The organism is Microvirga aerophila (assembly GCF_003332305.1).
GTDB lineage: Bacteria > Pseudomonadota > Alphaproteobacteria > Rhizobiales > Beijerinckiaceae > Microvirga > Microvirga aerophila.
Window position 1 is genome coordinate 1 of the sequence record NZ_QOIO01000014.1, and the last position, 57550, is coordinate 57550.

The 57550-nt window shown below is 61.1% G+C and carries 50 protein-coding genes; 19 read left to right on the forward strand and 31 right to left on the reverse strand.

What is annotated here, in order from left to right:
• Positions 1–180: 180 nt before the first annotated feature.
• Positions 181–612: a c-type cytochrome gene (locus tag DRB19_RS09550; RefSeq protein ID WP_114185815.1), complete on the reverse strand. Its 432-nt coding sequence runs from the start codon at positions 610–612 to the stop codon at positions 181–183.
• A gap of 209 nt (positions 613–821) precedes the next feature.
• Positions 822–1367, reverse strand: a complete 546-nt coding sequence (locus DRB19_RS09555; protein ID WP_114185816.1) for a PilZ domain-containing protein — start codon at positions 1365–1367, stop codon at positions 822–824.
• Positions 1368–1696: 329 nt separating this feature from the next.
• Between DRB19_RS09555 and rimO the strand changes: the two genes are divergently transcribed.
• A complete protein-coding gene (gene rimO, locus DRB19_RS09560; protein WP_114185817.1) occupies positions 1697–3013 on the forward strand; it encodes a 30S ribosomal protein S12 methylthiotransferase RimO in 1317 nt (438 codons plus the stop codon).
• Positions 3014–3026: 13 nt separating this feature from the next.
• On the opposite strand, the gene pncA is transcribed toward rimO, so the two are convergent.
• The 5 genes from pncA to DRB19_RS09585 form a co-directional block, all read right to left on the reverse strand.
• Complete coding sequence (pncA, locus tag DRB19_RS09565; protein WP_114185818.1) at positions 3027–3677, reverse strand: bifunctional nicotinamidase/pyrazinamidase; 651 nt, start codon at positions 3675–3677, stop codon at positions 3027–3029.
• A gap of 116 nt (positions 3678–3793) precedes the next feature.
• Positions 3794–4870 (reverse strand): BMP family ABC transporter substrate-binding protein, encoded by a 1077-nt coding sequence (locus DRB19_RS09570; protein ID WP_114185819.1) that lies wholly within the window; start codon positions 4868–4870, stop codon positions 3794–3796.
• Positions 4871–4960: 90 nt separating this feature from the next.
• Positions 4961–5878 (reverse strand): ABC transporter permease, encoded by a 918-nt coding sequence (locus tag DRB19_RS09575; RefSeq protein WP_114185820.1) that lies wholly within the window; start codon positions 5876–5878, stop codon positions 4961–4963.
• Positions 5875–6951: an ABC transporter permease gene (locus DRB19_RS09580; protein WP_114185821.1), complete on the reverse strand. Its 1077-nt coding sequence runs from the start codon at positions 6949–6951 to the stop codon at positions 5875–5877. Before DRB19_RS09580 ends, DRB19_RS09575 begins: the two co-directional genes overlap by 4 nt.
• On the reverse strand, positions 6941–8488 hold the full coding sequence (locus DRB19_RS09585; RefSeq protein WP_245439367.1) for an ABC transporter ATP-binding protein: 1548 nt from the start codon (positions 8486–8488) through the stop codon (positions 6941–6943). Before DRB19_RS09585 ends, DRB19_RS09580 begins: the two co-directional genes overlap by 11 nt.
• Positions 8489–8656: 168 nt before the next feature.
• Between DRB19_RS09585 and DRB19_RS09590 the strand changes: the two genes are divergently transcribed.
• Entirely contained in the window at positions 8657–9844 is a 1188-nt protein-coding gene (locus DRB19_RS09590) for a UbiH/UbiF family hydroxylase (protein ID WP_114185823.1), read from the forward strand.
• A gap of 3 nt (positions 9845–9847) precedes the next feature.
• Here the strand turns inward: DRB19_RS09590 and DRB19_RS09595 are convergent, their stop codons facing one another.
• Positions 9848–10816: an AEC family transporter gene (locus DRB19_RS09595; RefSeq protein WP_114185824.1), complete on the reverse strand. Its 969-nt coding sequence runs from the start codon at positions 10814–10816 to the stop codon at positions 9848–9850.
• Positions 10817–11053: 237 nt separating this feature from the next.
• On the opposite strand from DRB19_RS09595, the gene hspQ reads away from it, so the two are divergent.
• Positions 11054–11383 (forward strand): heat shock protein HspQ, encoded by a 330-nt coding sequence (gene hspQ, locus DRB19_RS09600; RefSeq protein ID WP_114185825.1) that lies wholly within the window; start codon positions 11054–11056, stop codon positions 11381–11383.
• Positions 11384–11439: 56 nt separating this feature from the next.
• Here the strand turns inward: hspQ and DRB19_RS09605 are convergent, their stop codons facing one another.
• Positions 11440–12237 (reverse strand): invasion associated locus B family protein, encoded by a 798-nt coding sequence (locus DRB19_RS09605; RefSeq protein WP_114185826.1) that lies wholly within the window; start codon positions 12235–12237, stop codon positions 11440–11442.
• Positions 12238–12454: 217 nt separating this feature from the next.
• Here DRB19_RS09605 and DRB19_RS09610 point away from each other — a divergent pair, with 217 nt between their 5' ends.
• On the forward strand, positions 12455–14266 hold the full coding sequence (locus DRB19_RS09610) for an extracellular solute-binding protein (protein ID WP_114185827.1): 1812 nt from the start codon (positions 12455–12457) through the stop codon (positions 14264–14266).
• A gap of 129 nt (positions 14267–14395) precedes the next feature.
• The gene (locus tag DRB19_RS09615; protein ID WP_114185828.1) at positions 14396–14740 is read left to right on the forward strand and encodes a hypothetical protein; all 345 of its coding nucleotides are present in this window, start codon (positions 14396–14398) and stop codon (positions 14738–14740) included.
• On the opposite strand, the gene DRB19_RS09620 is transcribed toward DRB19_RS09615, so the two are convergent.
• The 3 genes from DRB19_RS09620 to DRB19_RS09630 all read right to left on the reverse strand — a co-directional run bounded on the left by DRB19_RS09620 (position 14723) and on the right by DRB19_RS09630 (position 19529).
• A complete protein-coding gene (locus DRB19_RS09620; protein WP_114185829.1) occupies positions 14723–15619 on the reverse strand; it encodes a serine hydrolase domain-containing protein in 897 nt (298 codons plus the stop codon). The two genes, DRB19_RS09615 and DRB19_RS09620, sit on opposite strands and share 18 nt — an antisense overlap.
• Complete coding sequence (mfd, locus tag DRB19_RS09625) at positions 15619–19152, reverse strand: transcription-repair coupling factor (RefSeq protein WP_174800000.1); 3534 nt, start codon at positions 19150–19152, stop codon at positions 15619–15621. The genes DRB19_RS09620 and mfd overlap by 1 nt, the downstream gene beginning before the upstream one ends.
• Before the next feature lie 80 nt (positions 19153–19232).
• Positions 19233–19529, reverse strand: a complete 297-nt coding sequence (locus DRB19_RS09630; protein WP_114185831.1) for an FAD assembly factor SdhE — start codon at positions 19527–19529, stop codon at positions 19233–19235.
• Between the two features lie 89 nt (positions 19530–19618).
• Between DRB19_RS09630 and recG the strand changes: the two genes are divergently transcribed.
• Complete coding sequence (gene recG / locus DRB19_RS09635; RefSeq protein WP_114185832.1) at positions 19619–21736, forward strand: ATP-dependent DNA helicase RecG; 2118 nt, start codon at positions 19619–19621, stop codon at positions 21734–21736.
• Between the two features lie 6 nt (positions 21737–21742).
• Here recG and glmS read toward each other — a convergent pair whose 3' ends face one another.
• Both glmS and glmU read right to left on the reverse strand, forming a co-directional pair.
• Positions 21743–23569 (reverse strand): glutamine--fructose-6-phosphate transaminase (isomerizing), encoded by a 1827-nt coding sequence (gene glmS / locus DRB19_RS09640; RefSeq protein WP_114185833.1) that lies wholly within the window; start codon positions 23567–23569, stop codon positions 21743–21745.
• A gap of 102 nt (positions 23570–23671) precedes the next feature.
• Positions 23672–25057, reverse strand: a complete 1386-nt coding sequence (glmU, locus tag DRB19_RS09645) for a bifunctional UDP-N-acetylglucosamine diphosphorylase/glucosamine-1-phosphate N-acetyltransferase GlmU (RefSeq protein WP_114185834.1) — start codon at positions 25055–25057, stop codon at positions 23672–23674.
• Between the two features lie 181 nt (positions 25058–25238).
• Here glmU and DRB19_RS09650 point away from each other — a divergent pair, with 181 nt between their 5' ends.
• Positions 25239–26810: an OpgD/OpgG family glucan biosynthesis protein gene (locus DRB19_RS09650; RefSeq protein WP_245439369.1), complete on the forward strand. Its 1572-nt coding sequence runs from the start codon at positions 25239–25241 to the stop codon at positions 26808–26810.
• Positions 26786–28978, forward strand: a complete 2193-nt coding sequence (gene mdoH, locus DRB19_RS09655) for a glucans biosynthesis glucosyltransferase MdoH (protein WP_114185835.1) — start codon at positions 26786–26788, stop codon at positions 28976–28978. Before DRB19_RS09650 ends, mdoH begins: the two co-directional genes overlap by 25 nt.
• Positions 28979–28986: 8 nt before the next feature.
• On the opposite strand, the gene gcvA is transcribed toward mdoH, so the two are convergent.
• The 8 genes from gcvA to DRB19_RS09695 form a co-directional block, all read right to left on the reverse strand.
• Positions 28987–29907 carry a transcriptional regulator GcvA gene (gene gcvA / locus DRB19_RS09660; protein WP_114185836.1) on the reverse strand — a complete coding sequence of 307 codons (921 nt, stop codon included), beginning with the start codon at positions 29905–29907 and terminating at the stop codon, positions 28987–28989.
• A 339-nt stretch (positions 29908–30246) separates the two neighbouring features.
• A complete protein-coding gene (locus DRB19_RS09665) occupies positions 30247–31890 on the reverse strand; it encodes a Na/Pi cotransporter family protein (protein ID WP_114185837.1) in 1644 nt (547 codons plus the stop codon).
• Positions 31891–32082: 192 nt separating this feature from the next.
• Positions 32083–33261 carry an MFS transporter gene (locus DRB19_RS09670; protein WP_114185838.1) on the reverse strand — a complete coding sequence of 393 codons (1179 nt, stop codon included), beginning with the start codon at positions 33259–33261 and terminating at the stop codon, positions 32083–32085.
• 32 nt (positions 33262–33293) lie between these two features.
• Complete coding sequence (locus DRB19_RS09675) at positions 33294–34166, reverse strand: NAD(P)-dependent oxidoreductase (RefSeq protein ID WP_162815635.1); 873 nt, start codon at positions 34164–34166, stop codon at positions 33294–33296.
• A 23-nt stretch (positions 34167–34189) separates the two neighbouring features.
• Positions 34190–35104, reverse strand: a complete 915-nt coding sequence (locus tag DRB19_RS09680; protein ID WP_114185840.1) for an NAD(P)-dependent oxidoreductase — start codon at positions 35102–35104, stop codon at positions 34190–34192.
• A gap of 45 nt (positions 35105–35149) precedes the next feature.
• Positions 35150–36637: a tripartite tricarboxylate transporter permease gene (locus DRB19_RS09685; protein WP_114185841.1), complete on the reverse strand. Its 1488-nt coding sequence runs from the start codon at positions 36635–36637 to the stop codon at positions 35150–35152.
• 11 nt (positions 36638–36648) lie between these two features.
• On the reverse strand, positions 36649–37116 hold the full coding sequence (locus DRB19_RS09690) for a tripartite tricarboxylate transporter TctB family protein (RefSeq protein ID WP_162815636.1): 468 nt from the start codon (positions 37114–37116) through the stop codon (positions 36649–36651).
• Between the two features lie 25 nt (positions 37117–37141).
• Entirely contained in the window at positions 37142–38104 is a 963-nt protein-coding gene (locus DRB19_RS09695) for a Bug family tripartite tricarboxylate transporter substrate binding protein (protein ID WP_162815637.1), read from the reverse strand.
• A 295-nt stretch (positions 38105–38399) separates the two neighbouring features.
• Here DRB19_RS09695 and dctP point away from each other — a divergent pair, with 295 nt between their 5' ends.
• Complete coding sequence (dctP, locus tag DRB19_RS09700; RefSeq protein ID WP_114185844.1) at positions 38400–39326, forward strand: TRAP transporter substrate-binding protein DctP; 927 nt, start codon at positions 38400–38402, stop codon at positions 39324–39326.
• A 3-nt stretch (positions 39327–39329) separates the two neighbouring features.
• On the opposite strand, the gene DRB19_RS09705 is transcribed toward dctP, so the two are convergent.
• Entirely contained in the window at positions 39330–40004 is a 675-nt protein-coding gene (locus DRB19_RS09705) for a FadR/GntR family transcriptional regulator (RefSeq protein ID WP_114185845.1), read from the reverse strand.
• A gap of 193 nt (positions 40005–40197) precedes the next feature.
• Here DRB19_RS09705 and DRB19_RS09710 point away from each other — a divergent pair, with 193 nt between their 5' ends.
• Positions 40198–41154, forward strand: a complete 957-nt coding sequence (locus DRB19_RS09710) for a cyclase family protein (RefSeq protein WP_114185846.1) — start codon at positions 40198–40200, stop codon at positions 41152–41154.
• Between the two features lie 65 nt (positions 41155–41219).
• On the opposite strand, the gene DRB19_RS09715 is transcribed toward DRB19_RS09710, so the two are convergent.
• Positions 41220–41681: a DMT family transporter gene (locus DRB19_RS09715; RefSeq protein ID WP_114185847.1), complete on the reverse strand. Its 462-nt coding sequence runs from the start codon at positions 41679–41681 to the stop codon at positions 41220–41222.
• Positions 41682–41952: 271 nt separating this feature from the next.
• Between DRB19_RS09715 and DRB19_RS09720 the strand changes: the two genes are divergently transcribed.
• From DRB19_RS09720 to DRB19_RS09735, 4 genes are all read left to right on the forward strand, one after another.
• Complete coding sequence (locus DRB19_RS09720; protein ID WP_114185848.1) at positions 41953–42942, forward strand: Gfo/Idh/MocA family protein; 990 nt, start codon at positions 41953–41955, stop codon at positions 42940–42942.
• A 61-nt stretch (positions 42943–43003) separates the two neighbouring features.
• Positions 43004–44227: an FAD binding domain-containing protein gene (locus DRB19_RS09725; protein ID WP_114185849.1), complete on the forward strand. Its 1224-nt coding sequence runs from the start codon at positions 43004–43006 to the stop codon at positions 44225–44227.
• A gap of 126 nt (positions 44228–44353) precedes the next feature.
• Positions 44354–45661, forward strand: coding sequence for a histidinol dehydrogenase (gene hisD, locus DRB19_RS09730; RefSeq protein WP_114185850.1), 1308 nt, complete (start codon positions 44354–44356; stop codon positions 45659–45661).
• Entirely contained in the window at positions 45661–46434 is a 774-nt protein-coding gene (locus DRB19_RS09735; RefSeq protein WP_114185851.1) for an SDR family NAD(P)-dependent oxidoreductase, read from the forward strand. The genes hisD and DRB19_RS09735 overlap by 1 nt, the downstream gene beginning before the upstream one ends.
• Before the next feature lie 22 nt (positions 46435–46456).
• Here the strand turns inward: DRB19_RS09735 and DRB19_RS09740 are convergent, their stop codons facing one another.
• The 7 genes from DRB19_RS09740 to DRB19_RS09770 all read right to left on the reverse strand — a co-directional run bounded on the left by DRB19_RS09740 (position 46457) and on the right by DRB19_RS09770 (position 52382).
• Complete coding sequence (locus tag DRB19_RS09740) at positions 46457–47092, reverse strand: glutathione S-transferase family protein (protein ID WP_114185852.1); 636 nt, start codon at positions 47090–47092, stop codon at positions 46457–46459.
• Positions 47093–47095: 3 nt separating this feature from the next.
• On the reverse strand, positions 47096–47986 hold the full coding sequence (locus tag DRB19_RS09745; RefSeq protein WP_114185853.1) for a polysaccharide deacetylase family protein: 891 nt from the start codon (positions 47984–47986) through the stop codon (positions 47096–47098).
• 55 nt (positions 47987–48041) lie between these two features.
• The gene (locus tag DRB19_RS09750; RefSeq protein ID WP_114185854.1) at positions 48042–48995 is read right to left on the reverse strand and encodes a dihydrodipicolinate synthase family protein; all 954 of its coding nucleotides are present in this window, start codon (positions 48993–48995) and stop codon (positions 48042–48044) included.
• A 47-nt stretch (positions 48996–49042) separates the two neighbouring features.
• Entirely contained in the window at positions 49043–49345 is a 303-nt protein-coding gene (locus DRB19_RS09755) for a DUF1330 domain-containing protein (protein ID WP_114185855.1), read from the reverse strand.
• 10 nt (positions 49346–49355) lie between these two features.
• Complete coding sequence (locus tag DRB19_RS09760; protein ID WP_114185856.1) at positions 49356–50702, reverse strand: TRAP transporter large permease; 1347 nt, start codon at positions 50700–50702, stop codon at positions 49356–49358.
• A gap of 14 nt (positions 50703–50716) precedes the next feature.
• Entirely contained in the window at positions 50717–51190 is a 474-nt protein-coding gene (locus DRB19_RS09765) for a TRAP transporter small permease subunit (protein ID WP_162815638.1), read from the reverse strand.
• A 121-nt stretch (positions 51191–51311) separates the two neighbouring features.
• Positions 51312–52382 (reverse strand): C4-dicarboxylate TRAP transporter substrate-binding protein, encoded by a 1071-nt coding sequence (locus DRB19_RS09770; protein WP_114185858.1) that lies wholly within the window; start codon positions 52380–52382, stop codon positions 51312–51314.
• 568 nt (positions 52383–52950) lie between these two features.
• Between DRB19_RS09770 and DRB19_RS09775 the strand changes: the two genes are divergently transcribed.
• The 5 genes from DRB19_RS09775 (at position 52951) to DRB19_RS09795 (ending at position 57250) form a co-directional block, all read left to right on the forward strand.
• Complete coding sequence (locus DRB19_RS09775) at positions 52951–53619, forward strand: GntR family transcriptional regulator (RefSeq protein ID WP_114185859.1); 669 nt, start codon at positions 52951–52953, stop codon at positions 53617–53619.
• A 17-nt stretch (positions 53620–53636) separates the two neighbouring features.
• A complete protein-coding gene (locus tag DRB19_RS09780) occupies positions 53637–54614 on the forward strand; it encodes a quinone oxidoreductase family protein (protein WP_308494285.1) in 978 nt (325 codons plus the stop codon).
• Positions 54615–54648: 34 nt separating this feature from the next.
• Entirely contained in the window at positions 54649–55071 is a 423-nt protein-coding gene (locus DRB19_RS09785) for a cupin domain-containing protein (protein WP_114185860.1), read from the forward strand.
• Between the two features lie 32 nt (positions 55072–55103).
• Positions 55104–56273 (forward strand): zinc-dependent alcohol dehydrogenase, encoded by a 1170-nt coding sequence (locus tag DRB19_RS09790; RefSeq protein ID WP_114185861.1) that lies wholly within the window; start codon positions 55104–55106, stop codon positions 56271–56273.
• A gap of 86 nt (positions 56274–56359) precedes the next feature.
• Positions 56360–57250 (forward strand): NAD(P)-dependent oxidoreductase, encoded by an 891-nt coding sequence (locus tag DRB19_RS09795; RefSeq protein ID WP_114185862.1) that lies wholly within the window; start codon positions 56360–56362, stop codon positions 57248–57250.
• The last annotated feature ends 300 nt before the right edge of the window (positions 57251–57550 follow it).

Genomic DNA, 57550 nt, shown 5'->3' on the forward strand with positions numbered 1-57550 from the left:
AACTTCAAGTTCGGCACGTACTAAGACGTCTGGCTTGCGCCAGTGCAAAGGCCCGGGGCAACCCGGGCCTTTTTGTTAGGCGGCGACTGCGGTGGCGGCAAAGGCCGGCACCCGTGCGGCAAAATCATCAAGCCATCCCACCAGCCCAGGATAGCTCAAACGCCTGCTCGCGACTAAAAGTCAGCTTTGCTTCTGCCTGAACTTGTTGTGGCACGCGCCGCAATTCTGAAGGATCTTCGGAGCCTCGGCCTTGAAGGTCGCCTCGTCTTTGATCGACGCAAGAGCGGCCTGGACATCACTGTTCATCTTGACCGCAAGCGCATCGAATTCCGCCTTGTTTTCCCACACGGCCGGCAGAGCCGCGGTTTTGCCGGACTTGGAGTTCTCCGGAAAAAGATGCGGCAGCTCCTTGGCGTTTGAGTAGGTACGCAGGGCCCCCTGCACTTTCGCCAAGTCGAATGGCGCCTCGCCACGCAACATGCCGGAGGTTGTTCGGGTCGCTGAACCGAACTGCTTCATCAGGTCCTGCCGTTGCTCGATGACGTTGGCCTGAGCGATGGCGGCGGAAACGCCGAGCGCTAAGATCCCAGCGGCGACAATCGTACGCATCATGAAAGCTTTCTCCTTGGGGTTGATGGCAGGCTTGATGTGCCTGCACCCATGGACGTTCCCCAGAGGAAAAAGTGCCAGATCAGGGGGTAAATGCCTAGCTTGCCTGATGGCTCAAAAGAGGTACCGGCATGCGCCCTGCATGCGGGATATCAGCGTCACATCAAGCTCGCTGCTGAACTCACGTTCGAAAACTTTACAAGCCACGGGACCTAGAAAGCGCTACGACGGGCGGTCCGGCGTCTACGCTCCCAGCCACAGCGCCCTACCTGGACCGACGCCCTCGCGGGCTTCGCATTGACCAGCATCCGCTCTTCCGTCATCGCGGACAGCCCATTTGTCCGCGGCCAATGACCCAGCAGGCGCGGTTCAGGCGGACCCGCAATCATCCTATTCGAGCGGATGAGAACCGGGAACGAGGTGGCGTCGGCGTCAAGAACTGGAGCGGGTTCGGCTTGCACATCGACGACGTCGTCGATCCCGAAGGACACACCGGCGAAGTTTCCTGGGCGCCAGCGAAGCCGGGCTGGATAGACCCGGAGATCATGGGCACAGACGAACAACTCGAATGTTTCCGGCAAAGCCACGTGCCCTCGGATCGCAATCTTCGCGCCTCCGGGCGAGATATCCCTGACCTCGCAATGGATCATGGTATCTGCCCCAATGACGATCTTTGCCTGTTGAAGCACGCGAAGACGGCGCGCCCTGCGCAGGTTCAGTCTTTCGGTGCCAGGAGCCTTGGGTCCAACCGGAGTCATGCGGATACCCGATGAGGTGGGTTAATAGAAGCTTAACTATTAATCACGTGACAATTTATTCCTCAAGCCGGTTCAACCGGCAATCCACTGTGTCGCGACCCTGCAAGCTGGCTTTTTCGAGTTAGTTTGTGATATTGCGCTGCCGACCGGTCGACCGACGCTTGAAGACGGCAGAGCGAACCGCCCAGCTAAGTCGACCAAATTGTTGCAGGATAACGGCCGTTGCGGACCAAGCCCGGATGGGCCCCTCCTCTGCCGTCCGAAGGCCGACGTTGCCCCGGGCGGGGCTTTTCGGCTGTTAGTCAAGTTTTTGAGAATGGATTTTGCGGATGAATGCTCCCGCGCCCAAAGTCTCGTTTGTGTCCCTGGGCTGCCCAAAGGCCCTGGTCGATTCCGAGCGCATCATCACGCAGCTGCGTGCTCAAGGTTATGAGCTGACCAAGAAGCATGACGGGGCCGATGTGGTCATCGTCAACACCTGCGGCTTCGTGGACAGCGCGAAGGCTGAATCGCTCGACGCGATCGGCGAGGCCATGGCCGAAAACGGCAAGGTCATCGTTACCGGCTGCATGGGCGCGGAGCCGGAACAGATTCGAGATCGCTTTCCCAACGTTCTGGCGATCACGGGGCCACAGCAATACGAGACGGTGGTCTCCGCGGTTCACGAGGCTGTCCCACCGGCCCATGATCCCTTCCTCGATCTCGTGCCGCCGCACGGCGTGAAGCTGACGCCGCGGCACTATGCTTACCTCAAGATCTCCGAGGGATGCAGCAACCGCTGCTCGTTCTGCATCATCCCGAAACTCCGCGGCGATCTCGTCAGCCGTCCGGTCGGCGATGTGCTGCGCGAGGCCGAGAAGCTCGCGAAAGCCGGCGTGAAGGAGTTGCTGGTCATTTCCCAAGATACCAGCGCCTACGGCCTCGACGTAAAATACCAGCCCAGCCTTTGGAAAGATCGGGAGGTCCGCACCCGCTTCTTCGATCTCGCCAAGGAACTTGGCGACCTCGGGATGTGGGTCCGCATGCATTATGTCTACCCCTACCCTCACGTGGACGAGGTCATCCCGCTCATGGCCGAGGGCAAGATCCTGCCGTACCTGGACATCCCGTTCCAGCACGCCGCCCCCAGCGTGTTGAAAGCGATGCGTCGCCCAGCGCACCAGGAGAAGACCCTGGATCGGATCCGTAAGTGGCGGGAAATCTGCCCCGACCTGGCGGTCCGTTCGACCTTCATCGTCGGCTTCCCGGGTGAGACCGAGGAGGATGTTAACTTCCTGATGGACTGGCTGAAGGAAGCCAAGCTCGATCGTGTCGGCTGCTTCCGCTACGAGCCCGTGCAGGGCGCGCCTGCCAACGAGGTCGGCAATCCGGTTCCGCCCGAAGCCAAGGACGAGCGTTGGCACCGTTTCATGAAGACGCAACGAGATGTGAGTGTGAAGCTTCTCAAGGCCAAGGTCGGCAAGCGTCTTCCGGTCATCATCGATGAGTCGGGTGCAACGGTCGCCAAGGGCCGCACCAAATATGATGCCCCCGAGATCGACGGTGTCGTCTATGTGGCCTCACGCCGTCCCCTGCGGGCGGGCGATATCGTGAACGTCAAGATCGAGCGTTCCGACGAGTACGATCTGCACGGGGTGGCTGTCTAAGGCCACCCTCACTTCAAATCCCGGCGAGTTGGGGACTGCTGATCCTGGCAACGCCGGCAGCGTTCAGGTCTTGCCGCGCGCGTGCAAGCGATCCGCCGTTGTCGATGGCCCGTGAGGCATCCTCGACCAGGTAGGTTTCGAAACCGGCGGCCTTCGCGTCGATGGCTGTCCAGGCGACGCAGAAATCGAGCGCGAGGCCGGTGCAGAAGACCCGCCTAAATCCCCGCTCGCGCAAATATCCGGCCAGACCCGTCGACGTTTTCCGGTCCGCCCCGACGAAGCCGGAATAGCTGTCGATACCGGGGTTGTAGCCCTTGCGAATGACGAGCTGCGCGTGAGGTATATGGAGGTCGCGCGAAATCTCAGCGCCTTGGGTTCCCTGCACGCAATGGTCCGGCCAAAGGATCTGCGGTCCGTAGTCCAGCTTGGTCTGCTCAAACGGCTTTTTACCGGCGTGGGCCGACGCAAACGACGCGTGGCCGGCCGGGTGCCAGTCCTGTGTCAGCACAACATGGCGAAAGACCCGCGCCAAACGGTTGATGGGTTCGATGACCGCATCACCCTCCGGCACCGCGAGAGCGCCTCCCGGCAGGAAATCGTACTGAACGTCAGTGACGATAAGGATGTCGGTCTCGTCCGGAGTAACGGCAATCGGCTCTGTCATTCACTCAGTCACCCATCATCGATTTGCTGCTCGAATAGCTTCAGGATTTGTGGCTTCAAGACAATAAAAAAGCAGCCGATCACTCGGCTGCCTTCCTGAAACTTCGGACGCACCGCTTATTGCGGCAGCTTGTCGTCGATGCCCTTCACGTAGAAGTTCATACCGAGAACCTGCTCGTCCGAGAGCGCGCCATTGCCCTTGCACTCGACCTGGGAGCCATCCTGCTTCGCGATCGGGCACTTGAACGGGTTGAGCTTGCCGGACTTGATGGCGGCCTCGGTTTCCTCGGCCATCTTCTTCACGTCGTCGGGCATGTTCTTGTAAGGAGACATAACGACCATGCCGGAGTCTATGCCACCCCAGACGTCCTGGGACTTCCAATTGCCATCGAGAACGGCCTTCGTGCGATCGACATAATACTTCGACCAATCGTCGACGATGGCCGTCAGCTGCGCCTTCGGGGCGAAGCGCTCCATGTCGGAGGCCTGGCCGAAGCCGAACTTGCCACGGGCTTCCGCCGCTTGGATTGGAGCCGGGCTGTCCGTGTGTTGGGCGATGATGTCGACGCCTTGGTCGAGGAGAGCCTTGGCGGCGTCCGCTTCCTTGGCCGGGTCGTACCAGGAATTCGCCCAGACTACCTTGATCTTGATGTTCGGGTTCACCGACTGGGCGCCCAGGAAGTAGGAGTTGATGCCGGCCACCACTTCCGGGATCGGGAAGGCGCCCACATAGCCGATGGTGCCGGATTTCGACATCTTGCCGGCGATCTGGCCGATGATGTAGCGGCCCTCGTGGAACTTGGCCGCATAGGTCGAAAGGTTCGGAGCGCGCTTGAAGCCGGTGGCGTGCTCGAACTTGATGTTGGGGTACTTCTTGGCGACCTTGAGGGTCGGCTCCATGAAGCCGAACGAGGTGGTGAAGATCAGGCCATGCCCGGTCCGGGCGAGCTGCTCGATGGCGCGTTCGGAATCGGCCTCCGGCACGCTCTCCACATAGGTGGTCTCGACCTTGTCGCCGAACGCCTTCTCGATGGCCTTGCGGCCCACGTCATGCTGGTAGCTCCAGCCGTGGTCGCCCACCGGGCCCACATAGATAAAGCCAACCTTCAACTTCTGTTGAGCGGCTGCACCGCCAGCCGACAACGCCAGGGCCGCAGCCCCCGCCAAAATGCCGATGAGACTCCGAGAAACCATGTCTGCTCCCTAGGGTTACTTTCCGATCATCCGTTGCAGGTTCCTGCGCTCCTGGCAACGGGGGCTCCGCTCACAATATCACCACTGTGCCTATCGGTCAGGCACGAAAGGCATGCCCAGCGATCCTGGAGCACCGATAGCCCGGCCGCGACGGATCGAAAGAGCCAGCAGAGCGAGGATTGTCGCCAGATAGGGCACCGCTGAAAGAACCTGGGACGGGACCCCGAACTGAGCCGCCTGGGCGTGAAGCTGCAGCACGGTCGCTGCCCCGAAAATGTAGGCTCCGACCAAGGCCCAGCCCGGCCGCCAGGCCGCAAAGACGACCAGTGCCAGCGCGATCCATCCGCGTCCCGCAGTCATGCCCGGCGACCAGAAGCGAGTGTACACAAGGGCCAGATAGGCTCCGGCCAATCCGGAACAGGCTCCCCCGAAGAGAATGGCCAGGAAACGAATGCGCCAGACCGGCAGCCCGAGGCCGTGCGCCGAAGTATGGTTTTCGCCGACGGAGCGAAGCATAAGCCCGGAGCGGGTTCGGGTAAGGTAGAAGGCCACGAGGACCGTGAGGGCGATCGACCCGTAGACGAACAGATCCTGCTCAAAAAACAGGCGACCGATGAGGGGCATGTCGCTCAAGCCGGGAACGTCGACCACCGCGATAGGGTCGCGGCGCGATCCTACGAAGGGCGCTCCGATCAGTCCCGCCAGGCCAAGGCCCAGGATGGTCAGGGCAAGTCCCGATCCCACTTGGTTCGCCGCAAAGCCGAGCACTACAAGAGCGAACAGCGCGGACATGAGCGCTCCGGCCAGGATGCCGGCCGCTACTCCAAGCAACGTGGAATCGAAGGTGACGGCGGCCGCGAAGCTGCAAGCCGCGCCCATGGCCATCATGCCTTCGACGCCAAGGTTCAGGACCCCGGAGCGTTCAGTCACCAATTCGCCCATGGCGGCAATGAGAAGCGGTGTGGATGCCGTGACGATGGTCAGCAGGATGGCTTCGAACGTGGTCACTTGGCCACTCCCCGGCTGATGAGACGAACGCGGTAGCTCACCAACGCATCGGCTGCGAGCACGCAAAGCAGAAGAATGCCCTGGAAGGCCTGGGTGAGGTCGAGAGGCAGTTTCAGCATGATCTGGGCGCTCTCGCCGCCGATGAAGGTCAACGCCACCACCAAAGCGGCCACCAGGATCCCAATGGGATTCAAGCGTCCCAGGAACGCGACGGTGATCGCCGTAAAGCCATAGCCGGGGGAGATTGACGGCTGAAGTTGGCCGATCTGGCCCGAGACTTCAGCAATCCCGGCAAGGCCTGCGAGTCCGCCCGAAATTGCGAAGACGGCAAGCGTCGTGGCCTTCGTGCTGAAGCCCGCGAATCGGGCGGCGCGGGGCGCATCGCCGGTCAGGCGTAGGCGGTAACCAAACAGCGTGCGCCCCAGAACCACGGCGGTGACCAGTACGGCGACAGCGGCGAAAACCGCGCCGTAATGGACGCGGCCTGCTTCCAGGACCGGCGGCAGAGTGGCAGACGGATCGAAGGTCACAGATTGCGGAAAGTTGAAGCCCTTCGGATCGCGCCAAGGCCCGCGGACCAGATAATCGAGCGTCAACTGCGCCACGTAGACCAGCATGAGGCTGGTCAGGATCTCGTTGACGCCGAAGCGGGTTTTCAGGAAGGCAGGAATGAGCCCATAGAGCGCGCCCCCTAAAATCCCAAGGAGCAGCATGACCGGCAATACCCAGAAGCCGGCCTCGGTCCCATGGGTCTTCAACGCAAGCCAACTGCCGAGCACAGCGCCGACCACATACTGGCCTTCTGCCCCGATGTTCCAGAAATTGGCCCGGAAACAATAGGCGAGGCCGATGGCGATCAGCGCGAGCGGCGTGGCCTTCACCAGGAGCTCCTGCAATGCCCAGGGATCGCTCAACGGTTGGCTGACATAGACCTGGAAGGCTGCAACGGGTGAGCGACCCATCAGCCAGATGACGAGACCGGCGATCAGAAAAGCCGTTATGAAGGCCGCGACCGGCGCAAGAGCGCGGACGACCGGCGAGACGCTGGCCCGCGGCGTCAACTCAAAGCGCATGAACCGTCCCTTGAGTTTGTGCAACGCCAAGCATTTCGAGGCCAATCGCTTCCTTGGTCCATTCGTTGATCGGCTTGAGAGAGCTGAGGCGGCCGTGGTGAATGACCGCCATCCGGTCCGCCACTTCGAACAGCTCGTCGAGATCCTGGCTGATGACCACGACGGCGCTTCCCTCGCCCGCAAGATCAACCAGGGCCTGACGGATCAGGCGCGCGGCTCCCGCATCGACGCCCCAGGTCGGCTGATCGACGATGAGGAGCTTCGGCTTGCGGATGATCTCGCGTCCGATCACGAATTTCTGGAGATTGCCGCCGGAAAGCTTGCGGGCCTGCGGGTCGGTCTCCGGGGTGCGGACGTCGAAGGTCTTGACGATCGAGCGGGCGAGGCGCTTTGCAGCGCTCAAAACAATGAATCCGGTCCGGCTGACCTCGGTCGTCGCGTGGGAAATGAGGGTGTTTTCACTCAGGCGATGCGTCGGCGCGGCCGCATGCCCCAGCCGCTCCTCCGGTACGAAAGCCGCGCCGAGCCTGCGGCGATCGTCGACCCCCGCGCTCCCGCACGCCTTGCCTGAAATTATCACCGCTCCTGCCTGATCCGACAGACGTTCACCCGACAGGGCGGCGAACAACTCCGTCTGGCCGTTTCCCGCAACCCCCGCAATGCCGACGATCTCGCCTGCCCGGGCGACGAGATTGATGTCGGCGAGGGCTTGGCCATGGAGGCTGCCGGGCGCCATCGAGAGATGCTCGACCCGCAGCATTTCTCCCTTGGTTCCTTGACGCGCGCTGGTGCGGACCTCACCGACCTCGTTGCCGACCATGAGGGCGGCGATTTCGCGGGCGCTGCTCTCCCGAGGATCGATGGTCGCCACGACCCGGCCGCCTCTCAGGATCGTGGCGTTGCGGCAGAGCCGCCGAACCTCTTCGAGCTTGTGGGAGATATAGAGGATCGAGCAGCCATCCGCCGACAGCTTGTTGAGGGTGATGAACAGGTGCTCGGCCTCCTGCGGCGTCAGGACGGAGGTTGGCTCGTCAAGGATGAGCAGCCTCGGATTCTGGAGGAGGCAGCGAACGATTTCGATGCGCTGCCGCTCCCCAGCCGAAAGAGTCCAGACCGCCCGGTCCGGTTCCAGGGCAAGACCGTAAGCATGACTGATCTCGCCGAGCCTGCTCCTGACGGTTGAAAGGGTCCATTCATCCGAGAGGGCGACGGCGATGTTCTCGGCAACCGTCAGCTCATCGAAGAGGGAGAAGTGCTGGAACACCATGCCGATGCCGAGCGCCCTCGCCTCGACCGGAGACGCGATGGAGACAGGCCGGCCTTCCCACAGGATTTCCCCCGCGGTTGGCTCGATGACTCCATAGAGAATCTTCACCAGGGTCGACTTGCCGGCGCCATTCTCGCCCAGCAGGGCGTGGATCTCGCCGGGCGCGATCGTCAGATCGATGCCGTCATTCGCAAGAAGTTCGCCATAGCGCTTGCTGATCCCTTTCAGCTCGACGAGGGGCGGTCCCGATGATGAAACGTCTGGCTTCACGCACTGCGCTCTGACTAAAAGGGTTGAAAACAGCTCTCGCGACAGAGCCGTGGGTGACAGCCCTTGCGAACGATCATAGGGATGGGCTGCACCGGTCGGCAATGCCGAATGCATCGTTTATTGTGAGTCTGCAACCGCTTCGCAACTTTAAGGCCGCGAGGGAACCCTTTGACCGAAGAGACCTATGACGTTGCAATCGTGGGAGCCGGCGCGGTCGGATTGAGCGCTGCCCTCGCCTTCGCCCGCGACGGGCTCAAGACAGCGCTCGTCGGCAGTCTTGATACGCGCCGGGACGGGCGCACCGTCGCGCTTCTCGACGGCTCGGTTCGGTTTCTGGAGGCGCTCGAGGTCTGGCCGGCAGTGAAGGTGGAAGCCACGCCGTTGGAGACCCTGAGGATCATCGATGACACGGGCAGCCTCTTCCGGCCGCCCCCGGTCGCATTCAGGGCCAGCGAAATCGGTCTCGACGCGTTCGGCTGGAATGTCGAGAATGCCACGTTGGTCGAGAAGCTGGCGCAGGCGGCCGGGGGCCATGACCGTCTGACCGTTCTGTCGGCGCAGGCCGTGGGATTTCAAGCCACCGACAGCGCCGCCGTCTTGCATCTCGAGGGGCAGCCCGACGTGAGGGGCCGTCTTGTCGTGGCGGCGGACGGCCGGAGATCTAAGCTGCGCGAGATCGCCCGCATCGATGCGAAAAACTGGTCCTACCCTCAATCGGCCGTAACGGCGATTCTATCGCACGATCGCGATCACCGGGACGCCTCGACGGAATTTCATACGCGGCACGGCCCTTTCACCCTGGTTCCCCTGCCCGGCCAGCGGTCGAGCCTCGTGTGGGTGACGAGTTCGGAGGACGCGCAGCGCCTCGCCTCCCTCGATGATGCCGCCTTTGCCCTGGCTATCGAGCGGCAGGCGCAGTCTCTCCTTGGCGGCATGCGCATAGAAGGGCCGCGTGGATTGGTGCCCATGACCGGAATGTCTGTCTCTCGCTATTGGTCCTCCCGCCTCGCTCTCGTGGGCGAGGCGGCCCACGTGTTTCCGCCGATCGGGGCTCAAGGCCTCAATCTGGGCTTCCGCGACGTTGCGGCCCTGCGGGATGAGGTCATGGACGCAGACAACGATCCGGGAGCGGATCTTGTCCTGCGCCGGTACCAGGGCGGCCGGGACCTCGACGTTCGCCTGCGGACGGCCGCCGTCGATAGCTTGAACCGGACCCTGCTGACGGGCCTGCTCCCTGCGGATCTTCTGCGGGGGGCCGGGCTGTTGGCCATCAGCAATATCGGGCCGCTGCGCCGGGCGATCATGCGGGAGGGCGTCCTTCCACGCATCGGAGCGCCCCGCCTCATGCAGGGCTAGGTTTCAAGGAAAAAGATCGAACGGCAGAGCGCTGGTTTGAATGAAGTAGAGCAGCGCGGTCAGGGTGAGCATCGACGCCACGGTTCCGATCAAAACGCATGCGGAAGCGCGCTCCACGCCGACATTGTACTGCGTCGAGATGACGAAAATGTTCAACGCTGGCGGCAGGGCGGCCATAACGATCGCCGCATAGGTCCATGTTTCGCCGAAGTCCCCGATAGCCGACAGCAGAACCCAGGCGATCACGGGATGAAGCATCAGCTTGATGATGACGAGAACCGGCACCTCTCTCGGGATCCGAAGGAGCGGTCGCATGGCGACCGTGACGCCGAGGATGAAGAGCGCGCAGGGGGCAGCCGCTCCCGACAGCCATGTGACGATTTGGTTGGGTGCGGATGGCAGTTCGACATGGAGATAGCTCGCCGTTACGGCCAAGGCAGTCGCGATGTTGAACGGGTGCGTGACAACCCGCCAAACAATCTTTCTGATCGTGGCCCCAAGGCTCAGCTTCTCGACGCCGGACACGGACATCAGGAGCGGCACGAGGGAAAATAGAAGAAGCGTATCAAAGACGAAAATCAGGATAACCGGAGGTGTTGCCGCCTCGCCCAAAGCCGCGAGGATCAGTGGAGGCCCCATGTAGCCGACGTTGGAATACGAGCCGGCAACTCCCTGCATGACCGATTGGCCAAGATCCTTAGTGAATTTCCATCCGGCCGTAAGCGAAAGCACGAACGCCGAAAATGTCGCCAAGGTCGTGGCTGTCACGAAGGACCAGTTCGTCAGCTGGTCGAGAGGCTTGTCGGCGATGAGCCGGTAAAACAGGCAAGGCAGCGCCACATAGATGATGAAAAACTGCATCCAGGCGAGGCCTGCTTCCGGCTGCTTCACCACTTTTCCGCAGAAGAAACCAAGTCCAATCAAGCCGAAAAAGGGGGCGAGCAGATTGAAAAGCCCGATCAGTTCGGACATCGCGGGCTCCGGTGGGCGCAAACGTGGAAATTGCTTCTGACAAGGTTCGCTTCGGGCGGCAATCCCATGCTGGGGCAGGCCCGTAGTCCGAAAACGCAACCCTACCCCAACGGCAGGGGTAGTCCGCCTTGTTCAGGGTTCGGAAAGCCTGGAGAGTCTATTCTCTCCTTTGTGACGTCGCCTGGTTTGGACATTCCAGCCTGCATCTCTATATTGCAGATCAAGGAGTTAAGACCAATGAAAGCGAGTTCAGCAAAATTCGCGATCGGCCAAGTGGTGCGGCATCGGCTCTTTGATTTTCGAGGGCTGATTTTCGATGTCGATCCCGAGTTCGACAACACCGAAGAATGGTGGCTTTCGATCCCTGAGGATATCAGGCCTCAAAAGGACCAGCCTTTCTACCATCTCTTCGCCGAAAACGCGGAAACCGAATACATTGCCTATGTTTCCGAGCAAAACCTGCTGCCGGATCATTCCGAAGAACCTCTGCGCAATCCGATGATCGAAGAAATGTTCATCCGGGATCAGAACGGAATTTATCGGGCCCATCCAATTCTCGCCAACTGAGCAAATAAAAACGCCGGGCCAAAGACCCGGCGTTTTTATGTTTTGGAAGACCGGCCTTACGGCTTCGGGGCTGCGGGAGCCGCCGCGCCTGGGGCAGGAGCCGCGCCGCCGCTCTGTCCGAGCTGCTTGCGAAGCTCTTCGCTGCGCTTCTCCAGCTCTTCCTGCAGCTTCTTCTGCTGCTCTTCCAGAACCTTCGGGTCGATCGCCGGGCCGTCGAAAGCCTTGCCGAAACCGGCCGCCGGGACTGCGAAGGTGACTTCGCGGCCAGCCTGATTCTGCACGCTGACGTTCAGGTTGGTGCCCTTCTTGAGAGCGGCGACGAAGTCGTCCTTCACCTGTGCCTCGGCAAAGCAGCCGTTGGGGAAGCAAACCGCATAGCGGCCGGGCGTCGGCTGACCCTGGTCGACCGTGAAGCGGATGCCGGGCTGCAGGAGCAGGCCGAGCGGCATCAGGAAGCGGACGATCTTCTGCGCCTGCTGGCCCTTAACATCATAGAGGGCGACGGCGAGGACCGGCTGGCCCTGGTCCGACACGAAGTCGCGGGTCGTGTAGCAGATTTCGGCGTTCGTGCCTTGGTCCTTGCCACAGACTTTCGTCCATTCTGGCTGAGAAGGCTCGGCCTTGACCTGTACGATCATCGGGCCCGAACCCTGCTGCGGCGCCTGGGCCGGCTGTCCGGGAGCAGGAGCCGCGGGAGCTGCAGGAGCCGCCGGACGCTGGGCCGGAGCGGCGGGACGGGCGGGAGTCTGTGCAGGCGCGGTCTGCGCCAGAACGGGCGCGCTCACGAACAGGGCGATGGCTGTCGCCAGACCGCAGGTTCCCCCCAGGCTCGCGAGGCGGGTCGCGAATGACATGTGTTAGTTCCTCTTCAGTCGAAAGGTCAGTTTTTGAATTGGCCGTTTAGCTCGGCGTGGTTCATACCTTGTAGGCAGTGGTGAATCTTTGCCAATTGAGGCGAAGACGTGACGTTTCGCGCTCCTTTAACCTTTCACGCAGTAGGTTTCCAGTCGCTCAAGCGAAATTTCTTTATGATATTCAGTGCCAAAAGCGCCTGAGAAGGCCAGGAGAGTCATGGGCCCTAAGCTCGCCCGATACGTTCAACTTATTGCTATCGCAGCGGTCGCGGCCCTTTCGTTGCAGTCCCCGGCACGGGCCGAGAGCGCGCGACATGGCATTGCCATGCACGGAGAGCCGGAGCTTGAGCCGGGGTTCGACCACCTGCCTTACGTGAATCCTGAAGCTCCCAAGGGCGGGCGAATCGTTCTGGCGCTCCAGGGGTCGTTCGACAGCCTGAATCCGCTGGTTGTCATCGGGGTCGCGCCGGATGCTGTTCCCCGATATGTCCTCCAGAGCCTGATGATGCGTTCGGCCGACGAGCCGTTCACCGTCTACGGGCTGATCGCCCGCTCCGCTGAAATGCCCGATGACCGGAGTTCCATCACGTTCAACCTCGATCCCCGGGCCCGGTTTTCGGATGGGAAGCCTGTGACGGCGGAGGACGTGCGCTTCACCTTCGAGGTCTTGAGACAGCACGGGAAACCCTTTCACCGGTCGAGCTTCGGGCAGGTGAAGGCTGTCGAGGTATCGGACCCGCACCGTATCCGTTTCGATCTCTCCGGATCCAATGACCGCGAACTGCCGCTGATCATCGCGACGATGCCGATTCTCGCGGCCCACGCGACCAATGCCGACACGTTCGAGCGCACGAGCCTGAAGCCGCCCATCGGCTCGGGTCCCTATGCGATCACGGAAGTCAGGCCTGGAGAACGCATCGTTCTCACCCGCAGGGAGGATTTCTGGGGGAAGGACCTCCCAGTTACCCGCGGCCTCTTCAACTTCGACGAGATTCGTTACGATTTTTACCGCGACGCCAATACCTTATTCGAGGCGTTTAAAGCGGGGCTTTATGATTTCAGGCTGGAGGGCGATCCGGGCCGCTGGGCCACCGGATACGACATTCCGTCTGTGAGGAGCGGCCGCATCATGCGCGAGACCGTACCGATCCGATTGCCGAAGGGCATGAACGGCTTCGTGTTCAACACCCGCCGAACACTCTTCGCGGATGTGCGGGTGCGGGAAGCCCTCGGTTTCATGTTCGACTTCGATTGGGTGAATCGAAACCTCTTCTTCGGTTTGTTGCAACGCTCCGACAGCTATTTCGCAGGCTCTGAACTGTCCTCTGCGGGGCGTCCAGCAAATGATCGGGAGCGGGCTCTCTTGAGTTCCTTCCCGGATGCGGTGCGGAAGGACATTCTTGAGGGCCAATGGTCACCCTCCTCCACCGACGGTTCAGGTCGGGACCGGGAGGTGGCGCGGCACGCCCTTTCCCGCCTTGCCGAGGCAGGCTGGGTGATCGAGAATGACGTCCTGCGCAAACAGGAATCCGGCGAGCCGTTCGCGTTCGAGATGCTGGTTAATTCCCGCCAACAGGAGCGGCTGGCCTTGAACTACTCCCAATCCCTGAAGCGGATTGGAATTCAGGCCCGGGTTCGTCTGGTGGATGATGTGCAATACTGGCGTCGGGCCGCCCAGTTCGACTTCGACATGCTGCAATGGTTCTGGCCCGCCTCCCCATCGCCCGGTAACGAACAGCGGAATCGCTGGGGATCGGTGGCGGCCCAGAGAAGCGGGTCCCTCAACTACTCCGGCGCGGCCTCACCCGCCATTGACCGGATGATTGATGCCCTGCTGGAGGCGAAAAGCCGCGAGGATTTCGTCTCGACGGTTCGCGCCCTCGACCGGGTACTCCTTTCAGGCTTCTACGCAGTTCCTTTATTTTATTTGCCGGATCAATGGCTTGCCTACGCAGGCGGCCTCCAAGGGCCCGCCTCTGCGCCTCTTTTCGGAACGAACGTTGATCTTTGGTGGCGTCAGCGCCCCTGAGGCGAAATTCTGACACAAAGCCAAGCCAATTGTTGAGCTTGTGTTCATCTTGGGGGTGAAACAAAAGCCTCCTACAAGCGTTAGTGTGCACGTCCCAACATACCGTTAAGTTTTTCGCAAGGGTTCGCCATGACAGGTTTCCAGCACGTTCTCGTTGTCGATAACGGTGAGCGCGCGCCCGAGAGTGCTCTTTCGGCTGAACTTGCTGGTATGGGATACGCGAGCGTGACCGCCCCGTTCGAGGCGACGGACGAGGTGCTCGCCTTGATGCCAAATCCTGTCGCAGTCGTGTTGCAACTGCCCCGCCACGCCGATTGGGCCGAGCGCCGGCGCTTCCTTGATCTTGCGAGCCGGCTCAGGAAGTCTCTCTCGCCGGCCAATGTGCCGGTCATCGTCACCGGGGGGCTCAGTGGCGCGGCCACCATGCTGCAGAACGAGCTTGGGGTTCGGCCCGTCTCAGCCCCCGAGTGCTGAAACCCTGCTGCCTGACCGCCGGAAAGCGTTCTCCTCAGTTCTGGACCGATCCTCGTTTGGCGCGAAGAAGGCTACCGTCCTCGGCGGCCTAGCCTTTGGCGCGTGATAAACGGCAATCGTACTTCCGGGGCCGCCGCCCGTATGGCCAAGAACCTCTTCCGCGAAGGAGGTTTCGCCGATCATAAGCCCTAATCCGTAGCCGGGGACAATCCAGGGCCGTTCTGGAACCAGGCCTGGCAAGACGTGAGGGCGTCGCATCTCGGCGAGAAGATCGGGCGGCAGCAAACCGGGCCGCATGAGGTGATCGAGCAGCCTTGCTGCATCCCCCACCGATCCCACCATGGGACCATGGTAGACCCACCCGGGATCGTAGGTCTTCGCCCGGCCCATGACGACCTGATCGAGGTCCGACGGGCTCTCGGCGATTCTGGGACCCATAATTCCCAAAGGAGCGAGGACGAGGCTGCGCAGGGCCGAATCGAGGCTCTCCCCCGTCAGCGTCTCGATCAGCTGCCTGACGAACAGATACCCGAGATTGGAATAATCCCACCCCCCGCCTGCTGTGTAGCGAAGCCGTCCGGCTTCGAGCCGTTGCAGGAGAAAGGGGACGGGCCAAGGCTTTTCGTCCCTTGCGACGGCGTCGTGATAAGCCGCGAACCCGCCATAATTGACCAGCCCGGACCGGTGCTGGAGCAGTTGGCGCAATGTGAAGGGCTGGCGCGGCAAGGGCGCATCCAGCTCGGTCACCTGGTCCTGAACCAGAACCAGTGCCGCTGCCGCCAGCACCGTCTTGGTAAAACTCCACCAGGGGACGAGTTCGCCTGCATCGTGGCTCTCGATCACAACGCTGGATTCGACGACGGCCCAGGCGTCTCCCATCAGGCGGCCTTCTTCTCCGCGATGCGAACGAGATTGCGCAGGATCGTGGTCGAGGTCTTGATCCGCTCGTCGGGCGATTCGACTTCCCGGATGAAGACGATCTTCATGTCGGGCCGCACCTTCGCGAAAGAAGCCTGCTCCGCCACATAAGACACGAGCCCCGTCGGATTGGCGAAGGCATTGTCGCGGAACGATACGATGATGCCCTTGGGTCCGGCGTCCACCTTCTCCACATTGGCACGGCGGCACAGCACCTTGATCGCCATGATCTTGAGGAGCTGGCCGACCTCGGACGGCAGCGGCCCGAACCTGTCGATCATTTCCGCCCCGAAGGCGTCGATCTCGGCGTCGGTCTCCAGGGTCGAGAGGCGTCGATAGAGGCCGAGGCGCAGCTGCAGGTCGGACACGTAGGATTCCGGGATCATCACTGGTGCGCCGACCTGGATGGTGGGCGACCACTGATCCTCCGCCGGCTCCTCGATGCCCGCTTTGAGTTGGGCGACGGCCTCTTCCAGCATCTGCTGATAGAGCTCGTACCCGACCTCCTTGATATGGCCGGACTGCTCCTCGCCCAGAAGGTTGCCCGCGCCGCGGATGTCGAGGTCGTGTGAGGCGAGCTGGAAGCCAGCCCCCAAGGTGTCCAGGGTCTGAAGCACTTTGAGGCGACGCTCGGCCTGCACCGTCAGGGACTTGTTGGCCGGCACGGAGAACAGCGCATAGGCACGTGTTTTCGAGCGCCCGACCCGCCCGCGCAGCTGGTAGAGCTGCGAGAGGCCGAACATATCGGCCCGGTGGACGATCAGGGTGTTGGCGGTGGGGATATCGAGGCCGGACTCCACGATGGTCGTAGACAGAAGAATGTCGTACTTGCCCTCGTAGAACGCCGTCATGACGTCCTCAAGCTGGCCCGCCGCCATCTGTCCGTGGGCGACAGCAACCTTCGCCTCTGGCACTTCCCGGTCGAGGAAGGCTTTGACGTCCGCCAGGTCGTCGAGGCGCGGCACCACGTAGAACGCCTGCCCGCTCCGGTAGCGCTCGCGCAGAAGCGCCTCGCGGATGAGGAGCGGATCGAACGGCGTGATGAACGTTCTGACCGCCAGCCGGTCCACGGGCGGCGTGGTGATCAGGGAAAGCTCGCGCACCCCGGTCAGGGCGAGCTGCAGGGTGCGCGGGATGGGCGTGGCCGAGAGGGTGAGCACATGCACCTCGGCGCGAAGCTCCTTCAGGCGCTCCTTGTGGCTGACGCCGAAATGCTGCTCCTCGTCCACGATGATGAGGCCGAGATCCTTGAAATTGATGGACTTGCCAAGCAGCGCATGGGTTCCCACCACAATATCGACGGACCCGTCGGCCAGGCCCTCCTTGGTCTTCTTCATCTCGGCGGCCGGCACGAAGCGGGACGCCTGGGCGATGTTGAGCGGCAGGCCACGGAAACGGTCGCAGAAGGTCTTGTGGTGCTGGCGGGCGAGCAGCGTGGTCGGTACAACGACCGCTACCTGCTTGCCGTTCATTGCGGACACGAAGGCGGCCCGCAGGGCAACCTCGGTCTTGCCGAAGCCCACGTCCCCGCAAACGAGGCGGTCCATGGGACGGCCCGTCGCGAGATCGTCCAGAACCGCGTCGATGGCGGTCTGCTGGTCTTCGGTCTCGTCATAGGGAAAGCGGGCCGCGAACTCGTCGTAGAGCCCTTCCGGCGGGGTGAGGCGGGGCGCGTCCTTCAGGATTCGGGCCGCCGCGATCTTCATGAGCGCACCCGCCATCTCGCGGATGCGCTGCTTCATGCGGGCCTTGCGGGCCTGCCAGCCGCCTCCGCCCAGCTTGTCGAGCTGAACTTCGCTTTCCTCGGACCCATATCGGGTCAGGAGTTCGATGTTCTCAACCGGCAGGAACAGGCGGTCCCCACCGGCATAGTGAAGCTCCAGGCAATCATGCGGAGCGCCGGCCGCCTCGATGGTCTTGAGGCCTTCGAACCGGCCGATGCCGTGGTCCACGTGCACCACGAGGTCGCCGGGCGTGAGCGCCGCAACCTCAGTCAGGAAGTCCTGCGGCCGCTTCGACTTGCGCTTCTGGCGCACCAGCCGGTCCCCCAGGATGTCCTGCTCGCTGATGACCGCGAGGTCGCCTGTCTCGAAACCGGATTCGAGTGGCCAGATTCCCACGGGAACCTCGTTCCGCGGATAGGCCATAGCGTCGGAAAAGCGGGCAATCGGCTTGGTCTGCCTCAGGTCGTGGTCGTGCAGAACATGGCAGAGACGCTCCCGCGACCCATCCGACCAGGCGCCGAGGACGACGCGGCGGCCGGAGGCCTGGAGGTCACGGATATGACGGATAACCGCCTCGAACACATTGGCGTTCTCGTCGGCCCGCTCGGCGATGAAGTTCCGGCCCTGGCGGACACCACAATCGACGACCGGACGTCCTTCAGATTCCGGGACAGCGAAGGGCGTGAGGCGCGCAAGCGGAAGGGACGCCGCCCGCTCGGCCCATTCCTCCGGCTTGAAATAGAGCGCTTCCGGCGGCAGCGGTCGGTATGGCGCGACGCCTGGCTGGTTCTGCCCAAGGCCTTTGTGCCGGGCGTCGAAATAGTCCTGAACCTGGGAAAGGCGCTCGGCCGCTGCGTCGTCAGCGAGGGAGTCAAAAACAACCGGGATGCCCGGCACATAGTCGAACAGCGTATCGAGATGATCATGGAACAGCGGCAGCCAGTGCTCGAGGCCCGGGTAGCGCCGCCCCTCGCTGATCGCCTCATAGAGCCGGTCGTCGCGCTTCGGCGCACCGAAGGCCGCCACATAGGTCTGGCGGAAGCGCTTGATGCTTTCCGTCGTGAGCTGAACCTCGCTCATGGGCACGAGATCGAGGGAGCGCAGGGTGCCGACGGTGCGCTGGGTTTCCGGATCGAAGGAGCGGATCGACTCAAGAGCGTCGCCGAAGAAATCGAGCCTGACCGGGTTCGGCAGTCCCGCGGGATAGAGGTCGATGATGCCGCCGCGAACCGCGTACTCGCCGGTGTCCCGAACCGTGCCGGTGCGCAGGAAGCCATTGGTCTCAAGCCAGTTGATCAACAACGTGGTGTCGACCACGTTGCCGGGCGCGGCTGAAAACGTCTCGGCTGCGATCTTGGAGCGGGGCGGCACCCTCTGAACGAGGGCGTTCACCGTGGTCGAGAGGATCCTCGGCTTGTCCTCGGAGGTCTTCGATCGGGCAAGCCGCGCCAGGGTCGTCATGCGCTGAGCCGTGATCGCGGCATTGGGCGATACCCGGTCATAGGGCTGACAGTCCCAAGCCGGGAACGGCAGGATCTCGATTTCCGGCGCGATGAACCCGAGGCTGTTGGCGAAGTTCTGTTGCCGCTGCCCGTCCCGGGCCACATGCACCAGGACCGCAGGTCCCTCCACCAGACCCGACAACCCGCGGGCGAGGTCCGCGACCGCGAGCGCGTCGAACCCATCCGGAACGCTGGAAAGCGTCAGGTTCTGGCCCTTCTTGAGAGCATCCAGGGCGCGGTTCAAAGCGGGCTTCAATGCAGATTTCATAACGATTTGTCGGATCAATGGAATGAAACGTCGGCCGCATGGCCCGGTTCGACCGGCACAATACGGAAGTGGCGATCGTGTCAGGTATGGATGGGCGAGGTGTGGGTATGAAACCCCTTCAGGCGCCGGAACAGATCGGTGTCATAATTTTCCGGCGTGGCGATTTCACCCGTAATCCAGCCGAGCAGATCTCGGTCCTGAACCTCGATCAGCCGTTCGAACTCTGTGAGATCTTCCTCCGACAGGTCGCCGATCGCCGCATCCGCGAAGCGGCCCATGATGAGGTCCATCTCGCGCATACCCCTGTGCCAGGCGCGGAAGAGGATCTGGCGTCTGCGGACGTCGAGGCCGGCGCTGGTGCGCGTTGTACCGCTCATGAAGATTCTCCATTTGTTCAGGAATGGCGTCGCCTCAAGGCGGCTTGGCCGCTATATAGCCATCTCAACCTGACTTGCCACCCATCACAATGTCATTGCGCCCTTCCATTCTCGATCCGCTTTTCGCTCCAGCCTCCACCTTGCCCGGGGTCGGACCCAAGATCGCGCCTCTCCTGGACCGCCTCGTCGGCGAGCCGGGGAGGCCAACCCGCGTCATGGACCTCCTGTTCCATCTGCCGAGCGGAGGGATCGCCCGCGAGATAAAAGGCTCCATCGCCGATGCCCCGATCGGCGAGCCGGTCACCCTCTCGGTGACAGTCGCCGCTCACCGCCCCCCGCCTCTCGGCCGACGTGCGCCCTATCGGATTCTCGTCGAGGATGAGACCGGCGACGTCGTGCTGGTGTTCTTCAACGGTCAGAGGGCTCGGCTTGAAAAGCTGCTGCCAGTGGGGGAGCGGCGCTATGTCTCCGGCAAGATCGAGTTGTGGGATACCACCCGCCAGATGGTCCATCCCGACCGGATCCTCGATGACAAGGGAATCGAGAGCCTGCCGGCCGTCGAGGCGGTCTATGGCCTGACGGAAGGGCTCTCGTCCCGGATGGTCGGGCGCTATGTGGGGGCGGCCCTTGAGCGGGTGCCGTCCATGCCGGAATGGCAGGATAGCGCCTGGCTTGATCGGAATGCTCTGCCGCCCTTCGATCAGGCCCTCGCGGCGATCCACAAGCCCGGAAGCGCCTCCCAGCTCTCCGAGGAGGCGCTCGCTAAGTCGCCGGCGAGAAAACGTCTTGCCTATGATGAACTGCTCGCCTCCCAGCTTGCCCTCGCGCTCGTCAGAAGCCGCATGCGCCGCCTGCCTGGCAGAGTGAATGCCGGAGATGGTCATCTTGTCGAGAAGCTGCAGCAGGCCCTGCCCTTCGGGCTGACCGCCTCGCAGACGCAGGCCGTCGAGGACATCCGCCACGATCTCGTGGCTGACAAGAAGATGCTGCGCCTCCTCCAGGGCGACGTGGGATCCGGCAAGACCGTGGTGGGGCTGCTCGCCATGGCGAGCGCCATCGAGGCGGGACGTCAGGCGGCCCTGATGGCCCCCACTGAAATCCTGGCCCGCCAGCACTATGAGCGCATTGCTCCGCTCGCCGAACAGGCGGGCTTGTCCATTTCCCTCCTCACCGGCCGCGACAAGGGATCGGCCCGAAAAGCGGTTTTGGCAGGCCTTGCGGATGGCAGCGTTCACATCGCCGTCGGCACCCACGCCCTGTTCCAAGAGGGCGTCGCATTCCAGGACCTTGGGATCGCCGTCGTCGACGAGCAGCATCGCTTCGGGGTGCACCAGCGCCTTGCCCTCGGGTCGAAGGGTGAAGCAGTGGATATCCTCGTCATGACCGCGACCCCAATTCCCCGCACCCTCGCCCTCACCTATTTCGGCGACATGGACGTGTCGGTTTTGAGCGAGAAACCTGCGGGTCGTAAGCCCATTGCCACGAAGCTGATCTCGATCGAGCGGCTCGACGAAGTGGTCGGAGCCATGGGGCGCGCCATCGCCAACGGCGATCAGGTCTATTGGGTGTGTCCGCTCGTGGGGGAATCCGAGACCATCGACCTTGCCGCCGCCGAGGAGCGCCACGAACAGCTGAAGAGCGTCTTTGGCGGCGTGGTCGGGCTCGTCCACGGCAAGATGGCCGGGCGCGATAAGGACGCCGCCATGGAGCGGTTTTCCCGTGGCGAAACGAAGATCCTCGTATCGACCACCGTCATCGAGGTCGGCGTGGATGTGCCGAACGCCACCATCATGGTGATCGAACATGCGGAGCGGTTCGGCTTGGCCCAGTTGCACCAACTCCGAGGGCGCGTGGGACGCGGCTCGCGCTCGTCCACATGTCTGCTTGTCTTTAAGGGCCCGCTCGGCCAGACCGCCCAGGCGCGGCTGGAGATGATGCGCCAGACCGAAGACGGATTCCGCATTGCCGAGGAAGACCTGCGCCTCCGCGGAGAGGGCGAGGTTCTGGGCACTCGGCAGTCTGGCCTGCCGGGCTTCAAACTCGCCCGCCTGGAAGTGGACGGCGATCTACTGGCCGCAGCACGGGACGACGCGCGCCTGATCGTGGACCGAGACCCGGACCTCACAAGCGAGCGCGGCGAGGCGCTTCGCGTGCTGCTCTACATGTTCGAACGCGACTCCGCGATCCGGCTGCTTCGGGCAGGTTAACGCCCGTCACTCCACGGTGACGGACTTCGCCAAGTTGCGGGGCTGGTCCACGTCTTTGCCCATGAAAACGGCGGTGTGGTAGGCGAGGAGCTGGATCGGGATCGAATGGACGATGGGCGCGACGATGGGATGCGCCGCTGGCATAACGATGGTCGCCATCGTGTCGAGACCGGTGTCCAGAGCCCCCTTCTCGTCCGTGATGAGAATGATCCGCCCGCCTCGCGCTGCTACTTCCTGCATGTTCGAGACGGTCTTCTCGAAAACCGCGTCATGGGGCGCGATGACGATGACCGGCATGGTCTCGTCGATGAGGGCGATGGGTCCGTGCTTCAGCTCGCCGGCCGCGTAGCCCTCCGCGTGGATATAGGAGATTTCCTTGAGCTTCAGCGCCCCTTCTAGGGCCAGCGGATAGGAGGTTCCGCGGCCGAGATAGAGCACGTCCTTCGCTTTTGAGAGCTCACGAGCGAGCACCTCGATCTGGTGTTCGCGCTTGATGGCTTCGCTCATCAGACCCGGTACGCCGATCAGCGCATCCACCAACTCCTTCTCGTCCTCGGCGCTCAACGTGCCACGGGCCCTGCCCGCCGCAATGGCGAGGGACAGCAGGACGGCAAGCTGGCACGTGAACGCTTTCGTGGAAGCCACACCAACTTCGACCCCCGCAAGGGTCGACGCCACAACGGCGCTCTCACGGGCCATGGTAGAAGTCGGCACGTTCACCACCGAGACGGTGTGCTGCTGCTCGGACGTGGCATAGCGCAGAGAGGCCAGCGTGTCGGCGGTCTCGCCGGACTGCGACACGAACAGCGCAAGGCTTCCCGGCTCAAGGGGCGCTTCCCGGTAACGGAATTCGGACGCGACATCGATCTCGACCGGGATTCGCGCAAGACGTTCGAACCAGTATTTCGAAATAAGCCCTGCCAGATATGCCGTTCCGCAAGCGGAGATCGACAGGCGTTTAAGATCCTTGAAATCGAACGGCAGGTCGAATGGGAGCGCGACCCGGCCGGCGCTGAAATCCACGTAATGCGCCAGGGTGCGGCCGACAACCTCGGGCTGCTCGTGGATTTCCTTGGCCATGAAGTGGCGGTGGTTGCCCTTGTCCGCCATGAACGACCCCGTGACGATCTTGTGGCGGGGCCGCCGCACGCTTTGCCCAGACTCGTCGCGGATATCCACGCCGGTGCGGTGCAGGATCGCCCAGTCGCCGTCCTCCAGATAGGTGATGTCATCCGTAAAGGGCGCGAGAGCGAGAGCATCTGATCCGAGATACATCTCGCCATCGCCGAACCCGAGGGCCAACGGAGCCCCATGGCGCGCGCCGATCAGCAGGTCGTCCTCACCCGAGAACAGGAACCCGAGAGCGAACGCGCCGCGCAGGCGCGGCAAGGTGACCGCAATCGCCTCGATGGGCGGACGGCCCTGCCGCATCTCGTAGGTGACGAGCTGGGCGACCACCTCTGTGTCGGTTTCGGTTTCGAACTTGATGCCCTTGGCCTCGAGGCCGGTCTTCAGTTCACGGAAGTTCTCGATGATGCCGTTATGGACGACCGCGAGCTTTTCGGTCGCATGCGGATGGGCGTTGGTTTCATTGGGTTTGCCGTGGGTGGCCCAGCGGGTGTGTCCGATACCGATTGCGCCCGACAAAGGAGCCTGCGACAGCTTTGTCTCAAGGTTGCGAAGCTTGCCCTCCGCCCGGCGGCGGTCGAGATGGCCGTTTTCCAGCGTTGCGACCCCAGCGGAATCGTACCCTCGGTATTCAAGCCGCCGGAGGGCCTCGACGATTTGCGGAGCGACCGATGTCTTGCCAATGATTCCAACGATTCCGCACATGTGCGAGACGCCCCAATCCTTCAAAAACTGCTAAGTTTCAGCCCTGCTACAGATGCGGCAAGGACTTCTCAAATCAAGTTGCGTGACCGAATGTGACAGCAGTCACACCTTCTTGGCCGATTGGTGTTTGGCCGCCTTGGCCTTGTCCCGGAACTCGGTGGCCCAGTCCTCCTTGATGACCTGGCGACCGCGTCCGAGGCTCAGCGCGTTGTCGGGCACATTTTCGGTGATGACCGATCCCGATCCCACGAAAGCGCCCTTTCCGATGGTGATAGGCGCCACCAGGGACGAGTTGGATCCCACAAAGGCGCCGTCTTGGATCTCGGTGCGATATTTACCGAAGCCGTCATAATTGCACGTGATCGTACCGGCGCCGATATTGGCGTCGGCGCCCACGCTCGCGTCGCCGAGGTAGGTCAAGTGGCTTACCTTCGCGCCCGCCCCGAGTTCGGTGTTCTTGATCTCGACGAAGTTGCCAACCTTGGCCCTCGGACCGATCGACGCTCCCGGCCTCAGGCGCGCATAGGGGCCGATGCCGGCTCCGGACGCCACGTGGGTGCCCTCCAGATGACTGAAACTATGGATGATCACCCCGTCTTCGATCGTGACGCCGGGTCCGAAGACCACGTGCGGCTCCACCACCACATCCCGTCCCAACTGGGTGTCGTGGCTTAGGAAGACCGTTTCGGGCGCAACCAGGGTCACGCCCGACACCATGGCCTCCTGCCGCAGGCGCTCCTGGATCATACGCTCGGCCGCCGCGAGCTGGGCCCGATCATTGATGCCGTGCACCTCCTCCTCGGACGCAATCACCACGGCGGAGCGATGCCCGAGGCGGCGGGCAATGCTGACTGCGTCGGTAAGATAGTATTCTTTCTGAGCATTCTTAGTTTCGAGCTGGTCCAGGATGTCCAGCGCGACGTCGCCTCTGAGCGCCATCAGGCCGCCGTTGCAGAGGGTGATCCTGCGCTCCTCCTCACTGGCGTCCTTGTGCTCCCGGATATCGAGGAGTTCGTCGCCTAACATGATGAAACGCCCATAGCCGGTCGGGTCCCGCGCCTCGAACCCAAGGCCCACCACGGCGGCTCCCTTTGCTAAAGGCTCGCGCAGCCGTGCGAGGGTCTCGGCGGTGACGAGCGGGGTATCGGCATAGACCACGATCACGTCGTCGGGTCGTCGCTCCAGGGCTTCCCGCGCGCTCAAGACCGCGTGGCCCGTTCCCAGCCGCTCCCGCTGGACGAAGATGTGCGCGCTCGGAACAATATTGCGCGCCTCTCGTGCAACGTCGTCCCGATCGGGCCCGACCACAACGGATACCTCGGCGGCGCCGACCTTTGTCACGGCGGCCATGACATGGCCGAGCACCGACCGGCCGGCAATCTCATGCAGGACCTTGGGCCTGTTCGATTTCATCCGCGTTCCTTCCCCGGCGGCTAGAACGACGGCGAGGCAGCTACGGGTAGGGGCCTTCATGGGAGACGAGGTCATACCATTTCATTCCAATGGAAATTTGCAGAGCAGCTAACCCAGAGTGGTTATTTCAGCAATCGTTCATCGGCAAAGAGGCAGATTGCGCCACCATATCATTTACTTCACGCTCACGATTGCCGATATGTATAGGGCGTCCCGTTTCCTGGCTCACTAGCCTCGTTCAGACAAGAGTATCACCGTGCCGGCTTCGTTGTGGGCGTCATCCCCGTCTCATCCCCGCCGGCGCGATATGCTGGCCTATATCGGCGTATCCGTCGCTGGCCTCGCATACGCGCCAGAACTTCGAGCTCAAACTCCCCAGGCCCAGATCTATACAAGGTTGGGCGACAACCAGCGCTTCGACCCATCCATCGTGGCTGCCCTTGCGCGCCAACTCGCCAGCAAGCCCTTCGTGCAGCCGCAGAACAACCTGCCGGACTTCTTTTCGAATCTGACCTACGAGCAATATGTTGCGATCAAGTCGCGCCAAGCCCCCATTTGGGGTTCCGAAGGGCGTGGGATCGCCTTTGAGCCGCTTCACCGCGGCTTCGTGTTCACGAACGCCGTGGATCTCTATGTGGTCGAGGACGGGGGGGTGCGCCGGGTCGGGTATGAATCCGCCAGCTTCGATTATGGCCGCCCGAATCTTCCCAACGACATCGGCGATATCGGGTTTTCCGGATTCAGGCTTATATCGACCTCCGGCAACGGAAAACCGTTCGACTTCGCCATCGTTCAGGGAGCGACCTTTTTTCGCGCTATCGCGAGAGGGCAGAACTACGGCGCCATCGCCCGGGCCCTTACGCTGAAGCCGGCAGATCCGAAGGGAGAGGAATTCCCGATCTTCCGAGCGTTCTGGCTCGAGCGTCCCGCCGTCGGCAGCAACAGCATTACGGTGCATGGGGTGATCGATTCGGAATCGACCGCCGGCGCCGTGCGAATGACCTTCCGCCCCGGCGATATGACCATCGTCGACGTGGAAACGACTCTGTTTCCTCGCGTGAACCTGGAACATGTGGGATTGGGCGGCATCGGCTCGACCTATTTCTATGGCGCTAATGATCGCCGTGACGCGGATGACATCCGCTCGGCAGTCTATGAATCCTCGGGTCTTCAGATGCTGAACGGCCAAGGGGAATGGCTCTGGCGCCCCCTCCACAACCCTGAGACCCTTCAGATCTCCGCCTTCGTGGACGCGTCGCCCCGCGGCTTCGGATTGCTTCAGCGGGAGCGCACCTACGAGACCTTTCAGGACGACGACCAGCGATTCGAGCGCCGTCCCAGCCTTTGGAATGAGCCTCTCGGCGATTGGGGGCAGGGAAGCGTCCAGTTGCTGGAGATCCCGACCGATGCGGAGATCAACGACAACATCCTGACGTATTGGCGGCCTAAGGCGCCCATGACCGCCGGATCGGAGGTCGCCTTCGCGTACCGGCAATACTGGTGCTGGTCTCCGCCCGAGCGCCCTCCCCTGGCAACCGTGACCTCGACCAGGGTCGGACGCGGCTCCACGGGGCGGCGGCGGCGCTTTGCCGTCGACTTTTCCGGCGATATGCTGGGTGACAATCTGCCGGCGGACCTTAAATCCGTTCTGACCGTTGGCCCAGGAACGTTCCAGAATCTCAAAATCTGGTCGTATCCGGAACGTAAGACCTTGCGCGTTGCATTCGAGCTTGACCCGGGCAACGAAAACGCGTGTGAGATGCGTCTCATCCTCGAAGCAGGCGGGAAACCGATTAGCGAGACATGGCTTTATCGTTGGACACCATAGGTCCTGATTCTACGACAGGCGACCGCAGGCCGACTGAACCCATCATGCCGCCCGAAAAGCACCTGGATATGCCGACGCAGCACCTGCGGCGTTGGTCTGCATCACAGGAGCGTCGCCCTATCGTGGAGCGCTCGAAGGCCGCCACGCGGCTGGCACGGCTCTTCGTTTTCGGCGGAGCGCTCCTGCTGACGGGTTACGGCACCTATGAGATGTATCAGGTGGTGTCGGTCAGCCGTACCACCATCCTCCAGTGGGCCCTCGTTGCACTCTTCACCGTCAACTTCTCCTGGATCGCAGTTGCCTTCACGAGCGCGCTCCTAGGTTTCCTGGCGCTTCTCAGGCAGCCCCGCACCGCCCCGCCCGTTCCGTCCTCGCTCGATCAGCGAACTGCGATCGTCATGCCCGTGTACAACGAGCAGACCGCGCGCACCTATGCGGCACTTGAGGCGATCTACGAGGAGATCGAGGCAACGGGTCTGGGATCCCATTTCGACTATTTTATCCTCTCGGACACGACCAATTCGGACGCATGGATCGCCGAGGAGAGGGCCTTCCTGGCCCTGCGGGAGCGCCTTGGGCCGAACGCGCGCTTTTATTATCGCCACCGACCCAAGAATTATCATCGCAAGGCAGGCAACATCGCCGATTTCGTGATGCGCTGGGGCGGGGCATACGAGCACATGCTCGTTCTCGACGCCGACAGCCTCATGACAGGCGAGTGCATCACGCAGCTCGCCGCCGCAATGGAAGCTGATCCGGACGCGGGCATTATCCAGACCCTGCCCCTGATCATCAACCGCAACACGCTCTTCGCGCGGGTCCAACAATTCGCCGCCCGGGTCACCGGACCGGTGATCGCTACCGGCTTGTCCGTCTGGATGGGCCGCGACGGCAACTACTGGGGCCATAACGCGATCATCCGCACAAGGGCTTTTGCCGAGCAGGCAGGACTGCCGGACCTCAGGGGCAAGCCACCGCTCGGCGGCCATATCCTGAGTCACGATTTCGTCGAAGCGGCCCTGATGCGGCGCGCCGGGTGGGATGTCTACATGCTGCCGGATCTCGGCGGGTCCTATGAGGAAAGCCCTCCGTCCCTGATCGACCTCTCGGCGCGCGACCGGCGTTGGTGCCAGGGCAATCTTCAGCACATGCGGGTGATCACCGCAAAAGGCCTCAAGTTGCCGACGCGACAGCATTTCGCGACCGGCATCATGTCCTATCTTGCCTCGCCTTTCTGGCTCTTCCAGCTGATCGTCGGTATCGCGCTCGTGCTGCAGACGACCTATATCCGGCCGGAATATTTTGCCCGCGACTTCCGCCTCTATCCTATCTGGCCGCGATTCGACCCGGAGCGCGCCTTGGCGCTGTTCGCGTTGACCATGGGGATCCTGCTGGCCCCGAAGGTTTTCGGGCTGCTCCTGATGCTGCTGCGCAGGAAGGAGCGCCGCGCTTCAGGGGGCGCCATCCGTCTGACGGTTTCGGCGGTGCTGGAGATCATCCTCTCGGCCCTTCTGGCACCGATCATGATGTTGATCCAGTCCGGTTCCGTGTTTCAGATCCTGCTCGGACGTGACACGGGGTGGCAGCCTCAGCGGCGCGACGATGGCTCGATCCCCTGGAAGGACATCGTGCGCCGTCACCGGTCGCACACGGTTCTCGGAGCGTTGGCTGGGATCTCGGCCTTCAGCATCTCCACCTCGCTGTTCCTGTGGATGTCGCCGACGATCGTGGGTCTCCTGCTGGCCATTCCCCTGTCTTGGCTCAGCGGCCAGCTCGGAGCGGGCCTTGCCTTGAAGCGGTGGGGACTTCTTCGCACACCGGAAGAATTCCGTCCGCCGGCGATCGCCACCCGGGCGAACGAGCTGCAGGCGCGCAATGCCGCGTTCGGGTTCGATGACGATGACGGCATCAAGGCCCTTTATGAGGATGCCAACCTTCGCGAGCGGCATATGGAGATGCTTCCGCCGGTGGCGGCGCGCAAGCGTGGTGAGATCGAGACGGACCGCGCCCTTGCGGAAGCCAAGCTCGTGGACGCGGAAACCATCGACGAGGCGCTGCACTGGCTCAAGCATAAGGAACGCATGGTGGTGATGCACGACCGGGCGCTTCTGAACATCCTGATGCACCTGAAGAAGGACAGGCCGGCGGAAGCTCAGGCCGCCGAATAGCCGTTGCGTCAGGCTTCGGCCCGATTGACCCGCGGAGCGGTTGTCTCGACATCGCCAGCGATCTCGCTCAAGACCCAGTCGCGGAAAGCCTGGATCTTGGGGGAGCGCTTGCGTGCCTTAGGGTAGACGAGCCAGTAGCTCCGATCAGCCTCGACAACCAGATCGAAGGGCTGCACCAGCCGACCTGCCGCAAGATCGGCAGGAAAGAAGAACGGGTTGATCATCGCGACCCCCTGCCCCGCCATTGCGGCCATGCCTTCGAACTGCTGGGCTCCGAGCGAGTTGTCGGGGCGATCGGAAAGATCGATGTCCTTAACGCCCGCGGCCGTGAACCAGTCGCGCCACCATGGGTCGCTTGGAGTGAGGATGGGCAGCTTCAAAAGGTCCGACGGCTCGCGCAGCTCCATGCCCCGAATGAGATCCGGGCTGCAGACCGGCGTGAACTGGTTTGGAAACAGGCGGTGCGCCTCAAGACCGGGCCAGTCGCCCGTCCCACTCCGGATGCCGATATCGAAATCGTCGTGGGCGAAATCAACGATCTGTTGCGACACTTCGATCTGTACGGCGATGTTGGGATGCAGTTGCTGAAAACGTCCGAGTCGAGCGATCAGCCAGTTGGAAGCGAAAGTCGTCAAGGTGGTGATCGAAAGGACCGTCCGGACCGCGTTTTCGATCCCCGCAAAGGCAATTCGCAAGGCCTCGAAGGCCTCCGTGACGGCCGGCGCGAGCTGCCGTCCCCGGGACGTGAGCTCCACGTGCCGCGGCAGGCGTACGAACAGGGGCGCGCCGATACGATCCTCCAGCAGTCTAATCTGATAGCTGACAGCCGCCTGAGTCATGCCGAGTTCCTCGGCCGCGCGGGTGAAGCTTTGATGGCGCGCCGCCGCCTCGAAGGCCCGGATGGCGCTCATGGGGGGAAGTTTGGACATGGCTGATCCATAAGGCTGCCTTATGGCAGCCATCCGTCATTCGCTTTGTCAAGATTCGGTCTCGAGCGCATCCTCGAAAGCATCCCCGAGGCAAGAACGCCATCGGCCAAACATATCGGTAGGCTGTCATGAGGTACGAAGATGTCCGCCGCTTGCGCGGCGTGGAGAGCTTTTGGTTCCGCTTCAAGTGCTGGCTCTTGTCCGCTCCCTGTCCGAACAAGCTGATCGTCGGCGATCTTAGTCATTTATCCGACTCTGTGCGCCGCGATATCGGTCTGCCGGATGAGGTTCAATATATGGACTGGCGTTCACTGCGAGGAGACTGCTGGCGGTAGCCGGTCATGATGTCAGACGGCTGGGCTTCAGGTCGCCGCTCTGCTCCAACAGGGAATGCCCGGTCGCGGCGATGTGAGCCTCGATCCGCTTCAGATCTCGGACGATGTCGAGCTGAAGAGCACTCGTGTCCCCGATGGCCTTTCCGGAGCGGAGCTGATCGAGGTTCCTCTGGGTTATGGCCCGCTCCAAGTCCCGGAAACGTTCCTTCTCCGAGACGAGCCGGCGAGCGGAGGTGATATCCTGGAACATGAGGACTGAGGCTGCCAGCTGGAGATGCTCCAGCAGCTTGGCGTGCATGTTGTCGATGTCCGCCAGGCTGTCTTTTGGCAGGCGAAGGTGATTCTTGATGCGCTTGGCGGCAAGCTCCATCAGGTTCTTATCGATGATGTCGCCCACGTGCTCGAGGTTGATCGCGAAGGCCAGAATATCGGAGAGGCGCTTGGCTTCGGTCTCGCTCAAGGCGTCGTGGTTGATGGAGCTGAGATACCGGCGAATCGCGCTGTAGAGTCGGTCGACCACGTCGTCGGTTTGGCTGATCTTGTCCACGTGGCCGATATCGTCCTCGTGAAAAAGGTTCTGCGATCCGCGAAGCATCCCTTCGACCGTGTCCGCCATGCGCAAAACCTCGCGCGCCGCATTCGACAGGGCGACGGACGGCGTATCGAGGGCGTCCGCGTCGAGATATTGCGGCATGCCGGGATCCGATGAACGAGCTCGTTCGGGAAAGAACTTGAGCAGCAGCTTGCCGATCCAGGGCAGCGGCAGAATGAAAACTGCCGCCAAGACAACATTGAAAACAGTATGGAAGTTTGCCGCTAGGCGGGCCGGATTGGCGTCGAACATCGTCATGTATTTCAGGACGAAATCGAGCATCGGCAGCGCTACGACGCAGCCGATGAACCGCATAGCGAGATTTCCGAACGGTACGCGGAGTTTGACCGGATCTCCTCCGGTGCCTTCGAGGAGTGGGTTGAGCGAGCTGCCGAGATTGGCGCCGAGCACCATGGCGAGCGCCGAATGGGGATCAATGACGCCTGCCGTGGCGAGCGACATGATGAACAGCAGGGCGGCCACGCTGGAATGGGCCGCCCATGCCAGCGCTGCGGCAAGCAGCACTAGGATCAATGGGTCGAGGGCTATGGTGGCAAGCAGGTCCTTCAGCACCCGAGAGGACTCGATCGGGTGGATCGTTTCGGACAGGAGATGCAGCGAAAGCAGCATCAGGCCCAGACCGATCGTGACCCGGCCGAGATCCCGCACACGGCTCGACGCTCCGCGCCGGTAGGCCATGAAGCCGCCGAAGATCAAGGCCGGGAAGATCAGCGTGATGTCGAATGACAGCACCTGGACGATCAAGGTCGTCCCGACATTAGCGCCCAGCATCACTGCCAGGGCCGGAACCACCCCGACCGCGCCGCCAGCCGTGAAGGACGCAACCATGAGGGCGGTCGCTGTGCTGCTCTGCAGAACGGTCGTAACGCCAACCCCAGCCAGGAATGCGCGCAGACGCGTCCTCAGGCCGACGCCCAAAATCCACCGCAGATCGCTGCCGAAAGCGCGCTGAACCCCGCTATTGACCATGTTGATGCCCCACAGGAGCAAAGCAATCTCACCGAGAAGGTGGATCAGGACGGAGGTCGCGGACATTCATTCCTCAGTTCGGCAGTCGGGGCTCAAACGTCCTGCTTAGTCCTCCTGGGTCGCTCCGGCAATCAGGTTGCCGGCTAATTATGCCGGCGCAGAGCAGATTTTCATGGAAAAGCCGCATCATGCGGCCGGATTTCCTTAGGGAAGATACCTCGCACGGACACGTTGCCCGGGTCAAAGGCGGGGCTGGTCTTACGGCTTCGAATCTGAGCTTGGCGGTTCAGCCAGCATGAGAGGCGCAAGGATTCCAACGGTCGCGATAGTGAGGCCCAAAAGAAGAAGGACAGCGGTGACGGGAATGACCGAAATGGCGCTCCCTATGGCCAAAGGCCCTATTCCCTGAGCGGCGAACAGGGAGAACGCGAACAGAGACACGGCCGAACCACGTGCTCCTGGGGCGAGCTCGGTTGCGCGGGTTTGCAAGGTGTTGTGGATCATGAAGTAGGAAAGGCCCAGCACCATGAACAGTCCCACATCCCACACCCAAGGCAGCGGCATGGCAAAGAGCGCAAGGGATAGGCCGCTGCTGATTCCACCGATGACGCTCATCCGGGCCGTGCCCAGCAGGTTGATGATTTGCCTCACGCCTAAAGCGTAAAGCACGCCGCCCATTCCAAACCCGCCGAGTACGAGCCCTGCTTCAGCGGCACCGGTTCCGAAGCGCAACGCAAGGATCATCGCCACGAAGGGGAAGATGCCGTAGACCGCTATTCCACCGACGATGACCAAGCCGAACAGTCGGCGGGCCCGCCGGTCCGCCAGGATTTTTCCGTGACGGCTGAAAACCGCGCTTCGACCGAACTTCTCCTGACGCCTCGGTTCGAACGGCAGGGTCAGAAAGGCGATAGCCGTGGCGACGGCCATCAGTATGCTTGTGAGCAGAAAGATCGCGCGCCATCCCCAGATTTCGGACACGAGGCCGGACGCGGCTGCGCCCAGGGTTTGTCCGAGAATGGAGGCTATGAGAAAGCGCCCAAGGGCCACTTGGCGCTCCTCGAAATCGACGCTGTCCCCGATCAACGCGATAGCAAGCGGAATGATTCCTCCCGCAACGAACCCGGAGACGCCCCGCACGAACGCAAGAGGCGCGAAGCCCGGAGCAAAGGCGCAGACAACGAGCAGCGCCGCCACGGCGGCCCCGCACAGCACGATGAGACGGACCTTGCCCATTACGTCTCCAAGAGGTCCCAGCACGGGCTGACCGAGCGCATAGGAGATGGAGAAGGCCGTTACCAGGAATGATGTCGCGCCGAGGGATACTGTGAACTCCGCAGACAGGAGAGGAACGATGGGATCAACGATCCTGATGCCGAAGCCGCTTGCGAAGGCGCATGCGCCCAAAACGGGAATGAGCAATTTGCTTTTTCTCATTTCGCGCTCATCCGTTCCGCAGCACTCATGGGCTAGACCTTGCGTCTCCGCACTTCCTGTATGACGGCGGAATTGTCCCAATCCCCCTCGCCGCTTTCGACGCAGCCCTTGAGGATATCCATGAGCACCTCGGCCAGCGGCAGCCGCTGACCGACCCGTTCTGCCTCGCCAAGAATAAGCCCAAAATCTTTTCGGCTCTGGACGATGCGGCCTTGGGGCGCGAAGTCGCCCTCGATCATCTTCATGCCCTTCACGTCCATGATCTGCGAATAGGCCGCGGACTGGCGCGCGATGTCCAGGAATGTCGAAGGGTTGAGACCCATGCGCTCGGCGAACACAAGTGACTCGGCGAGAGCCAGTCGGTTCAACCCAAGCGCCAAGTTGACGGCCAGCTTCGCCTTGCTGCCGTCGCCTGCCGGACCCACGAATACCCGGCGAGGATAGATCGCCCCGAGGATGTCGTCGCAGCAGTTGACCTCAGAGCGGTCCCCAGCGACCAAGCCAAGTCCCTCGCCTTTTGCTACTTGCGCGCTGCTGCCGGAGACTGGCGCGTCGAGAAGGATCATGCCTCGTGATACAAGTCGGGACGCCAAGGTGGCGATGCGTTCCGGATCACAAGTGGCCGCACATATGGCCGTGATGGGTCTTTCAGTCGCCGCGAGACCATCCGCGCCTTCGGTGACCTCTTCGACCTGCGCGACGGTCAGAACAGCGATCAGAACGCGGTCGCATCGCTGGCCAACCTCGGCGATCGAGGCGGCTGCGTGCCCGCCCGCTGTTTTCAGGGCGTCGCGCTTCGATGAGTCGAGGTCGAATCCCACGACATCGAAGCCGGCGCCGATCAGACGGTGCGCGAGTGCTGTGCCCATCAGGCCGATTCCAATTAGCCCGACATTCGTCCCCATCGACCGCTCCGCTTGAAGATTCATCAAGGTGTTGTAGGCCTGCCCGCGAGCTCTGCTTCCATGAGCTGCTCGACCATGGTGTAAAGAGTGGTGAAATCCTGACCACCCTGCCCCTCGGAGAGGGCGCGCGTGAGCAGCCTTGACGTCAAGGGGCCATACGCAGCCGGCATGTCGAGCTCGCGTTCCAGAGCGACCGCCATGGCAAGATCCTTTGCCAGATTCGAAATAGCCGAGCGGCCGTCGTAGGTACCTGAGAGGATGTGGTTCGGGAACCGTGCTTCGCTGATGAAGCTCCGGGCGTTACCCGCGTTCAGCACGGCAACGGCGTCGGATAGGTCGATTCCCGCGCGCTCCGCTAAACGGCAGCCCTCGCTGGTCGCCAGAAAAATCGTGTGACAGATCATATTGTGCACGAGCTTCATCGTGTGCCCGGCTCCAACGTCGCCCAGATGAAAGATCCGCGTGGCGATGAGGCTGAGGACCGGCCAGGCGCGGGCGAAAGGTTCTTCCGGGCTGCCCACCATGAGGGTCAGCTTTCCGGTATCCGCCGCCTGAGCGCCGCCTGACATCCCTGCATCCAAATATGCGCGGCCGCGAGCCGCCGCCAACTCGCTGAGCCGCTTGGTTGCAGATGGGTGCGAAGTGGTGAGGTCCACGAGTATTTGGCCGGGAGCGTCGACAGAAAGGATGCCGTCAGGACCCGTCAGGCAGGCCTCGATTTCGAAACTGCTCGGGAGTGCGAACAGGATGAACGTGCAGGTTTGCGCCATATCGCGTGGTGAGATGAGCTTGACGCTTTGAGACAGGGCTTTGCCCTGTCTGGCGGTCTCGTTCGAATCCCATGCAGCTCCCAAGCGCTTCGCTCTGTCCACTCGCTTTGCGATTCCGCCTCCCATGCGGCCGAGGCCGATGACGCCAACGTCGCGAATCATTTCCATGGCGAAATCCTGTGTCGCTTCGGTGATTTGGCGCCCCGCATCGTGTCAGGCCGCCTTGGCGCGACCGCTGCGCGCCAAGGAGACGAGCGGGGTCAACGCCACGAGCGCAGCGACCAAGAGCAATCCAGCCGACATGGGCTTTTCAAGGAAGATTAGCGGGTCGCCCGCTGAGCTGATCATCGCCTGCTGAAGCGATCGCTCAAGAATGGGGCCAAGGATCATTGCCAGGATCAAGGGCGCGGCCGGGAAACCACCCTTGCGCAGGACATAGCCGAGGATGCCGAACACGATCATGACGCCGACGTCGAACGTGGAATTGTTCACGCTGTACGCCCCGACAATGCAAATAACGACGACCAAAAGGGCCAATATGTTGTAGGGCACGCGCAACAGCTTCACCCAAAGGCCGACCAATGGCAGGTTCAGGGCGAGAAGCATGAAGTTCCCCACATACATCGACGCGACGGCTCCCCAGAACACGTCCGGATGGTTCTCGATGAGTTGAGGTCCGGGCCTGATGCCATGGATCATGAGCGCCACAAGGATCATGGCGATGGAGGCGTTTCCAGGAATGCCTAGTGTCAGGAGCGGGATGAAGGATGAAACCGAAGCTGCATTGTTGGCAGCCTCGGGCGCTGCGACGCCTTCGATGGCGCCATGTCCGAACTGTTCCGGATGCTTGGAAATCCGCTTTTCCACCGCATAGGCGACGAAGGAGCTGATGACCGCGCCGCCGCCGGGCAGGATGCCGATGAAAAATCCGAACAGGGAGCCGCGCGTGATCGCCCCCCAGCTTTTCTTCCAATCCTCCAGAGTGGGAAGGATGCCTTTGATGCCGGTCTTGAGAGCCACCGGTTGTTCGGGAGCCTCGAGATTGTCGAGCACCTCGGCAATGCCGAATAGTCCCATCGCCACCACGACGAAGTCGAGCCCATCCGTGAGATTGGAGATCCCGAACGTGTAGCGCTCGGCTCCCAGGACCGGATCGAGTCCGACAGTCCCGATGAGAAGGCCGATGGCTCCCATGATGAGCCCCTTCAGGGCGGAGCCTCCCGATAGGTAGACTGCCATCGTTAAGCCGAGAAGCACGAGCGAGAAATACTCCGCAGGCCCGAACCGCAACGCGAAATCCGCCAAGATAGGGCTTATGAGCGAAAGCCCGATCACGCCAAGCGTGCCGGCGATAAACGATCCAATCGCGGCGATTCCCAGAGCTGCACCAGCCCTTCCTTTTCGCGTCAGCCTGTAGCCGTCGAGGCACGTGACGACCGATCCCGCCTCCCCTGGAATGTTCAGAAGGATCGACGTGGTGGAACCTCCATACATGGCTCCGTAGAAAATTCCCGCCAGCATGATGACGGCCGAAACTGGCTCCATCCCGTAAGTCAGCGGCAGCAGCATGGCGATCGTGGCTGGCGGCCCAAGGCCCGGCAGTACCCCGATGGCTGTTCCCAAGACGGCGCCGAAGCCCGCATAGGCCAGGTTCCACGGGGTGAGCGCGATCGAAAATCCGCTGGCGAGGTTTTCCAACATAAGGGTGGCCTTTACGTGCCAAGGACGACGCTCAGGATTCCCTCCGGCAGCGGGACATCGAGCAATCGATCAAAGAGCAAGTAGCTTCCCACCGGCAGCAGGACGATCGTGAGCCCGAAGCTCAACCCTCTCCTGACCTTGAGAACGAACAAAAGGACGGCCGTCAGCGCGGCCGTTGCGAGGATGTAGCCAAGCGGTTCGAGCAGAAGCACGAAGCCAACAAGCCCCAACATGGCCAGGACCGGCTGTTTAAGGTGCGTGAAAGGCTCGCCCCCTGAACTTCGGCCGCGCAGCCCCTGCAGGATAAGGAGGCCCGACAGGATCACGAGGATCATTCCAGCCAGGAATGGGAAAAATCCCGGCTGAGGCTCGTCAGGAGTTCCGACCTGCAGCTGGATTGCTCCCACCACAGCGCCTGCTCCCACCAGAAGGAACGCCCCTCCGGCTATCGCGTCAGCCGATTTTGGTTTGGCGGTCACTGCCGTGGCCTCTCCACATTGGATGTTATTTTTTCAGGGATGCGCCGAGTTCCTTGTGAAGATTGAACTCCGCCCGCCAGACTTTGCCGAACTCATCCGGCCCGAGATACTGGATGCGGTCACCAAACGATTTGATCATCGCCTGAACGGTTTTATCCTCGGTCATCTGCTTGCATGCGGTTGCAAGCTTCTCGATGAAAGGACGTGGAGTTCCCTTCGGGGCCAGCATTCCCCGCCAGAGATAATAAACTACGTCCACACCTTCTTCCTTCGCGGTCGGAACATCCGGGAAGCTTGGGTCGCGCTGGTCGTCGAGAACCGCGAGCGGGCGCAGCTTTCCAGCTTGGATGTAGGAGATGAATGTGGTCGTCGGATTGATCGCGACGTCCACATGCCCTCCCAGGAGCGCAACTGTCGAAGGGCCTCCACCATCGTGAGGGACATTCCGGCTCTCGATCCCGGTGATCCTCGAAATCTGCTTCCAGGTTAGATCAGCTTGGCTCCAGGGACCCGCATTGCCGAAGACGAGCTTGCCCGGATTGGCCTTGGCCCAAGCAATCATCTCTTTGAAAGTCTTGTAGGGAGCCTCGGGCTTCGTCGCGACCATGACCGGGCTGTAGTTGATCCGGCAGATGGGATCGAGATCGTCCGGCCCTTTCGAGCGGCCTTCGACGGCGGGAAGAGTCGTGCTCCAGTTCGGTCCGCCAAAGAGAATCGTGTAGCCGTCCGGATTGGCCTTTGCCACCTGATCGGACCCGATGGCTCCGCCTCCACCTGGTTTCAGCTGGATGATGACCGGGTGGCCGAGGTATTCATTTGCCACACTCGTCACGGCCCGCGCCGTTAGGTCGTGGGATCCGCCGGCTCCCGACGGGATGATCAGGGTCACGGGTTTCGTGGGAAACTCTTGAGCCTGTCCGCCCCCCCAACCAAGCATGCAGGCAAGAGCCGACATGCCGGCAAGCATCCATCTATGGCCCTGTCTCATTCGTTCCTCCTTATGATGATTGTAAGCGAGCTTCTGTCCCCGCATGGCGGAGGCACGTCGATGCCGCTGGCGTCTGGCGCGAGATTGCGTCACGGATTTGACCGGTTGTCAATTGGTTGAACATTTTGCTCCTGCCAAATGCCTCAAGCTCACCTGGAAAGGAGGAGGAGAAAGCCGAGCTTTCGTATATTTGCCATGTAAACGAGAGTGTTTACGTGCTAACGACCATGGTGCGCCTCACATCAATTTGGTTGTAGATTGGTTGCGCCGCACGTAGCGTCAAAGGGGTTCAGGGATGCTCATCCGGCTATCCGGCTATCAAGGTGCCGCGTCCGTCCATACGAGAGGCCTTCATCATCTCTCTGTAGGCCTGACGTCGCTGGGCTTAAATCCCGAAATCACCGACAATGTCACCACCACAGGATTGGCCGCCAAGGCCTTGTTCGATACGGTTGAGCGTGAGGACGCCCATATCTGCTACATGGCGTCGGGATATCTAACCGCGCGTGTGCCGGCCCTTGCGGTTCTCGATCTTCCGATGGCTGCGCCCGACAGGTTGCGCGCCTATGAGGCATTGGACGGATCGGCCGGCCGGATCCTCACGGATCACATTGAGCAAGCCACGGATTTTCATGTTCTGGGTTTCTGGGACAACGGTGTGCGTCACATCTCGAACCGGGCGCGGCCCATACGGTCCGTGAGCGACTGCTCAGGACTGGTTATTCGCACCCTCGACAACACGCTTTATCAGGACGCCCTCCGGGCCTTTGGCTTCCAGCCTATCGTCACCGATGTTCGAGACCTAGTCGACGCCGTTGCAAGCGGCAAGGTCGATGCGCAGGAAAATCCCATCGCGAATACGCTCAGCTTCGGCCTGCACAAGCATCATCGGCATCTGAGCCTCACAGGCCATATCGCCGGCGTGGCCCTGCTCCTCTGCCGTTCCGCCTGGTTTCACGCCCTGCCGGCTGAAATCGCTGCTGGGATTGAGGCGGCGACTGCGCGGAGCACCCAAGCTCAACGGGCTTGGGCGATCGAGGAGGATCGGATCGGACTTGAACAGTTTCGAGCCTCCGGCGTCGAGGTCGTCGAGCAGGGCGACCTCGACCTGGGAAGCTTCAAGAGCGCTGCAATGCCCGTATTGAAGGAGGCGCTCTCGCGACTCGATCCCGAACTCGTCAAAGCTTATTTCGGGGATATGCATCCCCTTGTCGTTGGGTGAACGTTAGGCATGCTCGTCGAGCATGGTGGAGGCAGTGCTGTTCAGGTGGAGACGCATCGCTTCCGCAGCTCCACGACGATCTCGATTGGCGATGGCTTCCGTGAGAGCGTCGTGTTCTGCAAACGAATGATAGTCGGGCGAGGGTCCGACTGGCCGCTTCGCCAGATGTCCCCAGACAACCGCCCGCCGCACACCGTTCACGAGGCGTTGGAGCTCCACCAGCAGGTTGTTGCCGCTGGCCTCGGCCAGAAGGTTGTGGAAACGCCAGTCAAGATCCTCGTACTCGCTCCAGGTCCTCGACGCCCGCATCTGCGCGCACAGTTCCTTCATATGGGCGATCTGCGCAGACGTTGCCTTGAGCGCCGCGAGGCGCGCGATTTCAGGCTCGACGATGAGCCGCACCTGCATGGCCTCGGGAGGGCTCGTGCGACTGGCGATATCGACGGCTAGAGGAAGCGCCTGAACGAGCTCGTTCCTCAGCAGAAATGTGCCTCTTCCCACATGTCGCTTGACCCCACCCTCGGCCTCCATGACCGCTAATGCCTTTCGGAGCTCAGCCCGACTTATGCCGAAGCGCTCGGCCAGCTCCCTCTCAGGGGGCAGTCGGCCGTCCTCGCGCAACTCGGCACTCGTCACCCAAGACCGCAATTGCTCCAAAACCTCATTGTTCGCCCGCATTAGGTCGAAAACTCTCCCGTCACGGATCAAACATAATGCTTGCCACCAATTTGGTCAACCAATCGAGTAGAATGTGCCCCAACAGACTCGTCGGTTGGCCTTGTGTAGCAGGCGCGATCCCTAAAGGCGCAGAATTGACATCCCGGCGAAATAGTTTTCAAGTGATAATTAACGCCACATAGGGAGGACGTATATGACGAAACCGGTAAACCGCGCGGCCATCCACAAGGCCGCCGAGAAGCTTTCGAACTGGGGCCGGTGGGGCGAGGACGATCAGATCGGAACCCTCAACAACATATCGCCGCAGGATATCATTTCGGCCGCCGGGTTGATCCGCCAGGGCAAGGTTTTCGCTCTTGGCCTGTCCCTGAAGGAGCCTATCCAGTCAGGCCTGTTTGGTGGCCGCTGGAACCCGATTCACACGATGCTCGCCACCGGAACAGACGCCGCATCTGGAAACCAGGACGATCCGGCGCCCTACCTGCGCTACGCGGACGACGCGATCAACATGCCGTGCCAAGCCTCCACCCAGTGGGACGCCCTGTGTCACATCTTCCTCGATGACAAGATGTACAACGGCTACGACGCGAAGCTCGTGGATGCTCGAGGGGCAAAAAAGCTCGGCATCGAGCATGTGCGGAACAAGATGGTTGGACGCGGCGTGCTTCTAGACGTGGCGCGCTGGAAGGGTGTCGACTCCCTCGACGACGGCTATGCCGTCACCAACGAAGATCTTGATGGCTGCGCGAAAGCCCAGGGTGTTGAGATCCGCAAGGGTGATTTCGTCATCATTCGCACCGGCCATCAGGAGCGATGCCTCGCCAAAGGCGACTGGAGCGGTTATGCGGGCGGTGATGCGCCCGGTTATGCCTTCGAGACCTGCTATTGGATTCGCGAGCATGACATCGCGGGGATCTGCTCGGATACGTGGGGCTGCGAGGTGCGCCCCAATGAGACCAACGAGGCCAACCAGCCCTGGCACTGGGTAGTGATTCCGGCAATCGGAATATCGATGGGCGAGATCTTCTACCTGAAAGAATTGGCCGAGGATTGCGCTACTGACGGCGTATACGAGTTCTTCTTCGTAGCCCCTCCCCTGCATCTTCCCGGTGGCGCGGGGTCGCCGGTCAACCCCCAAGCCATCAAGTAGCGCCTGATTTCGCCTGTCTCGCCCTGCTTAGTCGAGGCGAGACAGACGCCGCTGCCATCTGGCACCTAATCTCCCAGATGGAACGTGACCGCGCCTGCGAGCACCAAGGCCATCGCCACGAGTTTCATGGGGCTGATGGTTGTTTCCCGCAGGCCCCAAAGTCCAAAGCCATCCGCCGTGACCGCACCGATCATCTGGCCGAGAATGACGGAGAGCAGAAACAGGACACTGCCGGTTTTCGGTACGACGAGGAGGCTTCCGACGACAAAAACTGCTCCCGTGATTCCACCGATCCAGGTCCACCAGGGCGCTGCCGCAACCTCGGCCCAGTCCGGCTTCGTTCGCGCGGTCAAAAGCGCAAAAAGAACCACGAGAACGACACTCATGGAGAGGGACAGCACGGCCGCCAGCGCGGGCGAACCGAGGCGGCGGGCGGCTTCGGCATTCACCGGCCCTTGCCAGGTCAGGAAGACACCCAAAACGACGCAAATGAGAATGAGAGGGATTCTAGTATGAAGTCCGTCCATCAACGAGTTCCAGTTCCTGTTGCAGACACGCAATCCGGGAGCCGGATGGGTCTTTATTTTTCAGTTGATAAATGCCTTATACTTGGTATCGCGGTCAATAACGGCTTCATCTTCGTCTTAGGATCATGAAGGCCGATCTATGGGAGTGTGTTGTGCCAGCTGAGCTGCAGCGATTTGCGCCTCTGGGAACAGAGTTGGCCAAGCGGCCGCGTGCGATTTGGCGCTGCCTCACGACGGTTGAGACAATCACAAAAAGCGGAGGAAAAACACAATGATCAACGCTGCAATCGTCGGCTTGGGGTGGTGGGGACGAACCATCGCGCGCGACCTCAGTCAGAGCAGCCTCATACGCCCGGTTCTCGGCATCGATCCGCTCGAGAGTGGCCAAACCGTGGCCACCCAACTTGGTATGAGAACGTCATCCCGCTTCGAGGATGCTCTCGAGGATCCCGACGTTGAAGCAGTTATTCTTTGCTCGCCGCATCGCTTTCATGCGGATCAGATTGTGGCAGCTGCAAAGGCCGGCAAGCACGTATTTTGCGAAAAGCCGCTCTGCACGACCGGTGCTGAGGTGGAGCGGGCTGTTACGGCCGTAAAAGACGCGGGCGTCCACCTCGGCATCGGGCACGAACGGCGCTTCGAGCCGTCGGTCATCGATGTGCGCAAACGGTTCGCTGCCGGAGAGTTTGGGACTGCGCTGCAGATCGAGGCCAATTTCAGCCAGGACAAATTCCTCGCGCTTCCGCCAGACAACTGGCGTCTCTCCCCCACGGAATCGCCGGTCGGCCCGTTGTCGGCGACAGGCATCCACTTGGTCGACCTTTCTATTGCGTTCTTTGGACGGCCTAAGGAAGTTTGGGCGCGGCTGTCGACCCGAGGCAGCTCCTTCGCCAATGGCGACACTTTGGCGATCACGCTTGCATTCGAGAACGGGGCAACCGCCCTACTCTCCGCGATTCTCGCCACGCCTTTTGTCGGGCGCCTGGCCGTTTACGGCTCACAGGGTTGGGTAGAAATTCGAGATCGGACGCACCCAGAGAATCCGACCGGCTGGGACGTGACCGTGGTTCGTCGGGGCGAAGAGCCGGTGACGCAGTTTGCTCCGCCCCATCCGGCCGTTCGCGACAATCTTGAGAGTTTCGCAAGAGCCGTCTCAGGTGAAAGCCCTTACCCGGTAACGCTCGATGAAATGGTGGCGAATGTCCGGACGTTCGAGGCCATTACCCGGTCGGCGACCACTGGTCGGATCGAAGCCGTTTGAAATGGCGAGCCTCGGCATGCCCATAAGGCGTGCGGACATTTAACCTGAGGGAGCTTCGGCAATGCCCATCCAAACCCGTCGCGCAATCGTCATCGGCGGCTCTATCGGTGGGCTGTTCGCAGCCGCGCTGTTGAGGCGCGCGGGTTGGGATACTCATGTGTATGAGCGCGTTGGCGTCGACTTATCCGGCAGGGGCGCCGGAATCGTCACCCACCCAGAGATGGTGGAGGCTCTCAAGGCCGCAGGTGCGAATCCGGGCGATGATCTGGGCGTCTTCATCCAAGACCGCCGCACCCTGGACAGGCATGGCAACGTCATTGAGGAATATCATTGTCCTCAAACGGCCACATCATGGAACCGCCTGCTCCAGATGCTCCGGGATTCATTCCCTGCGGATCATTATCACCGGGGAAAGGAGCTTGTGGCGATTGAAACGACTCAGGAGATCGCTGTCGCGCGCTTTGCAGACGGAAGCAGCGCCGAAGCTGAACTGATCGTTGGCGCAGATGGATTCCGCTCAACGGTTCGAAACCAATTCCTTCCTGACGTAAAGCCGATTTACGCGGGCTATGTAGCTTGGCGCGGACTGGTTGAGGAGAGTGCTCTACCGCCCATCGCACATCGTGACCTTTTCCCTTATTTTGCATTTTGCCTGCCGCCGGGCGAGCAGATGCTCGGCTACCCCGTTGCCGGCCCAAACGACGATCTGCGGCCGGGACATCGGCGTTACAACTTCGTCTGGTACCGTCCGGCAGACGAAGACAGCACCCTTCAGCGGCTCTTGACCGACGAGACAGGGCACATTCACTCGGTCTCGATTCCGCCACCCCTTATTGCTCGCAGCACCATTGCCGAAATGCTCTCGGAGAGCGAAAGGGTGCTGGCTCCGCAATTCCAGGAACTGGTGCGTGTGACGGAACAGCCGTTTCTACAGCCCATTTATGATTTGGAAAGTCCACGGATGGCGTTTCCCCGCATTGCTCTTGTGGGAGATGCGGCGTTCGTAGCCCGGCCGCATGTGGGTGGCGGCGTCGCAAAGGCCGCGCAGGACGCCATGACCCTTGTTCGCGCCTTAACGGTTGAGGCGGATCTGGATGCAGCGCTTCGACGCTTCGAGGCTGAGAGGATCGCGGTTGGGCGGAGGATCGTCGATCGGGCGCGGCGACTCGGCTCATACATGCGAACGCGGTTCAACACAGCCGAGGAACGGGCTTTGGCCGAGCGGCACCAGACCCCTGAGGCTGTGATGAGCGAAACAGCTTTGTTGAATTTCCTCCGTGAGTGACGTGGCGGCCGACATGCGTCTTGACAGGCCGCCGCCCCGATGCGCATCGTATTGATCAAGTGATAACTGCCGTGCTTCCACAGCGCCCCGCGCTGCAAAGACGGCTCGAAGATTGGGAGGATGCCGATGGCTCGCTGGCTCAAACGCGGACGAGACGCGGAAGCGATTGCAGAGGACGATGCGAAGATCCGCAGCACGGTGGAAGGAATCTTGGCCGACATCGGCAAGCGCGGCGACGCGGCGGTTCGCGAACTCTCGAATAAATTCGATCGCTGGGATCGCGAGGATTACCGGCTGACGGACCAGGAGATCAGGGATTGCCTGTCACAGCTGTCGCAGCGCGATCTCGACGACATCCGCTTCGCCCAGGAGCAGGTCAGGAACTTCGCCCAGCATCAGCGTGAATCGATGAAGGACATCGAGGTGGAAACGCTGCCGGGCATCGTTCTCGGACACAAGAACATCCCGGTAAACTCTGTCGGCTGCTACGTGCCGGGCGGCAAGTACCCACTTCTCGCCTCGGCGCATATGTCGGTCATCACGGCTCGTGTTGCGGGAGTTCCTCGTGTCGTAACCTGCGCCCCGCCCTATCAAGGCAAGCCGGCCCCGGCGATCGTGGCGGCTCAGCATCTCGCGGGAGCTGAAGTCATTTACTGTCTGGGCGGCGTCCAGGCCGTCGGCGCCATGGCACTCGGGACGGAGAGTATCGAGCCTGTCGATATGCTGGTCGGCCCAGGCAACGCTTTCGTGGCGGAAGCCAAGCGCCAGCTCTATGGGCGGGTTGGAATAGACCTGTTCGCGGGTCCGACTGAAACGTTGGTCATCGCCGACGAGACAGTCGATGCGGAGATGTGCGCCACCGATCTGCTCGGTCAAGCCGAGCATGGGCCGAACTCGCCCGCGATCCTCTTGACCACGTCCGAGACCCTCGCGCGGGAAACCATGGCAGAGGTGGAGCGCCTGCTGGAAATCCTCCCGACCGCCGCGATTGCCCGTCAGGCCTGGGCTGACTACGGTGCCGTGATCGTTTGCGACAGCGACGAGGAAATGGTTCGGGAAGCGAATGCGCTTGCGTCCGAGCACGTCCAGGTGATGACGCAGGATCCCGATTACTTCCTTGCCAATATGACCAACTATGGCGCGCTCTTCCTCGGTCCACGCACCAATGTATCCTATGGCGACAAGGTGATTGGAACGAACCACACCCTGCCCACCAAAAAAGCGGCGCGTTACACAGGCGGCCTTTGGGTCGGAAAGTTCCTCAAAACTGTAACCTATCAAAAGGTTCTGACCGACGAGGCATCGACCATGATCGGCGAATATTGCTCGAGGCTCTGCATGCTGGAAGGCTTCGCCGGCCATGCGGAGCAGGCCAACATCAGGGTACGCCGCTACGGCGGACGCAACATTCCTTACGCCACGGCTGCGGAATAATGGCTGCGTCCCCCCTTCCCCAAGCACCAAGCTTTCGTCTCGATGGCAAGCGCGCCCTGGTCACGGGCGCGGGCCGAGGTATCGGCCTAGCAGCGGCGGCAGCTCTTGCCGCCGCTGGGGCTCACGTCACGCTGGCGGCCCGCACGGTCGAGGAAATCGAGGCCGCCGCGGCGGCCATTCGTGAGCAGGGTCATTCGGCCGATGCGCTTTCCCTCAACATGAACGACCTCGTGGCGGTTTCACAGGCCATGGAGGCCACAGAGCCGTTCGATATCTTCGTCAATAATGCGGGCACAAACCGTCCAAAGCCATTCGTGGAGGTATCGATTGATGATTTCGACACGGTCATGAACCTCAACGTTCGCTCCGCCTATTTCGCCGCGCAGGCCGTGGTGCGCCGCCTCATGGCTGCCGGAAAGCCTGGTTCCATCATCAACGTGTCATCGCAGATGGGGCACGTGGGGGGAGCCAATCGCACGGTCTACTGCACCTCGAAGTTTGCGATCGAAGGTATGACGAAAGCCATGGCGGTCGAGCTTGGACCGCACAACATCCGAGTCAATACCCTTTGCCCGACCTTCATCGAGACGCCTATGACGCGTCCGTTTCTGGCTGATCCGAATTTTCGGAACAGCGTGCTGTCCAAAATCAAGCTCGGGCGTCTTGGTCAGGTAGAGGATCTGACAGGGGCCATCGTGTTCCTGGCGAGCGATGCCTCGAGCCTGATGACAGGTTCCTCGCTACTGGTGGACGGCGGATGGACGGCGGACTAACCTCCGTCGTCCGGAAGGTGTGTCAATCAAAGCCGCGGAGAGCGTCGTAGCTTGTCATCACCGTGGCCTGGTAGGCTGGACGGCGGCTCAGCCGGTCATACCACTCCGCGAGCCTCGGAAGATCCGGCCTTGAAATGTCCATCGTGAACCAGCGGTAGAGGGTCGCTCCCGCTGGAATATCGCCCATGGAGAAAGATGCTCCACCAAGCCACGGCGTGTCTGCGAGCCGGGCATCCAGGATGGCGTAAGCACGTCCGGCCTCGTCGGCTAGCTGTGCGACCCGTTCAGCACTGCGCTGTGACGGCGGCTTGCGGACCGCCTCCCAGAACAACGCGATGAACACGGGAGAGAGTGTGGTCTGCATCCACTCCATCCACTGGTCCGCTACCGCTGCCTGTTTGGGCTCGTTCGGCTGCAGGACTCTCCGGCCGTAGGCAGAGGAGAGATAGCGTACGATGACGTTCGACTCCCACAAGACCAGGTCATCGTCCTCGAGCGTTGGAACACGACGGTTGGGGTTCTTGGCCCCGTAGCTATCGGTGTCGAGGCCGCCATACGCGCCCCCTGCATCAATGCGCTCGATATCAAGTTCCAGCTCAGCCAAAGCCCAGAGAACTTTCTGGACGTTGACGGAGGTCGCCCTGCCCCAGAGCCTCATGTATTACGCAGCCGACCGTTTATGCCGGGCCATCTCGGCCGTGTACCAGTCGCCGATTTCACTCGCGGTCATCAGCGCCACCCCCTCGTGCGAGACCACGTAGTCGAGTAACTCCTCGACGTAGCGGATTCGATGTGGAACACCGGTGATGTAAGGGTGGAGCGAAATCGCCATGACGCGGGCGTTATCGGCGCCCTCCTGATAAAGTCGGTCGAACTGGTCCTTGCCGGTTCTCAGGAACTGCTCCGAGGCATGGTGCTGGAGGGCATAAACCACGATGTCGTTGGTCTCGACCGTATAGGGAACGGTCGTGATGGTGCCGTGTGGAGTGGCGATTTCCTGCGGCAGGTCGTCGATCACCCAATCCGCCACGTATTCGATCCCGTTCTCGCGCAACGCGTCGAGGGTTTCCTCGGTTTCTGTAAGACCTGGGCTTTCCCATGAGCGCGGCGGACGCCCGGTAAAGGAGGCGATGGAATCGACGGTGCGCCGGATCGCGTCCCGCTGATTTTCAACTCTATGCATAGGCCCCTGCAGGAAACCGTGGCCCATGAACTCAAACCCCGCGTCTCGCGCGGCGGCCGCCACCCGGGGATACGAATTGCAGACGTTGCCATTAATGGCGAGGGTGGTGGGAATATTGCGTTTGGTCAGCGCCTCGAAATGCCGCCAAAAGCCGGCCCGCATTCCGTATTCATGCCAAGACCAATTGGGAACGTCCGGAAGCAGCGGTTGTCCCATCGGCGGCGACAGCACGGTGCGTGGCATGGAACCTTCAATCCGCCATTCCTCTACGTTCAGGCAAACCCATACGGCCAGACGGGTCCCGTTGGGCAGCTGAAGCAAAGGGCGGTCGACGGAGGCTTGATAGGGAATGCGGTCGCTAAGCGCCATAGCGTGCTCCTCTCCTTGAACAGATTGATTGCGGCTCGTCCGTCCCGCGGGATAGTTATTGCGCCGCCGCAATGGCGGGTGGAACCGAGTCCTTGAGGTGGCCGGGTGCAAAGGCATGCCCTGCGTCTGTGAGCCTTCTCATCAGCTCCGCGGTCTGAGCCTCGGTCAGGGCTGTTAATGGAGGCCGCAATGTCGCGAGACCCGGCTCAAAAAGAGCCGTGGAGAGAACTGCCTTGGCGGCTGGAATGAGCGGATAGGACGAAAAGATGTTGCGAATGGCCGCAACGGACTTCTGCATTTCCTCGGCTTCCGGAGACGTCCAGTTATCGATCAGCTTACGGATCGCCGATGCGTTGATGTTGCCCGATGCAGTGATGCAACCGGCGGCTCCCAGGCGGAGAGCCTTCAGCAGGACGCCCTCGGAACTGGGGAAGATACGGAAGCCGGGAAAATGCGTGAGCATCGCCTCGGTGTTGGACCAGTCGCCTGAGCTGTCCTTGATGCCGAGCACCGTGTCCGGGTAGCGTTTGATCAGGCGCTCGATGAGGTCGAGCGGGATCCCAACGCCAGTCATCTGAGGGATGTGGTAGAGCCAAAGGCCCAAGTCGGAGGACCCCACCCGTTCGATGACCTCGGAATAGAAAGCGAACAGACCATCGACCGATACAGGCTTGTAGTAGTATGGGGGCAGCATCAGCACACCGCCGCATCCGAGGGACACAGCGTGCCTCGTCAACTCCACCGCATCCGGGAGCGCGGGCTGTCCGGTACCCGGCAGGAGCACGGAAGGATCGATGCCGCTCTCGACGAGCCCCTCGAGCAAGCGCTTGCGTTCGCCCAGGGACAACGAGTTTGCTTCGCTGGTGGTGCCAAAAACTGCGAGGCCGTTTGCCCCTTGAGCGAGCAGCCATCGGCACAGGGCGTGGAACAGCGTCCCGTCCGGCTCCAGTTGGGCGTCGAAGGGTGTGATGGCGGGGACAAGAACCCCTGAAAAGTTCGTCTTAGGCATGCGTGGTACTTTCGAGAGTTAGCTATACCGCCGAGATATATGGATGCTCAGGTCGTGGCGTCGCCACCTTCCACGATAATCAACTCAACCTGTCCTGCGCCGCCTTTCCGGAACGCCGAAGCTTCCTGATAGGCATCCGAGCGATGGCACTCCTCTGCCGCTGCAAGAGACGGAAATTCGATTACCACGAAGCGATGGAAGGTTTCGGGGCCCTCGAGGATCTTGAACGGGCCACCCCGGGCAAGCACCTTGCCACCGTATTGAGAAATGATGCCCGGAACTCTGTCCGTATACTTTTTGTACTCGACCGGGTCATTGATACGCGAACGCGCTACCCAATAAGCAGGCATGAAATTCTCCTCAGACCTTACCAAGGTTAGGAAGCCAAGTGGCTAGTTGCGGGAAAGCGATGATCGCGCCAATGACGGCCAACAGGCAGATCCAGAACGGAACCGACCCACGAAAAATTTCGCCGACCGACACGTTCTCCTGAGGCAATGCTGCCTTCACCGTGAATACTAGGATTCCAAATGGCGGCGTCAGGAGACCCGTCTCGATGGCGAGAATGCCGATAATCGCAAAGGCAAGCGGATCATATCCAAGGCTTGCGGCGACAGGCGCAAAAACCGGCACGGTCAGAAGGATGATCGAAATCGAGTCAATGATACAACCGAGAACGAACCAGATCAGGATCATGATTCCGAGAATGGCGATCGGTGGGAGACCCGTGTCAAGCAAAGCCGCCTGTACGGCTCCGGTGATGCCGGTCATCGACAGCACGCGGGAATAAAGCTGCGCCATGACCAGCAGCAGGAGAAGCGGGGCAGAGGAACGCCCGGCCGAAAGGATGACGTCGAAGATCTCCCGAAGCCTCATTCCTCTGATCAACGCGATCCCAAGGGCTGCAACCGCGCCGACACCCGCTCCTTCCGTTGGCGTGAAGAATCCGAACCAGATGCCTCCAAGAACGCCACACACGAGGGCAACCACCAGAAGCGTGCCGAAGAGAGTTTCGCCAAGCCCTTCATCTTCATGGCTAACACCAGGATTTGCCGTCAAAGTCGCGAGCGGTACCTTGCGCTCGCCCACGATTTCCGGCCGCAGGATTGCCGTTCCGATTATGTAGGCGCTATAGACGACCACCACCACCATTCCTGGCACGACGCCTGCCATGAAAAGGCTTCCGATCGACTGCTCGGTCAAGACGCCCCACACGATCATCAGGACGGACGGGGGAATGAGCATGCCGAGACAGGCGCTGCCAGCGATGCAGGCAAGCGAAAACTGACGATTATAGCCGAACCGTTTCATCTCAGGGTAGGCAATGCGGGAGAATGTAGCCGCTGCCGCAATGCTGACCCCGGACACGAATGCGAAAACAGCATTGGCTAGCACAGTCGCAACGCCGAGGCGGCCAGGGAGCCATTTCGTGAGACGATTTACAAGGTTAAAGAGGTCGCGCGCTGCTCCCGACTTTGCGAGAAACTCACCCATAAGAATGAAGAGCGGGATGACCGCAAAGATGTAGTCGCGAATTCCCTCATAAGCCGTATTCGAAATGAAGCTTCGTACGACCTCGATATCTTCCTGCATGAGATAGATGCCGAGCGCCGAAGTGATCCCGAGCGCAACTGCGATATGAGTGCCAAATAGCACCAGGGCCAGCAGCACCCCGACGATGATCATCATTTGTGATGGGTCGAACATAAATAATGATCCGTTCAGTGCGAGGAGCCGATCGCGATAACTTCATTGTGCCGGGCCGCGTTGATCTGACGTGCGGCGAGCAGGAGGTAGGCGAGCATCGCGAGCCCGCTTCCAGCCAGAACCGCAAATCGAACTGGCCATACCGGAACCCGTAGTGCGCCCTCCCCTTCGTATTCACTGGTTTCAAAGGCATGCATGAAACCATCGATGCTGCCCCAGAAAATAAGGCCAAACAGCAAAACCCCGAGAAGGCAGGAGATTACGGCGAGCGCCGCTTGCACGCGGACGGGAAGGTGAACTGTCAGCGCATCGACGTGCATCATCCCATTGCTCAAGATCGCGTAGACGCCGGTCAGGTAGCAGATAATGACGATTGAACTCGATACGAGTTCAGGTGTGCCTTGGAGCGGCCGGTTGAACACAACTCTGCCGATGACGTCGCCAACCACGACGAAGCAGAGCAGAAAGGCGAGGATCGACGCCAGCACCAGCAGCGCCTTGGAAATCCAGTCGAGACCTCTTCCTATCATTGGCATGAACCTTTTGACCGCGTGCTCAGAGTGAGCCCGGGGCCACGTGGCCCCGGGCAAGAGGTCGATGTTCGGGTTTCTACTTCAGTTGATAACGGATAGGCCATTTGTGGCCGAGCTTCTCGGCTTCGCCCAATGTGAGTTCCAGCACCTGCGTACCGGGCAGGCCTGCCTTGTCCAGCTCCGCAGCCTTCTCCTTGGGCCAATCCTTGAGGGAGTTCGCCCAGTCGGCCCGTACGCTCTCAGGCAGGGTCTTCACCTTTGCGCCAAGTTCTTTCAGCTGCTCGATCTGCTTGGGATAGTTCTCGTCGTTGACTGTCCCGGTCTTTGCCTCGTATTCGCGAGCGACCTCGACGATGATGTCCTGAACTTCCTTCGGCAGGCGATTGAACCGATTGCGATTAATGGTGAGGGCATGCCAGGTGATCGACCCGAACCCGATCTCGGTATAGTACGGCGAGACTTCGTACATCTTGAAGTTCACGACTCCGGACGGGAACATGATCCAGCCGTTGTAGACGCCGGTTTGCATCGCCGTATAGGCTTCGGGCAATGATGACTGAACCGGCACGGCGCCAGCAAATTCCAGCCATTTCAGGTTCAGACCCGCGCCGGCGAGCTTGCGCCCCTTGAGATCCGCGACCGTATTCCACTCGAACGTCGTCGTAAGGTTGTATCCATTGTCAGCAATCAGAGCGAGGTGCTTCTGGGCGAACTTGTCCTCGAAGACCTTGGTCATATACGGAACTTGATCATAGACCGCCCGGGCGAGCTTGACGCTGGACTGGGCGCTCATGGTGCCGAAAGGCAGCATGACTTGGAACGCGTGAAGAGGCAGGTTTGACGGCTCGAAGCAGAGGCAGAAACCACCGATATCGATGATGCCAGACTGAACGCCCTCAAGGGTGTCGGCCACCTTCACCATCGAGCCACCGTAACCCTCGATGAATTCGATCTTGTGGCTGGTCCGTTCAGCAACTCTTTTCGTGACCTCGGGCACAAAGAAAGTCTGCATGAGATTGACGTATGTGTTGACGGCAGGGTGCCCCGAGGCAATCCGCAACCGGATATTGTCGGCTTGAGCCGAACTTGCAGCGCCAACAGAGAGAGCTGCTAATGCAACGGCTGACGCCAGAAGAGTCTTTTTCATATCCCGATCTCCTCCCAGAAACCGAATTCATTCTATTTGTTGGGATGTCTCCGACGACCCGCCGAAGTTTAGTCGATCGATTCCGAAAAACGCCCTGGATAGCATAGGGCAGAATTCCTCGGTCCCTTTTCAGGGGCAGATTATGCAGGGTCGTTTTTATGAAGAAATGATCATTCCTGATCCTTTTCATCATAATTTCTAATCAACCCGCTGCTCGTGTCAGCAGCGTCGCAAAAGGCCGGTACAAACTCACACCGTCTTGGCCCGTCTCCGCGTTGCCAAAAGGGACGTAAGCAGCTCAGTCCATCAGCGTCCGCCGATATCGTTCCAGCCAGGGTTCCCCCCACCGTAGCCGAAATTCTTTGTCGCCAGGTCATGCCAGCCTCCTGCAGGTGGCCAACTGATATTTCACGAGGAAGAGGTGTGAAGTCAACTAGGGCCAAAACTGTTCTTTCTGGCGATAAAAGACTAATGAACCTCTGTTACTTATTGACGGTTTATAGCCATCTGAAATATCAGTCGCATACAAGGTCCTCGCTAAAGGATTTCTACAAGGAAGGCTGAACGAGTGCTCGACAGGGCTGAAGAATCCCCTCTCCTTGCACGGACGAGTGTTTATCAGCAGCTCCGGGCAGCGATCCTGTCGTGCAGCCTGCGCCCAGGCGTACAGCTCCAGGAACGCCAGCTTGCCGAGCAGTTTCAGGTCAGCAAATCGCCTGTACGAGACGCATTGCTGAAGCTGGAAGAACAGAATTTGGTCGAGGTGATGCCGCGCAAGGGATACCGTGTGAGGCGCATCTCACTCGCCGATTCCCGCGAGCTGTACGAAATGCGGCAGATTCTCGAGCGGGAGTGCATCGTCAGACTGATCGATGCGGCCTCGGACCAGACGCTTTCGGCGCTCGACGAGTTCCGAACCGTGCCTTCGCCGATCGAGCTCTCAGAGTGGATCGAGTACAACACCGCCTTTCACGCTTCCATTGCTACGAACTGTGGAAACTCTCGGCTGGCCCGTTCTGCATGTGAGACGATAGAGCTTTACGAGCGCCTGACCTATGTCAGCGTGACGAGCAGCGACGAACTCAGTCTCGCGGACTTCGTTGCAGAACATAGTACTATTATCGATGCGATACAGAAGCGCGATAAGCGCCAAGCCGTGGCTTTGGCCCGCGACCACATCGAAAGCTCCCGACGTCGTGTGCTCAACGCCCTCGAAAATTTGTCCGTTATAGCCTGATTCCAGGAGACCGAAGAGTGATAGCTCACGCAATACGCATGGAAACCCAAGGCGGTCCTGACGTCCTTAAACTCCAGGAGGTCGATATCGGCGCTCCCGGGCCGGGGCAAGTTCTCCTCCGGCAAACCGCTTGTGGCTTGAACTTCCTTGACGTCTACCACCGGTCCGGCGCCTATCCGCTGGCAATGCCCAGCGGCTGCGGCAGCGAGGCTGCCGGCGTGATCGAAGCTGTCGGAGAAGGCGTGACATCTCTTCGTCCGGGAGATCGGGTTGCCTACCAGGGCGGCGAGCCTGGAGCCTATGCGGATCTACGGATTGTTCCCGCAACGCGCCTCGTCGGAATTCCGGATGGGGTTTCGGACGAGGATGCGGCCGCAGTTCTTCTCAAGGGAATGACGGTCGAGTACCTCCTCAACAGATCTGTGCAGCTGCGCCCGGGCGACTTCGCACTCATGTATGCCGCGGCCGGTGGCATCGGCCTCCTGGCTGGCCAATGGGCTCAGCACCTCGGCGTCAACCTTATCGGCGTCGCTGCAGGCGAGGAGAAGTGCCGGCGGGCCCGCAGCAGCGGCTATTTCGCTGTGCTTGACCGGAATCGCGACGATATCGTCTCGCAGGTTAAAGAAATAACGGGCGGAAGAGGCGCCTCGGTGGCCTTCGACTCTGTCGGAAAGGCAACGTTCGACACGACCATCGAATGCCTGGCAGTCCGCGGCGTTTTCGTATCTTTTGGCGCAACATCTGGCCCTCCTCCTGCAGTCGAGGCCTCGCTCCTGCAGAAGAAGGGCTCCCTCTACTTCACTCGTCCGACGCTCGTGCACTATTGCAGTGCGCCGGAGGACTACGCGGCTTCCGCCGGGGCTGTTTTCGACCTCGTTGGGAAGGGGGTTCTGAAACCCACGATCGGTCAGAGGTATGCTCTCGCCGACGCGGGGAAAGCCCATCTGGATCTCGAAAGCGGCCATACGAGCGGATCGACGATCCTTATACCCTGACAACACGATCATCATCTTTTGAAGGGAGGAGAGAATGACCAAGATGGAAAGCCCGCGCGCGCACTGGCCGAAGGAGCTTCAAGACGACATCGAGGCCAACCGGTTCAACGCCTGCGTCGGGAGCGTCCTCGTGTCTGAGACGGATCGCGTCCGCGTCTGGCACCTTCGCCTGCCCCCTGGAAAACGTTGCAATTTTCACCGGCATGTCCTCGATTATTTCTGGACTTGCCATACCCATGGGACCGCACGGGGATACTTCGAGGACGGCCGTATCGTCGACGTGAAGCATTTTCCAGGCGACACGAAACATATGCATTACGGGGCCGGAGAGTATCTCCTGCACAGCGTCGAGAATATCGGCGATACCGAGCTTCTCTTCACGACTGTCGAGTTCAAACAGAGCGACAACGCTCCCCTGCCCGTTCCTGACGAAATTCGGCTGCAGAAGGCTGCCTGACCCGTTTTCCTTTTTAAATTTGGAACCCGTCCATGTACGCTCACCCAGGTGTGAAGACCGACCCTATCCTGCTCGTTCCCGAAACCATGAAGGCGTGGGTTCTTGGCGACCCTGGTGAGCTTCGTCTCATCGAGAAAAAGGTGCCCGTTCCCAAAAAAGCCGAGGTTCTCGTGCGGGTCGATGCTATCGCGATCTGCGCGACCGACCTGGACGTGATCAGCAGCGGTCCTCCGGCTCTGATACAAGGGGGCCTGCCCTTCAATAAAGACTTCACCCCTGGCCACGAGTATATGGGTACTATCGCGGCGCTCGGACCAGGCGTCGATGAATTCAAGGTTGGCGAACGGGTCACGGTCGAGATCCATGCCGGTTGCGGTCAATGCAAACGCTGCCGAATGGGCATGTACACATCGTGCCTGAACTACGGTCTCAACTACGGTGATGTCGACAAGGGGCATCGCGCGAACGGCTTCACGTCGGATGGCGGCTTCGCGGAATTCGCGATCAACAATATCAATACCCTAACTAAGCTTGCGGACGATATGAGCGATGAGGAGGCAACCCTCGTCGTGACGGCTGGAACCTCGATGTATGGCCTAACCGAGCTTGGAGGGCTGATCGCCGGCGAGAGCATCGTGGTGATCGGACCAGGGCCAATCGGTCTTTTGGGCGTAGCAGTCGCCAAATCACTTGGCGCGTCCCGGGTGATCCTCACCGGCACCCGCGACAATCGCCTCAAGACGGGCCTGGAGTTAGGTGCGGACCATGTGGTCAACGTCACACGTGAGGATCCGGTCGAAGCTGTACGGAGGCTCAACGGCGGAAAGGGCGTTGACTATGTTCTTGAGTGCTCCGGCGCCCCGAACGCCATCAACGAAGCGGGCCGCATGCTCAACCGTGGAGGCAAGATGTGCTTGGCGGCGTTCCCGCACGATCCTGCTCTGATCGACGTGGCCCACCTCGTGCGCAACAACATCTACATCTACGGCATCCGAGGCGAAGGCCGCAGCGCCACCCATCGGGCGCAAGCCTTCATGGCGGACAAACGCTTCGACGCGACGAAGATTCACACGCACACCTTCATGATGGAGGATCTTCCAACCGCATTGCGTTATGCCCGCGACCGCGTTGACGACGCCATCAAGGTCGTCGTGAAAATGCCGCGCCGGGCTGCCGAGCAAGAGACCCGCCAAGCAAGCTGACAAGCCGGAACATGTGGAAGCAAGAACCAGATTCTCGTTCTTGCTTCCGTTCCTCAGAAACTTTTCAAAACTTTTAGAGAAACATCATGGCTGAAAACAAGGGCCGGGTTGGCGTTGTCGGGCTTGGAACAATGGGCGGAGCGGTCGCTCGAAATCTGGCAGAGCGTGGCTGGGCGGTCGTCGGGTACGACCCGAGCTCTCAACGTGTTGATGAAGCGCGGGCAGCTGGGGTCAAAATCGTCGATAGTCCGGCCGCAGTGGCGGCGGAGACAGACAGGATTCTCACAAGCCTGCCTAGCGCGGCGGCGCTGCATGCGGTCGTGCGGGAGATCGCCGACAGCAATTCGAAAGAGCTACTTGTTGCGGAAATGAGTACGCTCACGCTCGAAGACAAGTCGAAGGCGGAATCGGCCTTGCGTGAAGCAGGGCACACGATGCTCGACTGTCCCTTGAGTGGTACTGGCGCCCAAGCTGCCACGCGAGACCTCGTGGTCTATGCGAGCGGGGACCCAGAGCGTATCGAGGACCTTCGTGATATTTTCGCGGACTTCAGCCGTCTCGCACATAACGTCGGCGAATTCGGCAATGGCATGAAGATAAAGTTCGTTGCCAATCTTCTTGTCGCGATCAACAACGTCGCCAGTGCGGAAGCCATGGTCCTCGGAATGAAAGCCGGCCTAGATCCTCAGCAGATCATCGACTTGGTGTCAGCTGGGGCGGGCAACTCCCGCATCTTCGAACTGCGGGCCCCACTCATGGCCCAACGACGCTATGAACCCGCGACCATGTCAATCGGCCTTTGGCAAAAGGACATGCAGGTCATCGGCGAGTTCGCACGTCAGATTGGATGCCCCACTCCTATTTTTACGGCTACTGAAACTGTCTACCGCGCGGCGCTTGCGAACGGACAGGAGAAACAAGACACGGCGTCCGTCTGCACCGTGCTCGAGTCCATGGCCGGCCTGCGGCGATCGTAAGCAGCAGCGGGCTCATCAATCAACTCACGCTGGAATTCGCTCCAGCGGGCTGCCGCCTTAGCCAAGGCTCTTTTATTCGGCAGACGCAGGTGGAGGCCCCGCCAAGGGTAACGTTGAACAGTATATAGCAACAGTCGGCATCCTGGCTGTTGCTCTAGCATATCGCGTTCAGCTAGCGACACGAAATCCGGTTCTCTGAAGACGAATGAGTTCTTTGCTAATTGGAGGTACCGCTAAAAAGCCTACACTAACCTTAAGAGGCAGGCGGCCTTCGCCGCCCGGTCAGCGAAGGTACTTTCC

What these genes read in the sequence shown, in the direction of transcription:
- DRB19_RS09795 (WP_114185862.1), top strand. Translation starts at nt 56,360, where the DNA reads ATGGCTGAAAACAAGGGCCGGGTTGGCGTTGTCGGGCTTGGAACAATG.
- mdoH (WP_114185835.1), top strand. Translation starts at nt 26,786, where the DNA reads ATGGCTTTATCGTTGGACACCATAGGTCCTGATTCTACGACAGGCGAC.
- DRB19_RS09685 (WP_114185841.1), bottom strand. Translation starts at nt 36,637, where the DNA reads ATGTTGGAAAACCTCGCCAGCGGATTTTCGATCGCGCTCACCCCGTGG.
- DRB19_RS09620 (WP_114185829.1), bottom strand. Translation starts at nt 15,619, where the DNA reads ATGGGAGACGCCTGGGCCGTCGTCGAATCCAGCGTTGTGATCGAGAGC.
- glmS (WP_114185833.1), bottom strand. Translation starts at nt 23,569, where the DNA reads ATGTGCGGAATCGTTGGAATCATTGGCAAGACATCGGTCGCTCCGCAA.
- DRB19_RS09580 (WP_114185821.1), bottom strand. Translation starts at nt 6,951, where the DNA reads ATGCGCTTTGAGTTGACGCCGCGGGCCAGCGTCTCGCCGGTCGTCCGC.
- gcvA (WP_114185836.1), bottom strand. Translation starts at nt 29,907, where the DNA reads ATGTCCAAACTTCCCCCCATGAGCGCCATCCGGGCCTTCGAGGCGGCG.
- glmU (WP_114185834.1), bottom strand. Translation starts at nt 25,057, where the DNA reads ATGACCTCGTCTCCCATGAAGGCCCCTACCCGTAGCTGCCTCGCCGTC.
- DRB19_RS09705 (WP_114185845.1), bottom strand. Translation starts at nt 40,004, where the DNA reads ATGCGGGCGAACAATGAGGTTTTGGAGCAATTGCGGTCTTGGGTGACG.
- DRB19_RS09605 (WP_114185826.1), bottom strand. Translation starts at nt 12,237, where the DNA reads ATGTCATTCGCGACCCGCCTCGCGAGCCTGGGGGGAACCTGCGGTCTG.
- DRB19_RS09760 (WP_114185856.1), bottom strand. Translation starts at nt 50,702, where the DNA reads ATGTTCGACCCATCACAAATGATGATCATCGTCGGGGTGCTGCTGGCC.
- DRB19_RS09770 (WP_114185858.1), bottom strand. Translation starts at nt 52,382, where the DNA reads ATGAAAAAGACTCTTCTGGCGTCAGCCGTTGCATTAGCAGCTCTCTCT.
- DRB19_RS09615 (WP_114185828.1), top strand. Translation starts at nt 14,396, where the DNA reads ATGACAGGTTTCCAGCACGTTCTCGTTGTCGATAACGGTGAGCGCGCG.
- DRB19_RS09745 (WP_114185853.1), bottom strand. Translation starts at nt 47,986, where the DNA reads ATGGCGCTTAGCGACCGCATTCCCTATCAAGCCTCCGTCGACCGCCCT.
- DRB19_RS09735 (WP_114185851.1), top strand. Translation starts at nt 45,661, where the DNA reads ATGGCTGCGTCCCCCCTTCCCCAAGCACCAAGCTTTCGTCTCGATGGC.
- DRB19_RS09755 (WP_114185855.1), bottom strand. Translation starts at nt 49,345, where the DNA reads ATGCCTGCTTATTGGGTAGCGCGTTCGCGTATCAATGACCCGGTCGAG.
- DRB19_RS09790 (WP_114185861.1), top strand. Translation starts at nt 55,104, where the DNA reads ATGTACGCTCACCCAGGTGTGAAGACCGACCCTATCCTGCTCGTTCCC.
- DRB19_RS09570 (WP_114185819.1), bottom strand. Translation starts at nt 4,870, where the DNA reads ATGGTTTCTCGGAGTCTCATCGGCATTTTGGCGGGGGCTGCGGCCCTG.
- DRB19_RS09595 (WP_114185824.1), bottom strand. Translation starts at nt 10,816, where the DNA reads ATGTCCGAACTGATCGGGCTTTTCAATCTGCTCGCCCCCTTTTTCGGC.
- hisD (WP_114185850.1), top strand. Translation starts at nt 44,354, where the DNA reads ATGGCTCGCTGGCTCAAACGCGGACGAGACGCGGAAGCGATTGCAGAG.
- DRB19_RS09785 (WP_114185860.1), top strand. Translation starts at nt 54,649, where the DNA reads ATGACCAAGATGGAAAGCCCGCGCGCGCACTGGCCGAAGGAGCTTCAA.
- hspQ (WP_114185825.1), top strand. Translation starts at nt 11,054, where the DNA reads ATGAAAGCGAGTTCAGCAAAATTCGCGATCGGCCAAGTGGTGCGGCAT.
- DRB19_RS09720 (WP_114185848.1), top strand. Translation starts at nt 41,953, where the DNA reads ATGATCAACGCTGCAATCGTCGGCTTGGGGTGGTGGGGACGAACCATC.
- recG (WP_114185832.1), top strand. Translation starts at nt 19,619, where the DNA reads ATGTCATTGCGCCCTTCCATTCTCGATCCGCTTTTCGCTCCAGCCTCC.
- DRB19_RS09550 (WP_114185815.1), bottom strand. Translation starts at nt 612, where the DNA reads ATGATGCGTACGATTGTCGCCGCTGGGATCTTAGCGCTCGGCGTTTCC.
- DRB19_RS09740 (WP_114185852.1), bottom strand. Translation starts at nt 47,092, where the DNA reads ATGAGGCTCTGGGGCAGGGCGACCTCCGTCAACGTCCAGAAAGTTCTC.
- DRB19_RS09630 (WP_114185831.1), bottom strand. Translation starts at nt 19,529, where the DNA reads ATGAGCGGTACAACGCGCACCAGCGCCGGCCTCGACGTCCGCAGACGC.
- DRB19_RS09610 (WP_114185827.1), top strand. Translation starts at nt 12,455, where the DNA reads ATGGGCCCTAAGCTCGCCCGATACGTTCAACTTATTGCTATCGCAGCG.
- DRB19_RS09555 (WP_114185816.1), bottom strand. Translation starts at nt 1,367, where the DNA reads ATGACTCCGGTTGGACCCAAGGCTCCTGGCACCGAAAGACTGAACCTG.
- rimO (WP_114185817.1), top strand. Translation starts at nt 1,697, where the DNA reads ATGAATGCTCCCGCGCCCAAAGTCTCGTTTGTGTCCCTGGGCTGCCCA.
- DRB19_RS09670 (WP_114185838.1), bottom strand. Translation starts at nt 33,261, where the DNA reads ATGAGAAAAAGCAAATTGCTCATTCCCGTTTTGGGCGCATGCGCCTTC.
- dctP (WP_114185844.1), top strand. Translation starts at nt 38,400, where the DNA reads ATGCTCATCCGGCTATCCGGCTATCAAGGTGCCGCGTCCGTCCATACG.
- DRB19_RS09680 (WP_114185840.1), bottom strand. Translation starts at nt 35,104, where the DNA reads ATGGAAATGATTCGCGACGTTGGCGTCATCGGCCTCGGCCGCATGGGA.
- DRB19_RS09710 (WP_114185846.1), top strand. Translation starts at nt 40,198, where the DNA reads ATGACGAAACCGGTAAACCGCGCGGCCATCCACAAGGCCGCCGAGAAG.
- pncA (WP_114185818.1), bottom strand. Translation starts at nt 3,677, where the DNA reads ATGACAGAGCCGATTGCCGTTACTCCGGACGAGACCGACATCCTTATC.
- DRB19_RS09665 (WP_114185837.1), bottom strand. Translation starts at nt 31,890, where the DNA reads ATGTCCGCGACCTCCGTCCTGATCCACCTTCTCGGTGAGATTGCTTTG.
- DRB19_RS09725 (WP_114185849.1), top strand. Translation starts at nt 43,004, where the DNA reads ATGCCCATCCAAACCCGTCGCGCAATCGTCATCGGCGGCTCTATCGGT.
- DRB19_RS09675 (WP_162815635.1), bottom strand. Translation starts at nt 34,166, where the DNA reads ATGGGGACGAATGTCGGGCTAATTGGAATCGGCCTGATGGGCACAGCA.
- DRB19_RS09715 (WP_114185847.1), bottom strand. Translation starts at nt 41,681, where the DNA reads ATGGACGGACTTCATACTAGAATCCCTCTCATTCTCATTTGCGTCGTT.
- DRB19_RS09750 (WP_114185854.1), bottom strand. Translation starts at nt 48,995, where the DNA reads ATGCCTAAGACGAACTTTTCAGGGGTTCTTGTCCCCGCCATCACACCC.
- DRB19_RS09695 (WP_162815637.1), bottom strand. Translation starts at nt 38,104, where the DNA reads ATGAGACAGGGCCATAGATGGATGCTTGCCGGCATGTCGGCTCTTGCC.
- mfd (WP_174800000.1), bottom strand. Translation starts at nt 19,152, where the DNA reads ATGAAATCTGCATTGAAGCCCGCTTTGAACCGCGCCCTGGATGCTCTC.